Raw genomic sequence first — 41,452 nt, 5'->3', positions numbered from 1 at the left:
GATAAAAAGCACTCTTATACATTTGTGACGTATTTCACGTAACACTTCATAATTTTCATGAAAAATTCATAAAATTTTACCAATTGATATATAAGTAAATATTAGTCTTTTTCCATACCTTTGACAAGTAACAATCTGAACTTTTTCGTATAAAAATTAAACCCAAAAACGCTACTTTTTTACCAGCAAAGAAGTATATCCACACTATATCCCCCAACCTTAGTAAAGAGTATCCTCACCTGCATATTGAAGGAAGGGCAAAGGATATTCATCATATAAAGCGTCATTATAGTCAAAACTTTCTAACTTTTCTAATCTTTCTCCTTTTTTAAAGATTCAACTATGTTAAAATAAGAGAATAAATTTCAGCAAACCTAGTATATCGGAGGGATAACGTTGGAAGTTAATGAAAAAGTTTATGATATCACCATCATTGGCGGAGGCCCAGTTGGGCTATTTACTGCATTTTATGGCGGTATGAGACAAGCATCCGTAAAAATCATCGAGAGCTTACCGCAATTAGGCGGACAATTGTCAGCTCTTTATCCTGAGAAATTCATCTATGATATCGCAGGTTTTCCTAAGGTGCGTGCTCAGGAGCTAGTGAATAATTTAAAAGAACAAATGGCAAAGTTTGAACAGACCGTCGTCTTGGAGCAAGCCGTTCAAGAAGTGGAAAAGCAAGCCGACGGAGTTTTCAAGTTAACGACAGATAAAGAAATCCATTATTCCAAAACCATCATCATTACGGCTGGAAATGGTGCTTTCCAGCCCCGTCGCATCGAAATTGATGATGCAAGGAAATATGAAAGCAGCAATCTTCACTATTTCATCGACGACCTTAATCATTTTGCAGGCAAAAAAGTGGTGGTCTTCGGAGGCGGTGACTCTGCAGTGGACTGGGCACTAATGTTGGAGCCCATCGCTGAGAAAGTGAGCATCATTCACAGAAGAGATAAGTTCCGTGCCCACGAACATAGTGTAGAAACCCTTAAAAATTCAAAAGTTGAAATAAAGACTCCTTACATACCTTCAGAGTTGATTGGTACTGCAGGACGGATTCATACAGTTGTCATCAAGGATACAAATGGTGAAGATACAGAAACGATGGAAGTGGATGCAGTCATCGTCAACTACGGCTTCGTTTCTTCTCTTGGTCCCATTAAAGAATGGGGACTTGATATTCAGAAGAACAGTATCTTGGTGAATTCCAGAATGGAAACGAATATCCCAGGGATATATGCAGCAGGTGATATCGCAACATATGACGGTAAAGTCAAATTAATTGCAAGTGGTTTTGGTGAGGCACCCACTGCTGTCAATCACGCCAAGCAATATATAGACCCAAAAGCAAAAGTTCAGCCAATGCATAGTTCCTCGATGTTCTAAACCGAAATCCGGCTTTCATAGCCGGGTTTCAGACTGTAGACAAACTCGATAATAAAGGAGTTTGTCTACTTTTTTTTTTGAAGGTTTGTAAAATTCCGCAGGCGTCTCGCACAACCCTTCCAATTAACTTAGATGGAACCGCTTTTGACTACAAACTGGAACCGGCTTACATTAAGCCGGTTTTTAGTTATCCCCAATTCCATGATTGTGGATAAGTTTTTTCATTAGTTATCCACATGCTTAATCTTGTTATTCATAGGGTAAAGAATAGGAAAAGATCAGAAAGGAGAATGCACATATATGAATATTTTAATCGCAGGAGCCATGGAACGACCGGAAAGCAGATTATTAAGGAATTATCGAAAAATCCACAAATGAACGTATACGGAATGATCCGGAAAAAAGAACAGGCCCAAACGATAAAAGGACTCGGCGGGCATCCCATCCTTGCAGATTTAGAGGGAAATGTGGATAAAGCAGTGGATAACATGGAAGCCATCATTTTTGCAGCTGGTTCCGGACCAAATACGGGACCTGATAAAACGACAGCTGTGGATAAGAATGGTGCGATTAAACTTGTTGATGCGGCCAAGAAAAAGGGAATCGACCGATTTGTCATGTTAAGCTCCGTCGGTTCTGATCATCCGGAGCAAGCCCAAGAAGGGATGCGCCATTATCTTGAATCAAAGCGTGATGCAGATGAACATTTAAAAGCAAGCGGGCTGACATACACGATTGTCCGGCCGGTTGCTTTGACAAATGAACAATCTGTCGGAAAAATCTTTGCGGATGAGAAAGTGGATCATACGAATAAGTCTATTCCAAGAGCCGATGTAGCCACCGTTCTTGCCCAATCAGTAACAGAGGAAACTACATTCAACAAAACATTCGAAATTTTTAGCGGCACCCTTCCCATCAAGGAGGCTCTGAACAATATTTAAAAGTAGAAAATAAGCATGAAAAAGAGGCACCTTTATCTGGTGCCTTAAAGACTGTCGAAACTCGATAAAAATCGAGGTTTGTCGACAGTTTTTTGAGGTTGGTAAAATTCGAAACGAAGGACACTCGCTTTCCGCGGGAGTCTCTCACACCCGTTCAACTTTGTTTTATCCTTTTACCTACAGTCTTAGGGGCACCCATATCTAGGCCCCCTTTTCTAAAAGATTTGAGTTTCTTAGCAGTTCTCCGGCGTACCAGCGTTTTTTGCCGTTTTGAAGGAAGACCCGCAACCGCATGAAGCGATAGCATTTGGGTTTTCGATCGTAAAGCCTCCACCCATCATCGTTTGTTTATAATCAATTACTGTGCCATTCAATATATCAGCATCCCCGCTATCCACAAGGATCTTAATTTCAAACTGTTCCAGCTGGCTATCTTTCTCTCCGGGTTCTTTTTCAAAACCCATTCCGTAGGATAATCCACTGCAGCCTCCGCCTTTAACGGCCACTCTTAAAAAGGAACCCTCTTCACCATTTTGTTTCATCATTTCTTTTATCTGAAAAGCAGCAGCTTCCGTTACTTGAACAACTTCACTCACAATAAATCCCTCCTTCTTCTGATATGTGAGATAGACTATTTCTCCTTATAGTATATACCAAAGAATTTCCCCCGCTCAATTTTCCTGCTTGAAAAAAGAAAAACACATCAACCTGGTCGAAATCGATTTTCGCTTGGCTTTATAGGTTCAATCAAACACTGTACAAGAAGAATGATTTTTGAGATTTACTCTCAAGGAACAGTTGCATCCTATTTAACTGGAGACTACAATGGTACCCAAGTATCTGAAGCTAGACTTCTAATACGCCTGCGACATTTCAAGTAGAATAGAAAATGAAAAGGCAGCCCCGGAAGGAACAGCCTTTTGATTTGTCCTTGATGATTAAAACATTTGATATTCATCAATGAACTTATATATATTTTCCACCAATTCATCCGTTGTATCTCCTGAAACCACTTCACCGTTAACAAGTGCATATAAGTTACTGGAACATTTTCCGCAATATCCCAAACAACCATATTCAATAATATCTAAATTAGGGTCGCGTTCTAATCGTTCAAAAGCTTCTTGAGCGCCACTGGCCAAATTACTTACACAAAATTCAATAATCGGGTACATTGCTTCACCTCACCATTACTAACAATCCATCTTATTACTTTTCCCAACTCCAGTCAATATTTACGCATAAAAAATAAGCCGTTTTCAAGATACCGGTTGTGATTTCCTTTTATATTCGTTATACTTTTGTCGGGGTATGTAAAAAAAGAAAATTATCTAATGTTTTTATTCTTACTACTAATTGGGTATATATTTAATTAAACTATAAAGGGCTTCATTTGGGGGAATCCTATAGGGGTACTTGTTTTCACAAGTGAAACAATTATCAAATTTTCAATAGATCAAATAAAGGGGAAAATCATATGAAGAATTTAGTCATACTTGGTGGTGGGTATGGTGGTATGCGCATGTTGCAAAGATTGCTGCCTAATCAGCTTCCTGAAAATGTGAGCATCACACTTATCGACCGTAATCCTTATCACTGTTTAAAAACGGAATATTATGCTTTAGCAGCAGGCACCATTCCAGATCAACACATCCGTGTTGCATTTCCTGAACATCCTCGCTTGAAGAACGTATACGGAGAAGTACTTTCCATCGATATGGAAAATAAACAAGTCATTATAGAAAATCAAGATCCTGTCGTTTATGATGATTTAGTCATTGGCCTTGGCTGTGAAGATAAATACCACGATATTCCTGGCGCAGACACACATACTTATAGTATCCAAACAATCGATAAATCACGTAGCACATATTCTGCATTGAATAATTTAGGTGCAGGTGCAACCGTTTCGATCGTTGGTGGCGGACTTAGCGGTGTTGAACTGGCAAGTGAATTGATCGAAAGCCGCTCAGACTTAAACGTTAAGTTATTTGACCGCGGACCGCATATTCTATCAGCATTCCCAGAAAGATTAAGCACCTTTGTCGAATCTTGGTTTGATAAACATACGATTGATATCATTCATCATTCAAATATAACCAAAGTAGAGCCAAACCTTCTTTATAATGGCGACGAAGCCGTTCAAAGTGACGTTATTGTATGGACAGCTGGAATTCAGCCAAGTAAAATTATCCGCGATATGGATATTGAGAAGGACCGCCAAGGAAGAGCTGTCCTGACGCCTCAGCATTTCCTTCCATCAAACGATAGCATCTTTGTAGTCGGCGACTGTGCGAGCTTACCGCATGCACCTAGTGCGCAATTAGCTGAATCTCAAGCTGAGCAAATCGTCCAGGTCCTTGTGAAAAAATGGGCAAATGAACCACTTCCAGAAAGCTTCCCTACCATGAAATTAAAAGGGACATTAGGCTCCCTTGGGAAGAAACAAGGTTTTGGTCTTGTTGCAAATCGTCCTATCACTGGAAGAGTGGCACGCCTCATGAAATCAGGCATTCTCTGGATGTATAAATACCATAACGGTTGATCTACAACTTTCATATGCCACATTTCAAAAACTGACCCATGCGCTCCTGTATGGGTCAGTTTTTTATTTCTTCCATTATATATATCAATTCTGCACCCTATATCCGTATTTTTCCATCGTTTCCACCACTTTTTTGAGACGTACATTTCCTTCTGCAATGATCTCATCTTCAATGCGGACCAGTGGATAAAATAAGTCCTCTTCGATCATCTTCGCGGCAAAGCTCTTTTGGTTCATCTTTTCTGGAGGATTATACATATCTATATAGGAAATCTTGAATTTCTGCTCTGGAAACTTTCTTGTTAAAGCGGCTTCTAGCCACTCACACGTATCTTTCGATGAGGGGAGATTCACACAGCTTGAGCAAATTTGTTCCGCTCCATATACTTCTATTTCAATTTCTTTCTTAACCATGCTATCCCTCCATTATTTTAGTTTATTTGATTCATTTTGAATACTTTTAAGAAACATTCACCGGTTTCCAGCTTATCTGAATAATATAGATTATATTTCCGCAAAGTTACAGTTGGATTTTTTACTATCTTCGCATTATAATATGATTATGAAAGGAGTCGATTGCAATGTCTAACCAAACAATGGAAGTACAAGTTCAAGAAGTTCTAGATAAGCTTCGTCCGTTTCTTCTTCGTGATGGCGGTGACTGTGAACTAGTTGACGTAGAAGATGGAATTGTAAAATTACGATTACTAGGAGCTTGCGGAAGCTGTCCAAGTTCGACCATTACACTAAAAGCTGGGATTGAGCGCGCCCTTCTTGAAGAAGTGCCTGGTGTAGTGGAAGTTGAACAAGTTTTCTAATACCCTTTAATAATAACAAGCAACGTATAGAAGAATCCTTCTTCCATATACGTTCAACCATTTTCATACAGACCAGAACTTGTTATAGAAATAAAGCTGACTCGGCTTTTGCCCTATCAAAATTGATACGGCTTGACGCGGGTCAGCTTTTTTTATAACAGTCATTAAGTTAAGTATGGCTCACAATTTCAAAAATTTCAATTTCTTTTTTTCTTGCTCTGATAGGATTGCCGTATGGCTGCCATCATTATCGATTTCCAGCTCTTTCACAAGAAACTCCGGAAATTCCTCCTTCAATCCAGTGAGCACCCTTTCAGATTTTTCAACGGATGCCAGGCATAAAATAGTGGGACCCGCTCCGCTTAGAGCTGTACCAAATCCACCTTCTTTTTGGACAACCTCTTCAATAATTGCTAAATGGGGGACTAGCTCTGCTCTATAGGGCTGATGGAAACGATCACTTTGCATCATTTCACCAACTAGCTTCCAATCTTTCGATAAGACTCCGGCAAGCAAAACATTGGCGGCTGCACTTCCGCTTATCGCATCTTTATAGGGAAGTGAATGTGGGAGAACATTTCTTGAATCCTCCGTAAGCAATTCAAAATTGGGAATGATGGCAATCACCTTAACTCCTTCGATTGGAAACGAAACAACATCGGTTCTTTGCTCTGTATGAAGGCCCACAACCAATCCGCCATAAACAGATGCCCCTGCATTGTCAGGGTGCCCTTCAAAGAGTGAAGCATGCCTATTCTTTTCCTCATCGGATAAATGGAGTTCACCTACGATGTTGGCTAATTCAATACCTGCTACAATGGCAGACGCACTGCTGCCAAGACCGCGTGCCAGTGGAATTTCACTAGAGACGAAAAGTCGGCATGGAGATAGTTCCTTTCCATAAGAAGCCGCCGTTTTCTTGGCAATTTGGACGATATAATTACGATCATCCCTTGGAAAAACGGACATTTCCTCTGAAAGTGGGATGACTTCCCAATGATCTGATGAAGATCCGTGTATTTCCAAGTAAAGCCCTAGCGCCAGACCGATGGAATCGAATCCTGGTCCTAAGTTGGCCGTACTCGCTGGCACACGGATCAAGAACATCTCGGAATCCCCACTCATGCCTGTTTCACACCTTGCAGATGTTCTAAAATGACCTCTTCATCCATTGGCAGCAGTGTCGGTTGGATCGTGCTTGTATCGACTGCTACATTTGGATCTTTCAATCCATTCCCTGTCAGAACCGCAACGATTTTACTTCCTTTTTTGATTTCACCGCTTTTTAATTGTTTATAGATGCCTGCAATGGAAGCACATGATGCTGGCTCTGCAAACACTCCTTCTTTTTTAGCAAGGAAATGATAGGCTTCCAGAATTTCTTCGTCTGTCACCTCATCGATTTTACCTTTTGACTCATTTGCTGCTTCCACAGCGAAGTTCCAGCTGGCAGGATTACCAATCCGTATTGCTGTTGCAATCGTTTCAGGATTTTCAATAATGGTATCGCGGACAATCGCAGCTGCGCCTTCCGCTTCGAACCCTCTCATTTCAGGAAGGCCCGTTTGTTTCGATTCATTATATTCTTTAAACCCTTTCCAGTATGCTGTTATATTCCCTGCATTCCCAACTGGAAGCGCCAATATATCCGGCGCAGAGCCAAGAGCGTCACAAATTTCAAACGCCGCCGTCTTCTGCCCTTCGATCCGATACGGGTTGACCGAATTCACAAGTGTTATTGGTGAACTCTCGCTAAGAGAACGGACGATTTTTAAAGCTTGGTCGAAGTTCCCCTCGATCGAGATGATTTCTGCTCCGTACATAACGGCTTGAGCAAGCTTGCCCATGGCGATTTTACCTTCTGGAATGACTACGATGCAGCGCAGGTTTGCACGAGCAGCATAAGCGGCTGCAGCAGCTGATGTATTCCCGGTAGAAGCACAGATGATCGTGTCGCTGCCCTCTTCGATCGCTTTGGCGACGGCCATGACCATTCCGCGATCTTTAAACGATCCTGTCGGATTCGCCCCTTCATATTTTACATGTAAGTCGATTCCCCACTCTTCGGATAATCGATTCAGTCTAATTAAAGGTGTATTCCCCTCCAATAGGGATAGTGCAGGTGTCTTTTCATTGACTGGTAAAAATTCTTTATACGTGCTTATAAGTCCTTGCCAACTCATTTGATTTCCTCTCCTTCAACTCGGTATGTACTCTTCACTTCTCTTACCATATTGTAATCATGTAATTTCTGTTTTATTTGCTCAAATGCAGCCAAAGTGGAAGTATGGGTAACTAATACGATTTCGGAAGATTCCTTTTCATCCAACGGCAATTGAAGGATTTTATCGAATCCTACCCCATGCTCTGCAAATAAATTGGTGATTCTCGCCAAAACACCCACTTCGTCCTGAACATGTAATCGAATGAAGAACTTAGCGGAAATTTCAGTCGCGTCTTTTAATTGTTTCGGGAATTGCGGTGAAACGGCACTTCGGCCATTTACGCCAAGCCTCATATTCTTGATGACGGTCACCATATCCGAAACGGCGGCCGTCGCTGTCGGAAGACTGCCTGCACCCGGTCCGTAAAACATCGTTTCCCCTACAGCTTCCCCATAAACGTATACCGCATTATACTCATTATTTACTGATGCTAACGGGTGTGCTTCCGGAAGAAGTGCAGGTTGGACACTTACTTCGACCCTGTCTCCCGCCCTCGAAGCGACTCCAATCAGTTTCATTGTATAGCCAAGCTTTTTACTATATCTCAAATCCTCTTCGGATATATCAGTAATCCCTTGTACCTCCACATCATTCAAGCCAATGTTCATTGAGAAACCAAGTGTGGATAGTATCGCCATTTTACGGGCTGCATCCAATCCTCCTACATCGGCTGTTGGATCCGCTTCAGCGAATCCAAGCTCCTGAGCTTCCCTCAATACGTCATCATACGTTCTGCCTTCTTTGCTCATTTTCGTTAATATGAAGTTCGTCGTTCCATTGACGATTCCCATCATTTTCGTGATTCGGTCAGAAGATAATCCATCAACAAGACCACGTAAAATCGGGATACCCCCGGCAACACTTGCTTCATAGAAAAGGTCACATTTATTCTCGGTTGCTAATTCAAGCAGGTCCGGACCATATAAAGCCATCAAGTCTTTATTGGCCGTGACGATATGCTTTTTATTTTTTATTGCCTCTATTAGATAATGGCGTGTTTCTTCAATTCCACCCATAACTTCAATCACAACATCAATCTCGGGATTCGAAATGATATCTTCGGGATTGTCAGTTAATATTCCTTTATCAATCTCGACAAGCCGCTCTTTCTTCATGTCTTTGACAAGTATCTTCTTAATGGAAATGGAACAGCCTACTTGATGCATAAGCTTGTCCTGATGCCTTTCAATGATTTGTACGACTCCTGATCCGACTGTACCTAACCCCAATAAACCGATCGAGATGGCTTTCATATTTGGTTCCCCCTAAAAACTGTTTTCCTGAAGAAAACACTTGTATTTGTATAGTAGACATTATAAGTTTAATTCATATAATTATCAATAGTTAGAAAAGATGGATACACGAACATTTTTTGTCCATCCCTTGAAAGAGTAAGAGCGGATAACACTTATTTTTTTATGGGAAAACCATTTTAATGATTATTAGTTAACCGACTTTAATGAATCATTTGTCCCCATTATTATATGTGGCTTTTGCTCGGGATCCATCCATTTCAGTAAACTGAGGACGTTCTTTTCAGCAGTGGCTGTACATCCTGCCGTAGGTTTTGTTTCACCTCTCCAAATATGAAAAAAGATTGCACTGCCTTTTCCTTTTATGATGGGGTTCGTATTATAATTAATGACCGCCCCATACTTATAGAGTTCATGATTCATCCTTTCGAAAGACTTCCATTTACCTTCGGGATTTCCTTTGTAGGTTTTCCACTTGTTATAATCGTTGGATGTTTGATCATCAATCCAGTAGTCATATTTTGTCGTTTTCTTATAACCCATTTTCACGCCTGCCGGCTTCGTTTTGCTTCCAAAAGCCGTACCGAATGAATAAATACCAACCGGGGATTTTCCATCGCCCTCTTTTTTACTCTTCGTAAAGCCGTTCTTCCCAATGACGCCTTCCATCTTCTTTAATGCTCGTCGCCATTCGCCTTTTTTCTTCTCATATGTTTGGATCGTGACCTTCGTGTCACTCATCGACTTCCCTGTCACCGATACAATTTGGTTGACGCCTTTTCTCGTATCGAATTTCTTTTGCAGGGCTTTTTCACTGGAGCTGAAAACCTCTTTTGCATCCGCCATACTGATATATGCAGTCTTTTTAGAGTGACAGACCTTATACCAGTCTCCAGTTCTCCCACTGACTGATAGCTCAGTATTTTTCTTATAAGTTTTTACTGTTTTACTTGCAGCCGACGCCTTTTCTTTCAGATCCGTAGTAGTCTTAATGACAATTTTGAATTGAGTTGCTTCACAACTTGTTTTCATTTCTGCCTTAGCAGGCATTGTCGCTTGGATGACTAACAGGAATAAAAGGGCGGCCATCATCATCCTTTTCATGGACTAATCCTTCCCGAACTTGAAGTAACCCAGTTAATATCTAACTATTCAAAAAAATCTTGTTATTATCATAACATAGTAAGTAAAGATGAATCATATTTCTTTCCAGTTTTCATCTAAATCCAATCGATTTGTGGCAAATTATATTTCTTGGCGGGGACTTCCGCCAATTCATAAAAGTTTTTGAGGAATGACTCATATTGTTGGGATGACTTCGTGATTGAAGATATCTTATCCTCCAGTTCATTCGACCTTGACTCCGTTGTTTTTGAAAAATACTCCTCCACTGTTTCAAAGTAATGGATGGGAAATAGCATTCTGGAATATAACAGCCGGGCTGAAAAACTTGAGAACGGTTCAATGGTCTGATATTGGTGAAAAAAATGTCCAATTCCCCGCTGATGGGTATGCACATTTTCAAAATAGTGTTCCCTCACCCACTCTGCGACATCCCTGGTTCCGTGGTCAAAAACCCAATCAAACGGATTTTTCATCCATTTATTGCTTTTCCAAGTATCATGTAAAAAGCGTTCATAACATACGGTTCCACTATCGACAATTTGCGGGGTATCATCAATTTCCGTGTCGACTAAATATTGAATCGCATTTTCACCTAATACCATATAATAGGGAAAGGTTTCTATAAATAATTTTTCAAACTGGTTATCAGGATGAGCATTCAGCTTATCCCTCCAAATCCCTTCTAGTTGATCGATCCTTTGTTCCCAAAGTTCCTTCCATTTACCAATTCTTGAACATGTTTGAATCGTTTCATTGATACCTCTTCCACGCTGATGGAATCTGGCCAGACGTCTTCCTGGATTGAAATTTTTCGGACCTTCCAAAGCCTGATTGGCAAGCAGGATGAATAATTGTTCATCCGCCTCAGAAACGTAACTGCCATGATTGGCAAGAACAAAGGCCGAAACGTGACGATCTCCTTGTGAAATCAGATATTGAGACATTTTATGGCGTTCGACTAATTCCTCCTGCTCCATATTCTCAATGGGAACGATGCTGTAAACCATATTTCCTGACAGGAAGCTTGGAAACCTGCTGTTGGCTTCTTCGCGCTCAACTTGTATACCGTAATTATTAAAAATGATTTCTTCTATCATGGAATGGCCCCCTTCTTTAAATGGATATAATAGAAATATTGGACATCATATACTTATATATATGTGGAATAACCCGTTTTCTGAATGATTATCGAAACCTTCTTAGAAAATCGGAACATCTTACATGATTTTTCACTTTAAAGAAATCAAAATACAGGCATTTGAACTATCCCTAAAAATATAGAGAAATGGGTGATGACATGGCTAATATTGAACAATCAATGTCAGAACAAACGGCTCGAAGATGGCTAAGTGAACGAGGAGTGAAGCTGGAGGATATCGCTGAGCTTGTCATGTATTTACAATCAAGTTATCATGAAAATCTCCAAATCGCCGATTGCCTTCACAATGTCGAACGGGTCCTTTCCAAACGCGAAGTCCAAAATGCCATCCTGACCGGCATTCAATTGGATATACTAGCTGAGAAAAAACTGCTTGAGGAACCTTTGCAAAGCATCATTGAAATAGATGAAGGCCTTTATGGGGTCGATGAAATATTAGCTTTATCCATCGTTAATGTTTACGGATCCATCGGCTTTACCAATTATGGTTTCATCGATAAACAAAAGCCGGGTATCTTAAAATATTTAAACGATAAAAGTACAGGTAAGGTCAACACCTTTTTAGACGATATCGTTGGGGCAATTGCAGCTGCCGCTTCAAGCAGGCTTGCCCACAGAACCAAAAATGCAGAATAGGAATGTCATATGTTCCTTTAATGGTTTACAATGATAAACCTCCAGTGAATGGAATTTGAAGTTTTTCGACATAAAAAAACCAGGGCTGCCTTAGCAGACCTGGTTTTTTTCATTCGAAGTGCCATAGGTCGAGCGTGTCCACCACATATGTTGGCTGCTCCTTATATTGCTTTAAGCGTTCTTTTGTCGTAACGCCAGTATGTACAAGCAATGTATCAATACCCGCATTAATGCCAGCCATGATATCCGTATCGTAGTTATCGCCAACCATGATGGTCTCTTCTTTAGGCACCCCTAATACTCTTAGAGCTTGCTCCACTATGACGGATTCAGGTTTTCCTATGAAAATCGGCTGTACCTGAGTCGAAACGGAAACAACGGATGTCAAAGCACCATTCCCCGGCAAAAGTCCTTGTTCAGTAGGAATGGCAATATCCCCATTGGTCGAAATGAAGGTGGCGCCATTTCTAACTGCAAGACTGGCTTTTGATAACTTTTCATAATTGACACCGCGGTCGATGCCCATCACCAGAAAGTCTGGATGATCATCCACCAGCTTCATTCCTTTTTCCTTTAGCGCCTCGATAATGCCTTCTTCCCCCACTACATAGACGGATGCATCTTTCTTTTGCTCAGCTATGTAGTTCGCAGTGGCCATGCTTGTCGTAAAAACCTGATCATCTTCCGTTGAAATGCCGATGCTTCTCAATTTATCCGCTACCTGTGCCGGAGTCCGGGAAGAGTTGTTTGTTACGAATAAATAAGGGATATCCCTTTTTCTTAGTTCATTTATAAACCCTGCCGCTTCCGCAATTTGTTCCGTCCCGCGGTACATGGTGCCATCTAAGTCAATTAAATACCCTTTATACGACTTCATTCGATTTCGCCTTCCTAACGCTACTAGTTTTTAAAAGCAGACACAGGTCCCAATTCATTTATTAAATAATTTCTCACCAAATTTGGAAACTGTTTGAATGCCTCGATATTCTCCTTGAATACGGTATGCAGTTCTTTGTGATCCACTTCAATGAAATCCTGAACCAGCATTTTCCTTAACGGCAGCACATTTTTAAATTGTATCGCTTTATCTTCTGAAATGACCTTTTCATCATGCAGAATATCGATAATATCTTCATAACTGCCTGGATCACGCATAATAAAACCATCAATTACCGCATTCCCTACATCCAACACGGAATCGATCGAAGTATGTATAAGCCTTTCAGCAATAAGTTCGGAAACGTCTCCATCCCAATTATCATGCCCTTCAAAAAGTCCAAGCTGCTTTTCAAGAAAACCTAATATTTGTTCAATCTTTTGGCGGTCTACAAAATACATTTTTTCCAGATCCTTTCTGATCTAAGGTGATATAGGAATCATTTCTCTAGTTGAATGGTCAGCCCTATTAAACTTATGTGCCAATCCAACCTTATTCTTTGATGATACCATAGCTTCTCCCTTACGCTCAATTCCTTCGACTAGAGCCTTTGAACCAGTACCTTTACAAAAAGCAATAGTAACGCAGCCATCGGCCATTTTTCCTCCAGTTAAAAACCAAAATTCCAAAATTACGGCACCATTTGTATTCTTAACAAATATTCTTTAATTGATGAATATACAAGCGGTATGATGCATTAGCTTGAAGAAGTACCAATTCAGCCAAGGTGCGCCAAAAATGGCTGTTCCCCTATTGTAGTCACTTTGTTATGATGGAATTACAAATGAAAAGATAAGAAGAGAGGGATACTATGGAAGATCGTTTTTATTTATACAACGACGTCGTTGATTCAAAAACCCGGTTCATAAGTTTCATGGGTGCGGAATCAAGATTCGATTTGGCCATTACAACAACCGATCGCTTTTATGGAAAAAAACTTGTATTAAATATGCAAAGTAACCGATTCGCGATTATTGGACCAGATGATTTAGAAGAGGAAGGCTATCTTGAGCATGCCTTTCAGTTGACAGAAGCGGAAGCCGAAGAACTAAGTCACTTTTTAATGGAAATCGTCTGAAACCTGAAGTTTTTTTCTTAAACGGGAAAACCTACTGAATGTACGATTACATGAGGGGGGATTACCTTGGACAAAGAAGAGGAATATCACGATTTCTCCAATGCCGAAAAGCAGCGGGATTTTTTGATTCCTGAAGAATTTCCCGAAGGACCTGTTGGATCACCCATTGCAAAAGATGAACCAGTGCAGAATAAAAATACACCATGGCAGGAAGGGCAACGATATCAAAGTGCCTTTAATTATGAAAATAAATCGCTGCACGAAAACTTACCTCGAAAATATCCTGGTGCTCATCCGACACATGATGATTCAGAAAAAGATGAACAGCCTCCTTATAAAGGATATGGAAGCTCTTAACTTGGAAGGCCAGAGTCAGTTCTGGCCTTCTTTATTTCTTTATTTTCTTCACTACGAAATATGGACAGCCAAAATTACAGTATTCATATAAATATTCACTAAGCGTGCTTATTTTAGTATCGAACGTCGCTTTCTGATTCGTATCATCAAAAAATCCACGAAGTCTTAATTGGCCATAACCCCAATCGCCTACAATATAATCATACTTCGTTAAAATCTCACTGTATCTCGCTTTAAACGCTTCTTCGTTATAGCCTTCCCTTTCATCCTCGATGATTTCATAGGTCAAGTTATTGATGTTAATCATTTTTTTCACCTCTCATAAATACATTCCTTATTTAAATTATAACTGATTCCCCATCAATTACTAAGCGAAATATAGAGAAATATGTTCATCCTAAAGTTACGGGGGTGTAATTGATGAAAAAAACAATAATAACGATAGGTTTAAGCTCGATGATTGCACTAACCGGATGTTCCGATAAAAAAGATCTGGGGCTCGGTGCAAAAAACCATGCTGGTAACCCGACAAACGTAAATAATCCAACTCAATATTATGACGAGGATTATCGTAATCATGACAACAAAAGTGATGATTTCGGCTTTACACGCACAAATAAGACGACTCATGATGGCCGTAACATTTCCAACAAAACAGCTTCCATAGATCGTGAACAACTGTCTGATGTGATTTCAAAACTTAGTGTACAGATTCCAAATGTCAATGATGCCGCTACCCTCGTTACTGATGAGGAAGTGCTTGTCGTATATGATACCAATACCAAGGATCGGACGGAAACCGCAGACCAAGTTAAACGTACTGCCATGTCCATCGTGCCTCGCTACTATCATGTCTATGTCAGTGATGACTATCAAACCCTTGCCCAAGATGTCGAGAATTTCTCTACATTGAAATCCGGCAGCAAAGGAATCGACTATACAATCGAACAAACAATCAAAAGAATGCTGAAATCGCCTCAAGGATACAAAATGAGTAACGAAGAAAATGAAAATGGAGAAATGGTTAACGATAAAAGAGATCATCACGATAACATACACCAAAAAATGGATAATCTTTAATCATCCAATAAAATGAAAGGACCGAATTTATTCGGTCCTTTATTTCACTCTATTTCAATATTTCTTCACCTTTGGCTTGCTTATGTTTTGCAGCTGCATTAACCTGTTCATCTGCATGGTAGGAAGAACGGACAAGCGGACCGGATTCACAGTGGCTGAAGCCTTTTTCCAATGCACGTTCTTTCAACTCGGCAAACTCCTCAGGCGTGTAGTATTTCAACACCTTTAAATGCTTTTTAGTCGGCTGCAAATATTGACCGATCGTCATGATATCCACATTATTCGCCCTTAGGTCATCCATCGTTTCGAGGATTTCCTCTCTCGTCTCTCCTAGGCCGACCATTAAACTGGACTTTGTTGGAATCTCCGGATACAGTTCCTTCGCCCTTCTTAAAAGCTCCAATGAACGGTCATATTTAGCTTGGGCACGAACACGGTCGGATAAACTTCTGACTGTCTCAATATTATGGTTCAGAATGTCAGGTTTTGCATCCATCAAAGTCTTAATATTTTCATACACTCCACCCATATCCGACGGTAATACCTCAATCGATGTAAATGGATTCTTGCGTCGGATGGCACGAACCGTTTCAGCAAAAACTTCTGCGCCTCCATCCTTTAAATCATCACGGGCAACTGCCGTAATGACCACATGCTTTAAATTCATCAATACAACGGAATCAGCAACGCGCTCTGGTTCAGCCCAATCCAACTCATTTGGACGTCCAGTCGTAACAGCACAAAAACGGCATGCCCTTGTACATATTTCACCTAAAATCATGAATGTTGCCGTTCTTCTAACTGCCCAGCATTCATGAATATTCGGACATTTTGCTTCTTCACAGACAGTATGCAGGTTTTTCTCCCGCATCATATTTTTTAAGCCGATGTAATTTTCATTAGTATTAAGCTTTATTTTTAACCAATCTGGTTTACGAAGAATTTCTTTATTTGTAGAAGACATCAAAATGTCACTCCATTCTATAGAAATTAACACACCCTACTTTAACAATAATAAAGCATTTATACAAGTTATAGATTGATTCCCATTATTTATTTTTCATGTTTAAAGCTAAATCAGCAAAACTATAAAAGATGGACGGACTGATGTCTTTATAAATACGAAAGAGTGTCATGAAAGGAGCCTGCCCCGTTGAAAAAATTAATCCTTTTTACCATAGCTTGTTTGTTTGTTTTCAATTCACCAAGCCAAGTAGCTAATGCGGCCGATCCCCCTGAAGTTTATGCAGGGCGAATGGAGCTATATAAAAATATGGAAGCTACCCTCCAGGTTCCATGGTATTATCTTGCTGGGGCTGATCAATATGAACATAGCCTAAGGCTCGCCCGGCGGGATATAGAGCCTGCAAAGGGCTTAATCGGGATAAACATCGAGCCCACTAAGTGGAGAGGAGCCCTTAATCCTAACTTAAACGATGTGAACCCGCTCACGATCACTTTTTTTGATGGATTGGGCCAGGATGGAAATGGTGATGGAAAAGCTGATGTTACTAATGATACCGATCGTTTATATGCTTTTTCGAAGCATCTCCATACTTATGGTACGGATGAAGATAATATCCGGATCGGCCTTTGGGATTATTACAAACGGGATAAAGCGGTCAGCATCATCATTGGCAATGCAGAGATTTATAAGAAATATGGCCGGCTGGATTTACAGGAAAAAGCTTTCCCTGTTCCAGTAAGGACCCATTATACGTATTTAAATACGTGGGGAAGCGCTCGTGGTTGGGGAGGAAGGAGAATCCATGAGGGTACTGATATCTTTGCGGATTATAGCCTTCCCGTTCGATCTACGAGCTATGGCATCATTGAAATGAAAGGCTGGAATAAATATGGAGGTTGGCGGATCGGGATACGTGATTTAAATAATACGTATCATTACTTTGCCCATTTAAGCGGTTTTGCCAAAGGATTGAAAGTCGGACAAATCGTAGAGCCCGGACAAGTCATCGGAGGTGTTGGCAGTACAGGTTACGGTCCTCCGGGAACATCCGGTAAATTTCCTCCGCATCTGCATTACGGGATGTACAAAGACAACGGTATCACAGAATGGAGTTTTGACCCTTACCCTTATTTAAAAATGTGGGAAAGGAAGGATTTGGCTAAAAGGAAAAAGTAAGCGGCGAGGAATTTTCGCTGCTTTTTTTTGATTCGAACATAATCCCCTGAACTTGATGCATAGGTATTAATAAAGGGGGCTACAGCGTGTTCCGAAAAAGATTTCGCCCAAAGAAATTTCGAAAAAAGGGGCCTCTTCCAACCCGAAAAGTATTTCTCTATTCATTTATCCTTTTCATCATATCGAGCATCATGACGCTTTGGTATGTTGATAAAGCCATCGAACCAGTGATCATGAGTGTAGCCGAGTATGAAATTAAACGGATTGCAACAGAAACGATTCATGAATCAGTTGATGAGAATATAGCAAAGGTTGATATGAAAAAAATCATCACCAACAACGAGGGTAGCAAGGACTCCAGTTCTTCCTATAGCTTCAATCCAGTCATATATAGTGAATTGCGCGCCAACATTACAAAGGATATTCAAAAGAAGCTTGGCATCAAACAGGGAAATCCTTTTAAAACGGGTTCGGCCAAAATAAATGATGAACAATATAATAGCGTGGTCTACTATATCCCCTTAGGCGTCGTAACGGGGAATAACCTTCTTTCCAACTTTGGACCTGAAATCCCAGTAAAAATGTCAGTCATTGGGAATGTTGAATCGGATTTGAGGACAAAACTGACAAACGCAGGAATCAATAATGTTTATTATGAATTGATTGTGGATTTTGATGTCAATATTCAAATCGTCATTCCCTCTTTTACTGAAGAGACCAAAGTGAGTCAGGAGGTGACAGTCGGCAGTCTGCTTATAGAAGGTGATGTACCAAGCTATTATAGTAATGGAAACAGTTCGGTCGCACCTGCCATCATGAAGGAAAACAAGGAATGAAAAAACCAGCTTATTCCTTTTGGTTAGGCTGGTTCTTGTATATTCAAACATTTACGATCAATAAATGCAGGCTTTTATTCAAGTCCACTTCATATGGCTCTTTTATCTGCTCCCCATTTTCTTCAAGGATCCTTATCATGGGCCGGTCACCTATTCCCTCATTTTGAGAGGATACGACCCCTTTTCTCCCATCATTCAATTCTATTGAAAGACCATTTGGGTAGATCGCAACTGCCCGGCGGAAAGCCTCGATGATCGTATTATCGAACTTTTTCCCAACTCCTGCATAAAGAACTTCCAACCCCTGATGCGGCAGCATGGCCTTACGGTAAACCCGACTGGAAGTCACGGCATCAAATACGTCGGCAACGGCAATGATCTTACCAAAATAATGAATTTCATCCCCTTTTATGCCACGAGGATACCCTGATCCATCTAACCTTTCATGATGCTGATAGGCACAATTTGCAACTAAAAGTGAAACGGTATGAACCTTTTTAATTAGATGAAATCCATAATCAGCATGTTTTTGGATTTGTTCAAACTCCATTTCCGTCAACTTACCAGGTTTCCGAAGGATATCCAAAGGCACGAGCATTTTCCCGACATCGTGTAAAATCGCCCCTAGCCCAAGAATCTCCAAATTTTTTTTATTTATATTTAATTCCATTCCGATCGCAAGGGTATATAAAGTCACATTTAAGGAATGAGTAAAGATATAATCATCGTATGTATAGACGTCGGCCAATAAAGTCATTAACTCTTTATTCCTATTCAACTCGTCCATGATGTTTCGGACTAATTGAGTGAACTTGACGTTTGCCTGCTCTATCGTGAACGAGGCATCCAGGTTGATGTTGTTTTTCATGTCCAGGAAAGTGGTTTCAATCGTATTAATGGCTTCTCTCCTTAGTTTCCCGGATACTGGCGGCTTTGGAATAATGTCATCCGTCCTTGAATCTTGAATGTATACAAAGGGAATATTAAGGGACACCAGTCGATCGATCATTTTCTGCGTTAATGTTAGCCCCTCACACAATAGGACATGGCCTCGCTCATTATAGATGTTTTTTCCGAGCCTGGCACCAGGGCTGAGTGACTTTGTAATAGCTAGCCTCATACTTGTACTCCATTCCCCATTCAATATTTGTAGATCAAACCGTTTCTTTCCTTTATAAGGATTATCGGAAAATATTCTGTTATATGAATCTGTTTATAAATATTTATTGATAAATATTCGGATTACTTGATGAATTAAAACAAGGCCCCCTTCTGGATAAAAAAGAAAGCCCACCTTTTCAAATCATTTTGATTAATGCCTCCTTACCAAGCATTCCTGGATGGATGCCCTGCTCCACAGCCTCCCATGTAACCGATTCAAGCGGTGCATCCAAAAGCTCTTCAATCGAGGTAACACCCGTGGCCCTGCCTGCAAGTATTTTGCGATCTCTTAATTTATCATTTAGTAGTCCTACATCTAACGCACCGCACATTATATATCCTTTCTCGGACGCTACAGCAAGCAAATTCGTTTTGGGAAGTCGGACAGAAATGGCTAGGAATGTATGATTATCAAGTATTATTGGTATCATGCTGATCAATTGGTTTCGCCCCTCTCTTCCCCATACTTTATGAAAAAAAGGGCGGAACCGTGATTTAGCGTTAGGCGTCCGGATATAATTTTTTCAACTTCCATGAAAGGATATCCCGTAAGAATTCCGGTAATAGGTATTCTTTACGATTGGAGCGATGGATACTTGGAAAGAAGTGCCCAAACGTGAACATATCAGGAATAGCCAGTTTATAGGACTTGTCAGGATGCAGTTTCTTCCCATTTATCAAGATTCCTTTTACTATTCCATTGTCCGTTTCTTTAAATTCAATTTGATCATAGTGCATGACACCCATGACTTTCCCGCGGAAACCGAAACCTTTCACTTGAATATGAGGCCACTCCTCATTTCTCGATTGCATTAAGATTTCTTTTAATTCATTCCCATTAACTTCAACGATGCAAGGATTGATGGGGTGTGGACAGATTTTATGAATGTCCCCTTTGGTGACAGGCCCTTTAGGCAATCCATCGAGCAGAAGACCCGCATTCAAAAAGGTACAATCAGCCTTACTCCACTCCCTTAGTGCCTCCCCTAGTATTTTCGTAAGGGCACTTACTTTGAACCAATCATTTTCCAGAGATTCAGGTAAATCCACTACAACTTGCTGAAGCGTTTCCCCGCCGGCCTGGTACATTGCTTCAATCCATGACCGTTCATCCTCTAATTCCGAAAAATCATTGGTATCATAAAGAATGGCACTCTTCTTGCTGACTCTCTTTTCCTGATTGACGGTCATTTCCACCTGCCCAACGAAAAATCCATATTTTCCGGCACCACAGAGGAGCGTATCATTGACCAATTTCCCTTGGTGAAGGATGTGGTGTGTATGCGCGCCAAGTATGACGTCAATCTCGGGGAAGTCCTCTGCCATCCTCTCATCATCATGGATGCCCAGGTGAGACAGGATGATGATTACATCTGCCTCCGTTTTAACCCGTTCAAGCTGTGCCTTCAACTCCACGAATGGCTCTGTTAATTCCCAGCCCATCGCAGTGTAAAACTTTTGAAAAAAAGCTGTCAAACCTATCATGGCGATTTTGGTGCCCTTTAGCGTTGTATGTATCCAATATGGCAGCGCCCATTCAGGCCTTTCATTATCCCGGTAATAAATATTTGCTGCCAAGACCCTGAACTTTGCCGCATCATATAGGGAATCTAGCGCATCATGGGGCAAAGTGATCCCTTCATTATTGCCGATGGTCACATATTGATAGCCCGCTTCATTCAGCAGTTCAATATTTCCTTTCCCCAACGTACCTTCTGTATATGGATGCCAGCGATCCACATGATCACCTATATCAAGTATGATCGCTTCTTCTCCCGTCTCTTGATGAAGTTGTCTTCTTTCTTTAAGAAACTTATCAATACGAGGCCAATTCTCAAAATGACTATGGAGATCATTGGTGTGATACAAATGAATGATTTCTGACATCATTTTCCCTCCTCGTTTATCCTGTAATACCTTGGTATATAAGACGTAAACCAATGATTATCAGCACTATTTTCAACATATTTTCAAGTGACGCACTCTTTAGGCGCGTATTAATGAATGCCCCCAATTTTGCACCGAACCATGCACCCGGAATCAAGGCAAGAGCATATGGCCAATTTACATTCCCAAGGGATATGTGCGTAATCGAATTAGTGATGGAAGACAAAAATACCATGAACATCGAAGTCGCTACTGCCATATGCGGAGGGAAGAAGAAAAGCAGCATCATTACGGGGACCATTAAGGCGCCACCGCCAATTCCAAATAACCCTGAGCTGAAACCCACGACAAATGTAATCAATACAGCTATCAGAGGGTGGTATCCATAGGAAAATGAATGTCCATTATCCGTTTTATACGTTTTAACGATCTTCCCTTTTCCAGGCTTGAAAACCATGGGCTTCAAACGATCTTTCACTAATAGCACGATAGCCATGAAAACCATGAAAATTCCAAAATACAAGGAGAAAGCTTCCACGTTAAGGTTCCTATTCACATAGGCTCCAATTATGCCACCAGGTGAACTGCCTATGAAGAAGACTAAGCCTGCCTTATAATCCACCACTTTATGTTTTAAATAAGATAAAGTAGATGATAAACCGGTAAAAATCATGATCACGGTTGATACACCGACAGCAATCTGGGGTGTCAGTTCATCGATTATATCTGTAGATGTACCTAAATACAAAAGAGAAGGTACAATGATGATGCCACCGCCCAGACCGACAAGAGAGCCGATTGATCCCGCTATTAATCCGATACCTACTAATACTACCCATACCATGAGAAAATCCGCCTTTATCTGTTTGTGATTCTAGCGCTCAATAACTAGCTTGTCACGTTATCACTTCATTAATTATATAATGCCTGTTAAAACAAACCAAGCTGCTTAGGAGCCAGTCCTTCATATTCTATACCAAGCAATTCAATCATTTGCTTGGCATTATCTGCGGCATCTCCGCCTGAGTTATTATTGAAAAGGACATATATCTCCTTACATTGCTTTTCTAATATCCTGATCTTCTCCACCCATTCAGTTAATTCCTGATGATTATATCGGTATAAATACCTGACTTCCCGCCAATTATCTCCCGAAGATGATTTCTGCCAACCATGCAAATTTCGGCCATGAAAGCGTATCAGGGTTTTATCTGGATGAGTCGGATGCAGGACGACAGGAATGGACCCTTCTCCAGCCTGCGGCTCATCACATACAGTATGAATCCAACCTTCCTTTTGGATAAAATCCAAAGTTTGCTGGACCATGGTGGATCTGTACCAGCTTTGATTCCGGAATTCTATGGCAACTAGCATATCGCCCATCTCAGCTCTGCACCATCGTAGGTAGTTTACATTCTCACGTTTACAATCAAACCATGGTGGAAATTGAAATAGGACCATAGCAAGCTTGCCGGCCTTCTGATAAGCTTCAAGAGAGTCGCGAAAGGCTTTGAACATTTCCTTTTTACTTTCAAATGGAATTTCCCCACGCTGATGTCCTGTCATCCCCTGATAGGCTTTAACGACAAATTGAAAGGACGCAGGTGTCTCTGACACCCACTTTTCACTGTTCCTCTTAGGCTGGACTGCATAAAATGAGGCATCCACCTCCACAATGGGAAAATGAGCCCCATACTCTTTCAGTTTATCACGTTGGGGCACCCCGCCATGATATAAACTATCATGATCGCCCCAGCCAGTCACACCAACATAAATCATCTGCACCATTACTCCTTTCTGCTGACAAGACCCGTTTCCGACTTTTCCCTTACTATTTTTTTACCCTTGCATAGGCATATTTAATCTTTGCATAATGGCGGCCGGATTTCACTTTCCAAAATAAAAAGCCTGCCAAGTCTCCCTGGCAGGCTTTTGTATGAATGGATTGTGCTGAATCGCCTTTCAGGCGATCCGTCGGTTATTATCCGATGGAGCCTTCCATTTCGAACTTGATCAGACGGTTCATTTCAACCGCGTATTCCATTGGAAGTTCTTTTGTAAATGGTTCGATGAAGCCCATTACGATCATTTCCGTTGCTTCTTGCTCAGAGATTCCGCGGCTCATCAGGTAGAACAATTGCTCTTCCGATACTTTGGAAACCTTTGCTTCGTGTTCAAGGGAAATGTTATCATTCAAGATTTCATTATAAGGAATTGTATCAGATGTAGACTGATTATCCATGATTAATGTATCACATTCAATGTTAGAACGAGCACCATCCGCTTTACGTCCGAAGTGAACGATACCACGGTATGTTACTTTACCGCCTTGTTTAGAAATTGATTTTGAGACGATAGTTGAAGATGTATTTGGCGCAAGATGAATCATTTTCGCTCCAGCATCTTGATGTTGGCCTTTTCCAGCAATGGCAATCGATAATGTCATACCGCGAGCGCCTTCACCTTTTAAGATGACAGCAGGATATTTCATTGTCAATTTAGAACCGATGTTACCATCAATCCATTCCATTGTTGCGTTAGCATCACAAACCGCACGTTTCGTAACCAAGTTAAACACGTTGTTTGCCCAGTTTTGAATCGTTGTGTAACGGCAGTAAGCATCTTTTTTAATGATGATTTCAACAACCGCACTATGAAGGGAGTTAGTTGTATAAACAGGTGCTGTACAACCTTCTACATAGTGAACGGATGCGCCTTCATCAACAATGATTAGCGTACGTTCGAATTGACCCATGTTTTCAGAGTTGATTCGGAAATAAGCTTGAAGCGGAGTATCCACTTTAACACCTTTTGGAACATAGATGAAAGATCCGCCTGACCATACAGCTGAATTCAAAGCCGAAAACTTATTATCAGTAGGCGGGATTGTTTTACCGAAATGCTCACGGAAGATATCTTCATTTTCACGAAGTGCAGAGTCCGTATCTTTAAAGACGATACCCAAATCTTCCAATTCTACTTTCATGCTGTGGTAAACCACTTCTGATTCATATTGAGCAGATACGCCAGCAAGATATTTTTGTTCGGCTTCAGGAATTCCCAATTTATCAAAAGTCTGTTTGATTTCTTCAGGAACCTCATCCCAAGACTTCTCTGATTTCTCTGATGGCTTAACATAGTATGTGATTTCATCAAAGTTCAGGCTCTGCATGTCGCCGCCCCATTGAGGCATTGGCATGTTGTAAAAATGCTCCAATGATTTCAAACGGAAATCAAGCATCCATTGCGGTTCATCCTTCATTCGAGAAATTTCTTCCACGATTTCTTTTGTCAGACCACGCTTTGAACGGAAGATGGAAACATCTTTATCCGCAAAGCCATATTTATAATCGCCGATTTCAGGCATTTTCTTTGCCATAGCTCGTATTCCTCCATTTCAAATGGCTGAATTACAACAGCTCATTTTAATTTAATTATTCCTTCAATCCCTTTTCCATGGCTTTCCAAGCTAGGGTCGCACACTTGATTCGGGCTGGGAATTTAGAAACACCTTGAAGGGCTTCAATATCCCCAAGGTCCATCTCATTGTCGTATTCTTTTCCCTGAATCATTAAGGAAAAAGTCTCGGACATCGCTAGAGCAGTATCAACGTCTTTGCCCTTAATGGCTTGAGTCATCATGGAAGCCGAACTCATGGATATCGAACATCCGTCACCATCGAATTTAACATCGCTGACTTTTCCATCTTCAATCTTCATCGTTAAACGAATCCGATCACCGCAAGTTGGATTGTTCATATCGATTGTCATGCTGCCATCCTCAAGCATACCTTTGTTACGTGGTTTCTTATAATGATCCATAATGACCTGACGGTAAAGTGTATCTAAGTTATCAAAAGACATTGCTGAAATACTCCTTCGTTTTAACAAGCCCGGACACAAGCTTATCAATATCTTCTTCCGTGTTATAGAGATAGAAACTTGCTCTTGCTGTCGATGACACGTCAAGCCATTTCATTAATGGCTGTGCGCAGTGATGACCGGCACGGACAGCAATTCCATCTGCATCAAGTACGGTAGCGACATCATGTGGATGTACGTCATTCATATTAAAGGTAACTACACCCGCACGCTTTTCTGAATCTTTAGGACCGTATATGGTCAGCCCTTCGATTGCGGACATTTTCTCCATTGCATAAGCGGCGAGTTTATGTTCATGCCGTTCAATATGATCCAAGCCAATTTCCTCCAAGAAATCAATTGCAGCCCCCATGCCGATGGCGCCGGCAATGATTGGGGTACCGCCTTCGAATTTCCACGGGAGTTCTTTCCATGTAGACTCATACAAGCCTACGAAATCAATCATCTCTCCGCCGAATTCAATTGGCTCCATTTTTTCAAGAAGTTCTTTTTTTCCATATAATACGCCGATACCTGTTGGACCGACCATTTTATGGCCTGAGAAGGCAAAGAAATCACAATCCAAATCACGGACATCCACTTTTAGATGCGGCGTGCTTTGTGCCCCGTCGACTACCATTACAGCATTGTGTTCATGGGCAATTTTTGCGATTTCCTTCACAGGATTGATAACGCCAAGTACATTCGAAACCTGCATGATAGAAACGATTTTCGTTGCATCCGTAATTGTAGCCCTCACATCATCAAGTGAAATCGTGCCATCCTCTTGAAGCGGAATATACTTCAGTACAGCGCCTTTTTCTTTGGCAAGCTGCTGCCATGGAATGATATTACTGTGGTGCTCCATGTAAGAGATGACGATTTCGTCACCCTCTTTTACATTTGCTCCACCGTAACTTCTTGCTACAGTATTTAAAGAAGTGGTCGTTCCTCTAGTAAAGATGATTTCTTCTGTAGAAGAAGCATTAATGAATTTACGCACCTTTTCACGTGCACCTTCATACGCATCCGTAGCTTTTGTTCCTAGTGTATGCACTCCGCGGTGAACATTCGAGTTGTATCCACGGTAATATTGCTCAATCGCTTCAATCACTGCAGCCGGTTTTTGCGAGGTCGCAGCACTATCTAAATAAACTAATGGCTGACCGTTGACTTCTTGATCTAATATCGGAAAAAGCTTACGAATTTCGTATGGGTTCATTACTGTACTTTCCTTTCAATGACCGCTACTAATTGTTTTTTAACTCCCTCAATAGGAAGCTGGTTAACAACAGGGGCCAAGAATCCGTGAATGACAAGTCTTTCTGCTTCTTTCTTCGTAATACCACGGCTCATTAAATAATACAGTTGAAGCGGGTCAACACGACCTACAGAAGCAGCGTGACCAGCCGTTACATCATCTTCATCAATTAAAAGGATTGGATTGGCGTCTCCACGTGCTTTTTCACTTAACATCAGTACGCGTGATTCTTGTTCGGCATTGGCCTTTGTAGCACCATACTCTATTTTTCCAATTCCATTAAAAATGGAGGATGCGGCGTCTTTCATGACACCGTGCTTAAGGATATAGCCCTCAGAGCGTTTGCCATAATGAATGATCGCTGTCGTAAAGTTTTGTTTTTGTTCCCCGCGACCGACTACAACGGTTTTAGTATCACCGTGCGAGCCATCGCCCATTAGATATGTTGTGTTATCTGAAATCGTATTTCCATCGTTCATCAGGCCAAGTGCCCACTCAATACGAGCGTCACGTCCTGCCACCCCACGGCGGTTAACGTATGTCGTAAAGCCTTTTGAAAGGGTATCGACCGCCCCGTATTCCACTTTTGCATTTGCATTCGCAAATACTTCAGTTACGATGTTGGCAATCCCTTCGTTAGACTCAACAGTTGAGAAATAGTTCTCTACATATGTGACAGAGCTATTATCTTCCGCTACGATCAATACATGGTTGAAAAGTGTAGTATCAGGATTATCCAATAGGAATACCGATTGTATCGGCTCTTTGATTTCTACATTTTTCGGAACATAAAGGAATGCTCCCCCATTAACCAATGCAGCATGAAGTGCTGTTAAACGATGCTCATCTATTTTAACGCCGTCTTTCATGAAATATTTTTGCACGAGCTCAGCATGGTCACGAGCCGCTGTTAAAATATCCGTAAAAATGACGCCTTGTTCTTTCACATTTGCTGACAGATTGATATGTGCCGGCGTATTGTTGCGTTGAATGTATAAGTTTCCATTTTCTTCAATGATGGATTTGATTTCTTCCGGAAGCTCTTCTATAGAGGCAAAAGCTTCACTTTCAACCGCATGGGTCTTGAAAGAAGTAAAATTCCATTTGTCGATTTTCGTTTTATCCGGCTTTGGCATCGGGAGCTTTTCAAATTCAGAAAACGCTTGAATCCGAAGCTCTGAAAGCCAAGCAGGCTCGTTATTTTTAGTTGAATAAGAGCTTATATCCTCTTGTTCAAACGGTAATTTCGTTTCTGTAGTCATTGCAAATCCTCCTACTTACGCTTCTTCGCCAACAGTTTCGTCTTCAATGCCCAATTCTTGTTTGATCCAATCATAACCTTCCGCTTCCAAGCGGGCAGCAAGTTCAGGACCACCTGATTTTACGACACGTCCTTGCATCATAACATGTACATAGTCAGGAGTGATGTAATTCAATAGACGTTGGTAGTGAGTGATGATCAAGCATCCAAAGTCTTCTCCGCGCATTTCATTGATTCCTTTTGAAACGACTTTAAGTGCATCGATATCAAGCCCTGAATCAATCTCATCTAAAATGGCAATTTTAGGTTGAATCATCATTAATTGAAGAATCTCGTTACGTTTTTTCTCTCCGCCGGAAAAACCTTCATTTAAATAGCGTTGTGCCATATCTTCATCCATTTCAAGGAATTCCATTTTTTGGTCCATCTGACGGATGAATTTCATCAATGAAATTTCATCGCCTTCTTCACGGCGTGCATTAATGGAAGAACGTAAGAAGTCGGCGTTTGTAACACCATTGATTTCACTTGGATATTGCATAGCAAGGAATAGACCGACACGAGCACGCTCGTCGACTTCCATTTCCAAAACGTCTTCACCATCGAATGTGATGCTTCCGCTTGTTACTTCATATTTTGGGTGACCCATGATTGCTGATGATAAAGTTGATTTACCAGTTCCATTGGGTCCCATGATCGCATGGATTTCTCCACCTTTAACTTCAAGGTTAACCCCTTTTAAAATCTCTTTACCTTCAATAGATACGTGAAGATCTTTAACCGTTAATGTAGAAGCTGACATAATAATACCTCCGTGAACTAATTCCTATTTTATTACCAGAAAGAAAAACTTTCTTTACTATAATTTTCGTAAAAGCATTCTCACTTTATTCTCATTCCAATTTTATAACAAATCCAATTTAGAATCAACTAATATAGATAGGGGTTTCTACTTCTTACATGGTGAAAACCTGTCCAATTATAATAATACTAACAGTTATAGCCAACATACAGCATATTAAGCCTTATTTAGCTTTTGTTAAAATTATCTTATTATTCGGCAAATCTTTGTTCTTATTAATATATGTTCAAAAGATTTGGTTGGAAGGCATGAACGGTTCACTTTGAAAAGAAAAAAATCGGACTGTTTGGTGTTATGTAAGATAATCCAATAAGGAAACCCTTATTTTCTGGACCACTTATCATTTTACCTCTACAGACCGATCTTTTAAAGAACTCTTTTATATGCTTAGCCGTGAATTTTGCGTTGTAGGTCTAGAACCATTTTGTTGCACTTTTCATGTTCCCTATCTCGTTCCTTCTCAACCTCGATACGGAGGTCTAAGTTTCTACTGTACTCACTGTAGCCAATCCCATGTGAAGACTGCATCGCCTTTTCCATTTCGCTTGTTACATTTAACTCTAGAGTATTGATAGTGAACCATCCTTTCAAATTTGTGTTTCATTTTATTTCTTTCTTTAACCTTTTACCCTACTTTTCATACTTTAAACATAAAAAAAAACGACCCGAATTAAATCAGGCCGTTCCTCTTGAATCATTTATCCGCTGGTACAACCGCACCTTTGTATTCCTTAAGGATGAAATCTTTGATTTCTTTAGAATGCAATACTTCTACAAGCGCTTTGATTTCTTCTTTATTTTCATCGCCTTTATTTACAGCGATGACATTCACATAAGGTGATTCGGAATCTTCGATCGCAATTGAATCTTTCAATGGATTCAAGCCAGCGTCGATTGCATAGTTAGAGTTGATCAAAACAGCATCGCCTTCGCCGCTTTCATAGATTTTCGGAAGTAATGCCGCCTCATATTCAGCGTCGAATTTAAAGTTTTTCTTATTTTCAATGATGTCTTTCGTTGTAGCTGTCGTTTTATCGACGCCCTCTTTCAACTTGATGAGGCCATTCCTTTCCAACAGTGATAAAGCACGGCCATGGTCAGCGACAGAGCTGCTTAAAATGATCGTTGCTCCATCAGGAAGTTTATCGATGCTTTTATATTTTTGTGAATATAAACCGATAGGCTCGATGTGGATCCCGCCCGCATTGACGAAATCATATCCATTCTCTTTAATTGCCGACTCTAAGAAAGGTAAGTGTTGAAAATAGTTAGCATCCAATTCCTTATCGTTTAACGCCTTATTCGGTAAAACATAGTCCTGGAATGTTTCGATTTCCAAATCGATGCCTTTTTCTTTAAGTATTGGCTTTGCTTTCTCAAGGATTTCAGCATGCGGAACATTTGATGCACCTACAACTAATTTCTTCGATTCTTTTTCCGTATCGCTGCCGCTTTTATCCTTTTCACTTCCACAAGCTGCCAAAGCGATCGATAACACTAAAATTAATGCAAATCCCAAAAACTTTTTCATTCAATTCATCTCCCTTTATCTTTTGTCCAATTTAGATGTAATCATATCTCCAATAATTTGAATAATGAAGACGATAATTAAAATAACGATAGTCGCTACAAGAGTAACGTCATTGTGATTTCTTTGATAACCGTCCAGATAGGCTAGATTACCAAGCCCTCCTGCACCGATGACACCAGCCATTGCTGTGTAGCCGACCAATGCAATCGATGTTACCGTAATCCCGGAAATAAGGGCCGGCATCGACTCTGGAAGCAGTACCTTCCAAATGATCGTGCTCGTTTTAGCCCCCATAGATTTAGCAGCTTCAATTACACCTTTATCGATTTCACGGAGGCCGATTTCAACCATACGTGCATAAAATGGGGCCGCACCGATAATAAGTGCTGGCAGTGCAGCATTCTCACCAATCATGGAACCGACAAGTGCTTTAGTGAATGGAATGAGCAGCACGATCAAAATAAGAAACGGAATGGAACGGAATATATTAACGACAGCACTCATGACCACGTTAACCGCCCGATTTTGCCACATATTCCCTTTCCCTGTCAAGAACAGGATCAACCCTAATAGTATGCCTATAAAAAAGGTAGCTACTACAGAGATGCTCGTCATATATAGTGTTTCTTTCGTTGCTTCAATAATGTCTTCCCAATCCACATTCGGCAATAATTCTTCAAGCATGAGTAATCACCTCCACGCCTACCTGCTGCTCTTTAATGAATTCGATTGCGCGGAGCATTTCATCCTCTGTGCCATCAAGATGGATGAACAGCGTTCCATATGAACCACTTCTCGTTTGGGATATCTTACCTTGAACGATATTGACGTCCAACTCGAAGTTACGTACGAGCTTGGTGATCAACGGACTTTCGGCATGGTCCCCTACAAAGGTCAGTTGAATAACTTTACCTGCAGGAAAGCGTTCGAGTAAATGGTCCATTGTTTCTTTCGTTTCTTCCGGTTCCGTTACCTGTTGCACGAAACGCTTTGTCATTTGTTCTTTAGGATTCTTGAAAACATCCAGCACAGGTCCCTGTTCAACAACTTGCCCGCTTTCCATCACAGCCACACGGTGACAGATTTTACGTATTACATGCATCTCATGTGTTATCAACACAATCGTTAGCCCAAGGCGCTGATTGATGTCAACAAGCAATTCAAGAATTGAATCAGTAGTCTGTGGATCTAAAGCAGAAGTCGCTTCATCACATAGCAGTACTTTAGGATCATTGGCAAGAGCCCTGGCTATTCCCACCCTTTGCTTTTGCCCACCGCTCAATTGCGATGGATAAGCCTTTTCCCTGCCTTCCAGTCCGACTAACTTGATTAATTCGTTCACACGCTTGGTGCGTTCATATTTCGAAACTCCTGCAATTTCCAACGGAAAGGATATGTTCTCCTGGACGGTCCTGGACCACAATAGATTGAAATGTTGGAAAATCATGCTGATTTCTTGACGGGCCTTACGAAGCTTTGCCCCATTTATCTTAGAAATTTCCTTATCAGCCACCACAACGGATCCCTCCGTGGGTGTTTCCAAGCCATTGAGCATTCTGATCAAAGTACTTTTCCCAGCTCCACTGTAGCCAATAATACCGAAAATCTCGCCTTTATTTATTTCAACATTTACATTATTTACAGCCTTGATCGTCTCACTGCTTCCTTTTCCTGTTCGAAACAGCTTACTGACATTAGTCAATGTAATCATTAATACTCACCTCTTTTATCCAATAAAACCTATGAACTTAGTTGATTTCTCTACATAATTAGTTTGTGCTTTTAACAATTTCGCTGCCCATGCAAAGGTTACCCCAATATGGAATAGAAAAAACCTTTCTGCATGAGCAGAAAGGCAGGTAAAAAGATTGGCCTTCCTCTCATCTTCCAAAGTAATTAAACTTTGTGTGAATTGGCACCTTTCCAAGGAAATTTCCTTGTCGGTTGCCGGGTTTCATCGGGCACATCCCTCCACCTCTCTTGATAAGAGCTAATATATAGAATATTTTGTACATCATTAAGTTCTTTAGTATGGTGAAATTTTATCATAGATAAAAAAGGAGTGCAATGTATAATATTTCTATAATAATATGAACTTGTCTTTTCCTTAAATCGTTTTAGAAGCCAAGGAGACGATATTCGTCGCTTTTTCAATTGCCTGCTCTAAATCTTCAATTAAATCCTCAACATTTTCTATCCCAATGGATAGTCGGACTTGATCAGCACTCACACCCGCTTTCGCCAGACCTGCCTCATTCAATTGTTGATGGGTCGTACTGGCGGGATGGATGATTAAACTCTTAGCATCCCCAACATTCGCTACATGGGACCATAATTCAACCGAATTGATAAGTTTTGCTCCGGCCTCACGGTCACCTTGTATTCCGAAGGTCACAACCGCTCCAGCTCCCTTAGGCAAGTATTTATCTGCAAGGGCTTTATCCGGATGATCCTCATTAGCAGGATATGAAACCCAGGTCACAGCCGGTTGATTTCTCAAATATTGAATGACAGACTTGGTGTTCGAGATATGCTCTTTCATTCTTACATGCAGCGTTTCAAGTCCAAGCGTAAACTGAAATGCACTTTGGGCACTTAACGAAGGGCCTAAATCACGAAGTAATTGCACACGGGCTTTTGTAATAAAAGCAGCGGGTCCAACTGCCTCCGAGTACACGAGACCATCGTAGCTTGGATCAGGCTCGGTAAAGCCAGGGTAGTTTGGCGAGTTCCAGTCGAACTTCCCTCCGTCCACAATGACACCGCCTAATGTCGTTCCATTACCCAATAGCCATTTTGTAGCAGAGTGGATGACAATATCCGCTCCAAAATCAATGGGTCTGCAAAGATATGGTGTAGCGAAGGTATTATCGATAATTAAAGGTATGCCGGCATCGTGGGCGATATCCGCTACTGCTTCGATATCTAAAACCCTCAAGCTTGGATTTCCAATTGTTTCAGCAAATATGGCTTTTGTTTTTGGCGTAATCGCCCTTTTAAAATTTTCAGGGTCATCAGGGGAGACGAATTTCACTTTAATCCCATATTTAGGGAGAGTATTTTCAAAAAGATTATACGTACCACCATACAATGTAGAGGCTGAAACAATCTCATCCCCTGCACCGGCAATATTTAAGATTGACAGGGAAATGGCCGCCATTCCGCTTGCTGTTGCCAATCCGCCGATCCCGCCTTCCAATAAGGCCATTCTTTCCTCGAAAACGCTGACCGTGGGGTTATGGAGTCGAGAATAGATATAGCCATTCTCCTTTAAGCCAAATAAATTCGCTGCATGGTCGGTGTCTTTGAACAAGTATGCATTGCTTTGGTAAATAGGAACTGCACGGGCACCTGTTTCATCAGCTTGCAGACCACCATGAACACTCAATGTTTCGAAACGCAACTTTTTCTCTGACATAGGCTTTCTCCTCTTCTTCTATCGATTTAGTTGGAATTATAATAAAACCGGGAAATCCATTGAATAACAAAAAAACCACTTCCACAAGAAGAGGTTTTCATACACACCTCATCTTCCAGAGCCAACACTCTGCTGGAATTAGCACCGTATATAAATTTATACCGGTTGCCGGGCTTCGTCGGGCCAGTCCCTCCGCCACTCTTGATAAGAACTATTAAATTCAGCAGTTACTTTCTTAATTCAAAATATAGCATTTTACATTTATCCAGTCAATGAATAGTTAGAATATTCTTTGTTTTATTTAGATTTTGGCCCTTACCTATACAAAGCTAAAAAACCAACCCGTAACTGGTTGGTTTCTTAGCTAATTTCCTTAAGCAATCCATACAAATAAGGAACGGATTGAAAGGCATATATTTTTTTGTACAGCTTTCCTTCTTTGAAAAGCAATAAACAAGGGACGCTTTCAATTTCATACGATTCCGCAAATGCTTGAACATAATTCATGTTCATTTTGCCTGCCTTAAAATCCGGGAAAAGTTCCAATGAAATCGTCAGCATCTTGGAAGCCACCTGACAGGTACCACATAAAGGCGTATATAAATATAAGCAAAAGGTTTCCCCTTTTTCAACAGCAAGCTGACACTCTTCTTCTTTCCATTCCCGCATCAATTAGTCGTTCACCCTTTGACTTAAATATTTCATTTTCACATTCATATTGGCAGATAAAAGGACAGTTGCGATATGATGTTCGGGCGAGCTTTCCACTTCCTTGTACATTTTATTAATGTACAAGTGGTTCGCTTCCGGCATTTCCCTCCGGAATTGCTTCCGCAGCTTTTCTCCTGATTCATCTGCGTCAAAAAGGAGATAGACATCACGATCCATTAATTCATCAACAAATTCATCTAGCTTAGTTAATGATATGGTTCCATTCGTACATCTTATTTCCACATCTTCATTTAAAACGGAGGCAACTTTTCTTCTATCGGAACTGCCTTCTACAATGATCACTTTATCGAATTCGCCGCATTCCATGTCATCACTCCATCTCACGAATTATGTGCGCAACTGCCATATCCAAAATGAAAAAGAGAGCAGGCCATTATCTGGCCCCCTCTACTTCGCTTTAACCGTTAATCAAGCTCTCATATTCTTCAGCGCTCATCAGGTTTTCAATATCACTGCTATTTGCTGGTTCCAGCACGATCATCCATGCTTTTTCAAAAGGAGATTCATTCACATACTCAGGGTTGTCACTTAAATCATCGTTCACTTCAACAACCTTGCCACTGATTGGAGCATAAAGCTCAGAAACGGTTTTAACGGATTCAACACTTCCAAATGGCTCGTTCGCTTTCAATTCATCCCCGACCTCTGGAAGCTCGACGAAAACGATGTCCCCAAGTTCGGACTGGGCAAAAGCTGTTATTCCGATGCGGACTGTTCCATCTTCCGTTTTGACCCATTCATGTTCTTTAGTGTAACGAAGTTCTTTTGGCGTTGTCATTATTAATTCCCTCCATATGTACATCTTGTTTTATCTATTACATTATAAGGTAGAACTTTGTTTTAAGTAAGAAATTAACCAAATATTTTGTGTAATTTTAGTTCCAAGCCTGTTCGAATTGCTCTTCTTTGAAACCCACTGTCACTTTAGTGCCATCCGTTACAATCGGTCTTTTTAGCAGCATGCCATCAGTGGACAATATATCAAGCATCTCTGTTTCAGAAGCTTCTTTCAGCTTATCCTTTAACCCGAGCTCCCGATATTTTTGACCGCTAGTATTGAAAAACTTCTTCAACTCTAATCCGCTGTTTTTATAAAGTTGTTCGATTTCAGTTCGAGAAGGTGGATTTTCCGCTATATGGATCGCTTCATATTGCAGTTCATGACTATCCAACCACTTCTTCGCATTACGGCATGTGCCGCATTTTGGGTACCAATATAATGTTAATCCCATCATTTCACCACCTACCAATAGAATACCCGTTTTCACCACGCAATACAACGAAATGTCCTTTGATTTTCCAACGTGATTTCATCAAAGCAAAGGGAATGCCTATTACGGGCATTCCCTTTTAAGATTTCAATTTATTTCTTAAAGTGCGTATTTTTCCGTTTCGATAACCTTAACTGAAGCTTCACGTTTTTTCGCAATGACATTGATTGGATTGTGTCTTGTCAGCTTGCGAAGCGAAGAAAGCATGATGCGAAGAGTATCGCCTGTTTCTACGGCAATTAACGTTTCCTTTGCATGCTGCTCTATTTCATTGAAAGCTTCTTGAACGAAAATTTCAGTGTAAAGGACTTTTTGTTTGTTCTTCTCCAGCCCGGTGGCCGCAATGGCTTTTTCCGTACGTAATACCACCGATTCTGCAGCATATGCAAGAGATGCTATATCAGCAATGTTGGAGAGGATTTCTTGTTCCTGATCAAGTCTTGTTCCGTATTTCTGTGCAGCAAGACCAGCTGCCAAAATACCGATTTTCTTGGCGTTTCTAACAAGCATTTTTTCTTGTGCCAATGGCTCATCGCCAGGTTCCTCCGGCATCATCATCATTAATTCCTCTTGCAGGCCTTGAGCTTTTTGAAGAAGCGGCAATTCTCCTTTAAGTGCTTTTTTCAGGAAAGTTCCCGGGACAAGCAAGCGATTGATTTCATTTGTGCCTTCAAAAATTCGGTTAATACGGGAATCACGATAGGCTTTCTCAATTTCATATTCCTGCATGAAACCATAACCGCCATGAAGCTGCACGCCTTCGTCCGTTACGTAATCCAATACTTCAGATGCAAAGAATTTATTCAAAGAACACTCTATTGCATATTCAGCGATTGCTGCTGCCATTGATTTACCATCTTTCACTTGTTCATCCGTCAACTTGCTTTGTCTTTGATCATAAAGACCAACGGTACGGTATACTGAGCTTTCTGCTGCATAGATTTTAGAAGCCATTGTTGCAAGTTTCTCTTTTGTCAAATTAAAATCAGAAATTTTTGTTTTGAACTGTTGGCGTTGATTTGTATAAGCGGCTGTAATTTCAAGAGCGCGTTTAGATCCGCCGACTGCACCAACACCTAATTTATAACGGCCAATATTCAAGATATTGAAAGCAATGACATGCCCTTTTCCGGCTACACCCAAAAGGTTTTCAATTGGTACATGAACATCCTCCAGGATCAATGTGCGTGTAGATGAGCTCTTAATGCCCATTTTCTTCTCTTCCGCACCAGTGGATACGCCCTTATATTCACGCTCAACAATGAAGGCTGAGAATTGTTCGCCGTTGATTTTAGCGTATACACAGAAGACATCTGCAAAACCGGCATTAGTTATCCATTGTTTTTCGCCATTTAAAATATAGTGTGTTCCTTCTGCATTCAATTTCGCTGTTGTTTTTGCTCCTAAAGCATCCGATCCTGAGCTTGGCTCCGTTAAAGCATAAGCGGCAATTTTTTCACCTGTTGCCAGTAAGGGGAGGTATTTTTTCTTTTGTTCTTCATTGCCGAATAATACGATTGGCAAAGATCCGATCCCTACATGTGCACCATGCGTAATTCCGAAGCCGCCTGCAAGAGCCATTTTTTCTGTAATTAGCGCCGAACTGATTTTATCTAGACCCAATCCGCTGTATTCTTCAGGAACGTCAGCACCAAGTAAACCGATTTCACCTGCATGCTTCAGTAATTTAACAGAACGGTCGAATTCATGGTTTTCTAAATGTTCAACTTGCGGCAGAATTTCATTCACAACGAAATCTTCAGAAGTTTTGGCAATCATTTTATGCTCATCGGAATAATCCTCCGGAGTAAACACTTGATCATACGAAATATCTTCTACTAAAAAGGCTCCACCTTTAATGAGGTTATCTTTTGTTTGATTGGACATGTCATTTCCTCCTAAGTATAAATATATTAAATCTTCCGGAAGCATGTTGACAGCATCCGGAAAGGTTGTTTACGCTAGTAATTCGAATACTCCAGCAGCGCCCATTCCGCCGCCGATACACATTGTAACAACTCCGAATTGTTGGTTTCTTCGCTTCATTTCATGAAGCAGGCTTAATGTCAATTTAGCTCCGGAACACCCAAGGGGGTGGCCTAAGGCAATCGCTCCGCCATTAACATTGACAATCTCTTCATTCAATCCCAGCTCACGAATGATTTGTATGGATTGAGAAGCAAAGGCTTCGTTCAATTCAAATAAACCAATATCAGATAGCTCAAGTCCAGCTAGTTTCAAAGCTTTAGGAATGGCAGCGATTGGACCGATGCCCATAATTTCAGGTGGTACACCTGCTACAGCAAAGGAACGGAACTTACCCATCGGTTTCATCCCTAATGAAGAGGCCTTTTCCCCATCCATGACCATGACCGCGGCTGCACCATCACTCGTTTGTGATGAATTCCCTGCTGTTACGGATCCTGTAACAGAGAATGCAGGTCTTAGTTTTTTTAGCACTTCAGCAGTCGTACCTGGACGAACGCCCTCATCCTGTGTAAAAGTAAATGATTTTTCCTTTAACTTAAGATCTGGTCCCACTGAACGAAGGGTTACGTCAACCGGTACGATCTCATCCGAAAACTTTCCTTCTGCAATGGCCTTAGCCGCCTTTTGATGACTTCTAACTGAAAATGCATCTTGATCGTCACGGGAAATGCCGTATTTTTTTGCAACGGCTTCAGCAGTGTGACCCATACCCATATAATATTCCGGTGCCGTTTCCGCAAGTCTCGCGTTCGGACGTGTTACATGGCCCATCATTGGCAAAAGGCTCATGGATTCCGCTCCGCCTGCAATGACTGTATCACTTTGGCCGAGCATGATCCTTTCCGCTCCATACGCGATACTTTGCAGCCCGCTTGAACAATAACGATTAATCGTTATCGCCGGTACTGTATACGGCAACCCTGCCAATGCGCCGATATTACGCGCCATGTTCAATCCTTGCTCGGCTTCAGGCATTGCACAACCGATAATCAGGTCATCGATGGTGCCCTCATAATTCCCTGCACGCTTTAATGTTTCCTTTACAACAAGAGCCCCTAAATCATCAGGGCGTACACTAGCAAGAGAACCTTTTTTCGCTCTTCCTACCGGAGTCCTTGCTCCAGCTACTATTACCGCTTCTTTCATGAGGATCCCCCTTACTCATTTTTAAGCTATCGATCTAGTAATCTTCGTTTTGGCCATATCTTCATCTATTCATCAATTACGCAGTGGTTTCCCTTTAACAAGCATGTGCTGCATCCTTGCCTGAGATTTAGGAGTCGATATCAGTTTTAGGAACGCTTGTTTTTCAAGGTTCAAGATATACTGTTCATCTACTTCTGTACCATATGGGAGTTTTCCCCCTGCCAGGACATATGCAAGCTCTTTCGCTATGACGAGGTCATGATCAGATAAGAATCCTGAAAGGCGCATGGATTCAGCCCCTAATAGAAGTGCAGCATATCCCGTTTCACCTACGACAGGAATCTTTGTACGGGCTGGAGCGGTATAACCTTGTTCATGCATGGAAAGTACTGCCTGCTTCGCATCATATAGCTGATGATCCGCATTCACGCTTATTCCATCAGATGAATTAAGGAAATTATTCCCTCGTGCTTCCTCAGCAGAGGTCGAAACTTTTGCCATGGCGACCGTTTCAAATACTTGGTTGGCCACTTTTTGTAAATCGAAGTCGACGCCCTTTGGCATATTCTTCAATGTCTTCACGTAAAGCTCTTTTGTCCCGCCACCGCCTGGGATCAATCCTACACCTGCTTCTACAAGACCCATATATGTTTCTGTCGTTGCCTGGATGCGTGCAGCTGGAAGAGATACTTCAGCACCGCCGCCAAGTGTCATATTAAAAGGAGCCACCACTACAGGAACTGCACTGTACTTAATTTTTAGCATGGCCTTTTGGAATTGGCTGATGACCATATCCAGTTCAAAAATATTGTCATCTTGCGCTTCCATCAACATCATTGCAATATTAGCGCCTACACAGAAGTTTTTGCCTTGGTTTCCGATGACCAGGCCTTTAAAGTTCGCTTCCGCTTCATCGACTGCCGCATTGATCATTTGCATGATATCTAGGCCGATAGTATTATTGGGAGAAGTGAATTCAAGGAGAGCCACCCCATCACCGATATCTATCAAGCTGGCACCGCTGTTTTTCTTGATTACGCCTTTTTGCTTCTTGATTGCTTTAAGATTGATCACTTTAGGATTTTCGACGAGTTCTTTATATTCACCATTATCATAGTAGTGAACGATGCCACTTTCCTCTGTATAGAATGAAGTAAAGCCCTTAGCGAGCATATCCTTTACCCATTGGGGAACTGTGATTCCTTCAGTTTCCATACGTGCTACCGATTTTTCTACACCTATCGCATCCCAGGTTTCAAAAGGACCTGTGGACCAACCGAATCCCCATTTCATCGCTTGGTCGATTGCCACGATGTCATCGGCAATGTCTCCAAGCAATTGGGCAGAATACACAAGCACTGGATTCAGTACATCCCAAAGTAATTGGCCGGCACGGTCCTCGCTATAAACGAGCGCTTTCATTTTATTAGCTAAACCCTTGGCCTGTTTTGCCATTTCCATAGAAGGTGTTTTTAATTTTTTTCGAGCATCATATTCAAGCGTATCTGGATTCAGTTCAAGGATTTCCTTGCCCTTTTTCAAGAAAAACCCTTGGCCTGACTTGCTTCCAAGCCACCCATTCTTAAGCATTGCCTTCATGAAATCAGGTATTTTGAAAACTTCTTTTTCTTCACCATCGACCTGGTCATATACGTTTTTGGCAACATGTGCAAAGGTGTCCAATCCAACTACATCAAGTGTCCGGAAAGTCGCGCTGGTTGCCCTTCCGATCAATGGTCCTGTAACCGAGTCGACTTCACCTACACTGTACCCGCCTTTTTGCATTTCCCGAAGGGTGACCAACAAACCGTAAGTGCCAATGCGGTTAGCGATGAAGTTTGGTGTATCCTTGGCTTCGACGACACCTTTCCCCAGTACATCTTCGCCGAATCGTTTCATGTAATCGAGCACTTCTGTTGAAGTTGCTTTAGTCGGAATGACTTCTAACAATTTAAGATATCGCGGTGGATTGAAGAAGTGGGTTCCCAGGAAGTGCTTTTGAAAATCCTCGGAGCGTCCTTCTGCCATCGCTTCGATTGAAATTCCAGATGTATTCGATGAAATGATGCTTCCTGGTTTACGATGTCGATCAACTTGGGCAAATACACTTTGCTTAACTTCCAGTTTCTCAACGACCACTTCGATGACCCAGTCGACATCCTTTAAACGGCTTATATCATCTTCCAAGTTTCCCGCCTCGATCAACGCAAGATTTCCCTTAGCCGAAAGCGGAGCTGGTTTTTGTTTTAAAAGTTTTGTAATCGCAGTTTGGCTAATGCGGTTACGTACTTGTTTATTTTCTAATGTCAGTCCCTTTTTCTTTTCATCCTCAGTGAGTTCGCGAGGTACAATATCCAATAATAAAGTCGGAATGCCGATGTTAGCAAGATGTGCAGCAATCCCTGATCCCATAACTCCTGACCCTAGAACAGCAGCCTTTCGTATTTGTCGAACCAAGTTTAAATCCCCCTTACGCAATGTATTGAATGAATGCTCATTCATTTTTAATCCAAAAAATTTTGAATATTTTTTCTTATTACTAATATAGAAT

General features: G+C 41.1%; 45 protein-coding genes and 2 riboswitches. Of the genes, 10 read left to right on the top strand and 35 right to left on the bottom strand.

The window, feature by feature from the left end; all coding sequences use genetic code 11:
• The first annotated feature begins 396 nt into the window (after positions 1–396).
• A complete protein-coding gene (locus ACFWE9_RS12345; RefSeq protein ID WP_230159399.1) occupies positions 397–1,389 on the top strand; it encodes an NAD(P)/FAD-dependent oxidoreductase in 993 nt (330 codons plus the stop codon).
• A 290-nt stretch (positions 1,390–1,679) separates the two neighbouring features.
• Complete coding sequence (locus ACFWE9_RS12340) at positions 1,680–2,330, top strand: SDR family oxidoreductase (RefSeq protein ID WP_377356972.1); 651 nt, start codon at positions 1,680–1,682, stop codon at positions 2,328–2,330.
• Between the two features lie 233 nt (positions 2,331–2,563).
• Here the strand turns inward: ACFWE9_RS12340 and ACFWE9_RS12335 are convergent, their stop codons facing one another.
• Both ACFWE9_RS12335 and ACFWE9_RS12330 read right to left on the bottom strand, forming a co-directional pair.
• Positions 2,564–2,926 carry a HesB/IscA family protein gene (locus ACFWE9_RS12335; protein ID WP_230159397.1) on the bottom strand — a complete coding sequence of 121 codons (363 nt, stop codon included), beginning with the start codon at positions 2,924–2,926 and terminating at the stop codon, positions 2,564–2,566.
• 342 nt (positions 2,927–3,268) lie between these two features.
• Complete coding sequence (locus ACFWE9_RS12330; RefSeq protein WP_377356970.1) at positions 3,269–3,505, bottom strand: YuzB family protein; 237 nt, start codon at positions 3,503–3,505, stop codon at positions 3,269–3,271.
• A 302-nt stretch (positions 3,506–3,807) separates the two neighbouring features.
• On the opposite strand from ACFWE9_RS12330, the gene ACFWE9_RS12325 reads away from it, so the two are divergent.
• Entirely contained in the window at positions 3,808–4,875 is a 1,068-nt protein-coding gene (locus ACFWE9_RS12325) for an NAD(P)/FAD-dependent oxidoreductase (protein WP_230159395.1), read from the top strand.
• An 84-nt stretch (positions 4,876–4,959) separates the two neighbouring features.
• Here ACFWE9_RS12325 and ACFWE9_RS12320 read toward each other — a convergent pair whose 3' ends face one another.
• Positions 4,960–5,289 (bottom strand): YuzD family protein, encoded by a 330-nt coding sequence (locus tag ACFWE9_RS12320; protein WP_377356968.1) that lies wholly within the window; start codon positions 5,287–5,289, stop codon positions 4,960–4,962.
• A gap of 167 nt (positions 5,290–5,456) precedes the next feature.
• Between ACFWE9_RS12320 and ACFWE9_RS12315 the strand changes: the two genes are divergently transcribed.
• Complete coding sequence (locus ACFWE9_RS12315) at positions 5,457–5,693, top strand: NifU family protein (RefSeq protein WP_057912127.1); 237 nt, start codon at positions 5,457–5,459, stop codon at positions 5,691–5,693.
• Between the two features lie 180 nt (positions 5,694–5,873).
• Here ACFWE9_RS12315 and thrB read toward each other — a convergent pair whose 3' ends face one another.
• The 5 genes from thrB to yutH all read right to left on the bottom strand — a co-directional run bounded on the left by thrB (position 5,874) and on the right by yutH (position 11,393).
• The gene (gene thrB / locus ACFWE9_RS12310) at positions 5,874–6,818 is read right to left on the bottom strand and encodes a homoserine kinase (RefSeq protein ID WP_230159393.1); all 945 of its coding nucleotides are present in this window, start codon (positions 6,816–6,818) and stop codon (positions 5,874–5,876) included.
• The gene (thrC, locus tag ACFWE9_RS12305) at positions 6,815–7,876 is read right to left on the bottom strand and encodes a threonine synthase (protein WP_230159392.1); all 1,062 of its coding nucleotides are present in this window, start codon (positions 7,874–7,876) and stop codon (positions 6,815–6,817) included. The genes thrB and thrC overlap by 4 nt, the downstream gene beginning before the upstream one ends.
• Positions 7,873–9,171 (bottom strand): homoserine dehydrogenase, encoded by a 1,299-nt coding sequence (locus ACFWE9_RS12300; protein ID WP_230159391.1) that lies wholly within the window; start codon positions 9,169–9,171, stop codon positions 7,873–7,875. Before ACFWE9_RS12300 ends, thrC begins: the two co-directional genes overlap by 4 nt.
• 189 nt (positions 9,172–9,360) lie before the next feature.
• On the bottom strand, positions 9,361–10,275 hold the full coding sequence (locus tag ACFWE9_RS12295; protein ID WP_230159390.1) for a L,D-transpeptidase family protein: 915 nt from the start codon (positions 10,273–10,275) through the stop codon (positions 9,361–9,363).
• Positions 10,276–10,391: 116 nt separating this feature from the next.
• Positions 10,392–11,393 carry a spore coat putative kinase YutH gene (gene yutH / locus ACFWE9_RS12290; protein WP_230159389.1) on the bottom strand — a complete coding sequence of 334 codons (1,002 nt, stop codon included), beginning with the start codon at positions 11,391–11,393 and terminating at the stop codon, positions 10,392–10,394.
• 200 nt (positions 11,394–11,593) lie between these two features.
• Here yutH and ACFWE9_RS12285 point away from each other — a divergent pair, with 200 nt between their 5' ends.
• On the top strand, positions 11,594–12,091 hold the full coding sequence (locus ACFWE9_RS12285; protein WP_230159388.1) for a phosphatidylglycerophosphatase A family protein: 498 nt from the start codon (positions 11,594–11,596) through the stop codon (positions 12,089–12,091).
• 109 nt (positions 12,092–12,200) lie between these two features.
• Here ACFWE9_RS12285 and ACFWE9_RS12280 read toward each other — a convergent pair whose 3' ends face one another.
• The 3 genes from ACFWE9_RS12280 to ACFWE9_RS12270 are packed head-to-tail and all read right to left on the bottom strand — an operon-like array spanning position 12,201 to position 13,657.
• Entirely contained in the window at positions 12,201–12,968 is a 768-nt protein-coding gene (locus ACFWE9_RS12280) for a TIGR01457 family HAD-type hydrolase (RefSeq protein WP_230159387.1), read from the bottom strand.
• 23 nt (positions 12,969–12,991) lie between these two features.
• Positions 12,992–13,429, bottom strand: a complete 438-nt coding sequence (locus ACFWE9_RS12275) for a DUF86 domain-containing protein (RefSeq protein ID WP_230159386.1) — start codon at positions 13,427–13,429, stop codon at positions 12,992–12,994.
• Between the two features lie 21 nt (positions 13,430–13,450).
• Positions 13,451–13,657 carry a hypothetical protein gene (locus ACFWE9_RS12270; RefSeq protein ID WP_377356964.1) on the bottom strand — a complete coding sequence of 69 codons (207 nt, stop codon included), beginning with the start codon at positions 13,655–13,657 and terminating at the stop codon, positions 13,451–13,453.
• A gap of 182 nt (positions 13,658–13,839) precedes the next feature.
• On the opposite strand from ACFWE9_RS12270, the gene ACFWE9_RS12265 reads away from it, so the two are divergent.
• Both ACFWE9_RS12265 and ACFWE9_RS12260 read left to right on the top strand, forming a co-directional pair.
• On the top strand, positions 13,840–14,106 hold the full coding sequence (locus ACFWE9_RS12265; RefSeq protein WP_230159385.1) for a DUF3055 domain-containing protein: 267 nt from the start codon (positions 13,840–13,842) through the stop codon (positions 14,104–14,106).
• A 66-nt stretch (positions 14,107–14,172) separates the two neighbouring features.
• Entirely contained in the window at positions 14,173–14,463 is a 291-nt protein-coding gene (locus ACFWE9_RS12260) for a cytosolic protein (protein ID WP_377356962.1), read from the top strand.
• A 31-nt stretch (positions 14,464–14,494) separates the two neighbouring features.
• On the opposite strand, the gene ACFWE9_RS12255 is transcribed toward ACFWE9_RS12260, so the two are convergent.
• Positions 14,495–14,770: a YutD family protein gene (locus tag ACFWE9_RS12255; protein ID WP_230159383.1), complete on the bottom strand. Its 276-nt coding sequence runs from the start codon at positions 14,768–14,770 to the stop codon at positions 14,495–14,497.
• A gap of 113 nt (positions 14,771–14,883) precedes the next feature.
• Between ACFWE9_RS12255 and ACFWE9_RS12250 the strand changes: the two genes are divergently transcribed.
• A complete protein-coding gene (locus ACFWE9_RS12250) occupies positions 14,884–15,543 on the top strand; it encodes a YhcN/YlaJ family sporulation lipoprotein (protein ID WP_377356960.1) in 660 nt (219 codons plus the stop codon).
• Between the two features lie 49 nt (positions 15,544–15,592).
• On the opposite strand, the gene lipA is transcribed toward ACFWE9_RS12250, so the two are convergent.
• Complete coding sequence (gene lipA / locus ACFWE9_RS12245) at positions 15,593–16,507, bottom strand: lipoyl synthase (RefSeq protein ID WP_377356958.1); 915 nt, start codon at positions 16,505–16,507, stop codon at positions 15,593–15,595.
• 189 nt (positions 16,508–16,696) lie between these two features.
• On the opposite strand from lipA, the gene ACFWE9_RS12240 reads away from it, so the two are divergent.
• A complete protein-coding gene (locus ACFWE9_RS12240) occupies positions 16,697–17,686 on the top strand; it encodes a M23 family metallopeptidase (RefSeq protein ID WP_377356956.1) in 990 nt (329 codons plus the stop codon).
• Positions 17,687–17,772: 86 nt separating this feature from the next.
• Positions 17,773–18,522 (top strand): sporulation protein YunB, encoded by a 750-nt coding sequence (gene yunB / locus ACFWE9_RS12235; RefSeq protein ID WP_230161863.1) that lies wholly within the window; start codon positions 17,773–17,775, stop codon positions 18,520–18,522.
• A 43-nt stretch (positions 18,523–18,565) separates the two neighbouring features.
• Here yunB and ACFWE9_RS12230 read toward each other — a convergent pair whose 3' ends face one another.
• The 22 genes from ACFWE9_RS12230 to ACFWE9_RS12130 form a co-directional block, all read right to left on the bottom strand.
• Positions 18,566–19,642, bottom strand: coding sequence for an HD-GYP domain-containing protein (locus ACFWE9_RS12230; RefSeq protein WP_377356954.1), 1,077 nt, complete (start codon positions 19,640–19,642; stop codon positions 18,566–18,568).
• A gap of 178 nt (positions 19,643–19,820) precedes the next feature.
• Positions 19,821–20,114, bottom strand: a complete 294-nt coding sequence (locus tag ACFWE9_RS12225) for a YunC family protein (protein WP_377356975.1) — start codon at positions 20,112–20,114, stop codon at positions 19,821–19,823.
• A 70-nt stretch (positions 20,115–20,184) separates the two neighbouring features.
• Positions 20,185–21,570: a bifunctional metallophosphatase/5'-nucleotidase gene (locus tag ACFWE9_RS12220; RefSeq protein ID WP_377356952.1), complete on the bottom strand. Its 1,386-nt coding sequence runs from the start codon at positions 21,568–21,570 to the stop codon at positions 20,185–20,187.
• Positions 21,571–21,586: 16 nt separating this feature from the next.
• Complete coding sequence (locus ACFWE9_RS12215) at positions 21,587–22,414, bottom strand: sulfite exporter TauE/SafE family protein (RefSeq protein ID WP_377356950.1); 828 nt, start codon at positions 22,412–22,414, stop codon at positions 21,587–21,589.
• 86 nt (positions 22,415–22,500) lie between these two features.
• Complete coding sequence (locus ACFWE9_RS12210; RefSeq protein ID WP_377356948.1) at positions 22,501–23,349, bottom strand: DUF72 domain-containing protein; 849 nt, start codon at positions 23,347–23,349, stop codon at positions 22,501–22,503.
• A gap of 202 nt (positions 23,350–23,551) precedes the next feature.
• Positions 23,552–24,949 carry a Fe-S cluster assembly protein SufB gene (gene sufB, locus ACFWE9_RS12205; RefSeq protein WP_230161875.1) on the bottom strand — a complete coding sequence of 466 codons (1,398 nt, stop codon included), beginning with the start codon at positions 24,947–24,949 and terminating at the stop codon, positions 23,552–23,554.
• 55 nt (positions 24,950–25,004) lie between these two features.
• On the bottom strand, positions 25,005–25,433 hold the full coding sequence (sufU, locus tag ACFWE9_RS12200) for a Fe-S cluster assembly sulfur transfer protein SufU (protein ID WP_230161877.1): 429 nt from the start codon (positions 25,431–25,433) through the stop codon (positions 25,005–25,007).
• Positions 25,423–26,652 carry a cysteine desulfurase gene (locus ACFWE9_RS12195; protein WP_230161879.1) on the bottom strand — a complete coding sequence of 410 codons (1,230 nt, stop codon included), beginning with the start codon at positions 26,650–26,652 and terminating at the stop codon, positions 25,423–25,425. Before ACFWE9_RS12195 ends, sufU begins: the two co-directional genes overlap by 11 nt.
• Positions 26,652–27,953 carry a Fe-S cluster assembly protein SufD gene (gene sufD, locus ACFWE9_RS12190; RefSeq protein ID WP_230161881.1) on the bottom strand — a complete coding sequence of 434 codons (1,302 nt, stop codon included), beginning with the start codon at positions 27,951–27,953 and terminating at the stop codon, positions 26,652–26,654. Before sufD ends, ACFWE9_RS12195 begins: the two co-directional genes overlap by 1 nt.
• Positions 27,954–27,968: 15 nt before the next feature.
• Entirely contained in the window at positions 27,969–28,754 is a 786-nt protein-coding gene (sufC, locus tag ACFWE9_RS12185; protein ID WP_230161883.1) for a Fe-S cluster assembly ATPase SufC, read from the bottom strand.
• A 447-nt stretch (positions 28,755–29,201) separates the two neighbouring features.
• The gene (locus ACFWE9_RS27130; protein ID WP_483313630.1) at positions 29,202–29,342 is read right to left on the bottom strand and encodes a YuzK family famiily protein; all 141 of its coding nucleotides are present in this window, start codon (positions 29,340–29,342) and stop codon (positions 29,202–29,204) included.
• A 166-nt stretch (positions 29,343–29,508) separates the two neighbouring features.
• Positions 29,509–30,345, bottom strand: a complete 837-nt coding sequence (locus tag ACFWE9_RS12180; protein ID WP_230161885.1) for a MetQ/NlpA family ABC transporter substrate-binding protein — start codon at positions 30,343–30,345, stop codon at positions 29,509–29,511.
• A gap of 15 nt (positions 30,346–30,360) precedes the next feature.
• Positions 30,361–31,029 (bottom strand): methionine ABC transporter permease, encoded by a 669-nt coding sequence (locus tag ACFWE9_RS12175; protein WP_230161887.1) that lies wholly within the window; start codon positions 31,027–31,029, stop codon positions 30,361–30,363.
• On the bottom strand, positions 31,022–32,056 hold the full coding sequence (locus ACFWE9_RS12170; protein ID WP_230161889.1) for a methionine ABC transporter ATP-binding protein: 1,035 nt from the start codon (positions 32,054–32,056) through the stop codon (positions 31,022–31,024). Before ACFWE9_RS12170 ends, ACFWE9_RS12175 begins: the two co-directional genes overlap by 8 nt.
• Positions 32,057–32,222: 166 nt before the next feature.
• A riboswitch (SAM riboswitch) is annotated at positions 32,223–32,335 on the bottom strand.
• A gap of 117 nt (positions 32,336–32,452) precedes the next feature.
• The gene (locus ACFWE9_RS12165; protein ID WP_230161891.1) at positions 32,453–33,763 is read right to left on the bottom strand and encodes an O-acetylhomoserine aminocarboxypropyltransferase/cysteine synthase family protein; all 1,311 of its coding nucleotides are present in this window, start codon (positions 33,761–33,763) and stop codon (positions 32,453–32,455) included.
• Positions 33,764–33,868: 105 nt separating this feature from the next.
• Positions 33,869–33,974: riboswitch (SAM riboswitch) on the bottom strand.
• A gap of 149 nt (positions 33,975–34,123) precedes the next feature.
• On the bottom strand, positions 34,124–34,432 hold the full coding sequence (locus tag ACFWE9_RS12160; protein WP_230161965.1) for a thioredoxin family protein: 309 nt from the start codon (positions 34,430–34,432) through the stop codon (positions 34,124–34,126).
• A 3-nt stretch (positions 34,433–34,435) separates the two neighbouring features.
• Positions 34,436–34,801 carry a toprim domain-containing protein gene (locus ACFWE9_RS12155; RefSeq protein ID WP_230161893.1) on the bottom strand — a complete coding sequence of 122 codons (366 nt, stop codon included), beginning with the start codon at positions 34,799–34,801 and terminating at the stop codon, positions 34,436–34,438.
• 91 nt (positions 34,802–34,892) lie between these two features.
• Positions 34,893–35,273 carry a glycine cleavage system protein GcvH gene (gene gcvH, locus ACFWE9_RS12150; protein ID WP_230161895.1) on the bottom strand — a complete coding sequence of 127 codons (381 nt, stop codon included), beginning with the start codon at positions 35,271–35,273 and terminating at the stop codon, positions 34,893–34,895.
• Positions 35,274–35,370: 97 nt separating this feature from the next.
• Complete coding sequence (locus ACFWE9_RS12145) at positions 35,371–35,727, bottom strand: arsenate reductase family protein (RefSeq protein WP_230161898.1); 357 nt, start codon at positions 35,725–35,727, stop codon at positions 35,371–35,373.
• 138 nt (positions 35,728–35,865) lie between these two features.
• Positions 35,866–37,653, bottom strand: a complete 1,788-nt coding sequence (locus ACFWE9_RS12140; protein WP_230161900.1) for an acyl-CoA dehydrogenase family protein — start codon at positions 37,651–37,653, stop codon at positions 35,866–35,868.
• A gap of 69 nt (positions 37,654–37,722) precedes the next feature.
• Positions 37,723–38,901: an acetyl-CoA C-acetyltransferase gene (locus ACFWE9_RS12135; RefSeq protein ID WP_137023769.1), complete on the bottom strand. Its 1,179-nt coding sequence runs from the start codon at positions 38,899–38,901 to the stop codon at positions 37,723–37,725.
• Positions 38,902–38,973: 72 nt separating this feature from the next.
• Complete coding sequence (locus ACFWE9_RS12130; RefSeq protein ID WP_377356941.1) at positions 38,974–41,358, bottom strand: 3-hydroxyacyl-CoA dehydrogenase/enoyl-CoA hydratase family protein; 2,385 nt, start codon at positions 41,356–41,358, stop codon at positions 38,974–38,976.
• Positions 41,359–41,452: the final 94 nt, after the last annotated feature.

Origin of the sequence: Peribacillus sp. NPDC060253 (assembly GCF_042727425.1) — a bacterium.
Classification (GTDB): domain Bacteria; phylum Bacillota; class Bacilli; order Bacillales; family DSM-1321; genus Peribacillus.
Note: the sequence above shows the minus strand (reverse complement) of the source record. Positions and strands in the feature narration are given on the sequence as shown.

What these genes read in the sequence shown, in the direction of transcription:
- ACFWE9_RS12340 (WP_377356972.1), top strand. Translation starts at nt 1,680, where the DNA reads ATGCACATATATGAATATTTTAATCGCAGGAGCCATGGAACGACCGGA.
- ACFWE9_RS12330 (WP_377356970.1), bottom strand. Translation starts at nt 3,505, where the DNA reads ATGTACCCGATTATTGAATTTTGTGTAAGTAATTTGGCCAGTGGCGCT.
- ACFWE9_RS12325 (WP_230159395.1), top strand. Translation starts at nt 3,808, where the DNA reads ATGAAGAATTTAGTCATACTTGGTGGTGGGTATGGTGGTATGCGCATG.
- ACFWE9_RS12320 (WP_377356968.1), bottom strand. Translation starts at nt 5,289, where the DNA reads ATGGTTAAGAAAGAAATTGAAATAGAAGTATATGGAGCGGAACAAATT.
- ACFWE9_RS12315 (WP_057912127.1), top strand. Translation starts at nt 5,457, where the DNA reads ATGTCTAACCAAACAATGGAAGTACAAGTTCAAGAAGTTCTAGATAAG.
- thrB (WP_230159393.1), bottom strand. Translation starts at nt 6,818, where the DNA reads ATGAGTGGGGATTCCGAGATGTTCTTGATCCGTGTGCCAGCGAGTACG.
- thrC (WP_230159392.1), bottom strand. Translation starts at nt 7,876, where the DNA reads ATGAGTTGGCAAGGACTTATAAGCACGTATAAAGAATTTTTACCAGTC.
- ACFWE9_RS12300 (WP_230159391.1), bottom strand. Translation starts at nt 9,171, where the DNA reads ATGAAAGCCATCTCGATCGGTTTATTGGGGTTAGGTACAGTCGGATCA.
- ACFWE9_RS12295 (WP_230159390.1), bottom strand. Translation starts at nt 10,275, where the DNA reads ATGAAAAGGATGATGATGGCCGCCCTTTTATTCCTGTTAGTCATCCAA.
- yutH (WP_230159389.1), bottom strand. Translation starts at nt 11,393, where the DNA reads ATGATAGAAGAAATCATTTTTAATAATTACGGTATACAAGTTGAGCGC.
- ACFWE9_RS12285 (WP_230159388.1), top strand. Translation starts at nt 11,594, where the DNA reads ATGGCTAATATTGAACAATCAATGTCAGAACAAACGGCTCGAAGATGG.
- ACFWE9_RS12280 (WP_230159387.1), bottom strand. Translation starts at nt 12,968, where the DNA reads ATGAAGTCGTATAAAGGGTATTTAATTGACTTAGATGGCACCATGTAC.
- ACFWE9_RS12275 (WP_230159386.1), bottom strand. Translation starts at nt 13,429, where the DNA reads ATGTATTTTGTAGACCGCCAAAAGATTGAACAAATATTAGGTTTTCTT.
- ACFWE9_RS12265 (WP_230159385.1), top strand. Translation starts at nt 13,840, where the DNA reads ATGGAAGATCGTTTTTATTTATACAACGACGTCGTTGATTCAAAAACC.
- ACFWE9_RS12255 (WP_230159383.1), bottom strand. Translation starts at nt 14,770, where the DNA reads ATGATTAACATCAATAACTTGACCTATGAAATCATCGAGGATGAAAGG.
- ACFWE9_RS12250 (WP_377356960.1), top strand. Translation starts at nt 14,884, where the DNA reads ATGAAAAAAACAATAATAACGATAGGTTTAAGCTCGATGATTGCACTA.
- lipA (WP_377356958.1), bottom strand. Translation starts at nt 16,507, where the DNA reads ATGTCTTCTACAAATAAAGAAATTCTTCGTAAACCAGATTGGTTAAAA.
- ACFWE9_RS12230 (WP_377356954.1), bottom strand. Translation starts at nt 19,642, where the DNA reads ATGAGGCTAGCTATTACAAAGTCACTCAGCCCTGGTGCCAGGCTCGGA.
- ACFWE9_RS12225 (WP_377356975.1), bottom strand. Translation starts at nt 20,114, where the DNA reads ATGATACCAATAATACTTGATAATCATACATTCCTAGCCATTTCTGTC.
- ACFWE9_RS12220 (WP_377356952.1), bottom strand. Translation starts at nt 21,570, where the DNA reads ATGTCAGAAATCATTCATTTGTATCACACCAATGATCTCCATAGTCAT.
- ACFWE9_RS12215 (WP_377356950.1), bottom strand. Translation starts at nt 22,414, where the DNA reads ATGGTATGGGTAGTATTAGTAGGTATCGGATTAATAGCGGGATCAATC.
- ACFWE9_RS12210 (WP_377356948.1), bottom strand. Translation starts at nt 23,349, where the DNA reads ATGATTTATGTTGGTGTGACTGGCTGGGGCGATCATGATAGTTTATAT.
- sufB (WP_230161875.1), bottom strand. Translation starts at nt 24,949, where the DNA reads ATGGCAAAGAAAATGCCTGAAATCGGCGATTATAAATATGGCTTTGCG.
- sufU (WP_230161877.1), bottom strand. Translation starts at nt 25,433, where the DNA reads ATGTCTTTTGATAACTTAGATACACTTTACCGTCAGGTCATTATGGAT.
- ACFWE9_RS12195 (WP_230161879.1), bottom strand. Translation starts at nt 26,652, where the DNA reads ATGAACCCATACGAAATTCGTAAGCTTTTTCCGATATTAGATCAAGAA.
- sufD (WP_230161881.1), bottom strand. Translation starts at nt 27,953, where the DNA reads ATGACTACAGAAACGAAATTACCGTTTGAACAAGAGGATATAAGCTCT.
- sufC (WP_230161883.1), bottom strand. Translation starts at nt 28,754, where the DNA reads ATGTCAGCTTCTACATTAACGGTTAAAGATCTTCACGTATCTATTGAA.
- ACFWE9_RS27130 (WP_483313630.1), bottom strand. Translation starts at nt 29,342, where the DNA reads ATGCAGTCTTCACATGGGATTGGCTACAGTGAGTACAGTAGAAACTTA.
- ACFWE9_RS12180 (WP_230161885.1), bottom strand. Translation starts at nt 30,345, where the DNA reads ATGAAAAAGTTTTTGGGATTTGCATTAATTTTAGTGTTATCGATCGCT.
- ACFWE9_RS12175 (WP_230161887.1), bottom strand. Translation starts at nt 31,029, where the DNA reads ATGCTTGAAGAATTATTGCCGAATGTGGATTGGGAAGACATTATTGAA.
- ACFWE9_RS12170 (WP_230161889.1), bottom strand. Translation starts at nt 32,056, where the DNA reads ATGATTACATTGACTAATGTCAGTAAGCTGTTTCGAACAGGAAAAGGA.
- ACFWE9_RS12165 (WP_230161891.1), bottom strand. Translation starts at nt 33,763, where the DNA reads ATGTCAGAGAAAAAGTTGCGTTTCGAAACATTGAGTGTTCATGGTGGT.
- ACFWE9_RS12160 (WP_230161965.1), bottom strand. Translation starts at nt 34,432, where the DNA reads ATGCGGGAATGGAAAGAAGAAGAGTGTCAGCTTGCTGTTGAAAAAGGG.
- ACFWE9_RS12155 (WP_230161893.1), bottom strand. Translation starts at nt 34,801, where the DNA reads ATGGAATGCGGCGAATTCGATAAAGTGATCATTGTAGAAGGCAGTTCC.
- gcvH (WP_230161895.1), bottom strand. Translation starts at nt 35,273, where the DNA reads ATGACAACGCCAAAAGAACTTCGTTACACTAAAGAACATGAATGGGTC.
- ACFWE9_RS12145 (WP_230161898.1), bottom strand. Translation starts at nt 35,727, where the DNA reads ATGGGATTAACATTATATTGGTACCCAAAATGCGGCACATGCCGTAAT.
- ACFWE9_RS12140 (WP_230161900.1), bottom strand. Translation starts at nt 37,653, where the DNA reads ATGTCCAATCAAACAAAAGATAACCTCATTAAAGGTGGAGCCTTTTTA.
- ACFWE9_RS12135 (WP_137023769.1), bottom strand. Translation starts at nt 38,901, where the DNA reads ATGAAAGAAGCGGTAATAGTAGCTGGAGCAAGGACTCCGGTAGGAAGA.